Below are 57,241 nucleotides of genomic sequence, written 5' to 3' on the forward strand. Positions count from 1 at the left end.
GCGCATACCTCGTCGAACGCCTCGCGGTAGACGGGGAACGTGTCGTACAGTCCGCGTCCCATGCCGACTCGTTGGGAGCCCTGGCCGGTGAACAGCACAGCCAGCCGTCCACGCCGCACCGATCCGGAGTGCACGCCGACCGCCGTCTCGCCCCGCGCCACCGCGCTCAGGCCCGCCAGCGCCTCGTCCCGGTCACCGGCGACCACCACCGCCCGCTCCGGCAACCCGGCCCGGCTCGCGGCCAGCGCGCCGCCCACTGCGGTGAGGTCCAGTTCGGGTCGCTGGCCCAGGTGGGACAGCAGTCGCTGTGCCTGCGCGCGCAGGGCGTCCTTGCCCCGTGCGGAGAGGGGGAGGAGCGTCAGGCCGCCGTCCGGGCGTGCCGTCGTGACCGGCGCTTCACCGGCCTCCGCGGCCTGTTCCAGGATGAGGTGGGCGTTGGTGCCGCTGACGCCGAATGCGGAGACGCCGGCCCGGCGTGGACGGTCGGTGTGCGGCCATTCCCGTTCCTGCGTGAGCAGTTCCACTGCGCCGGTGGACCAGTCGACCTGCGGGGTGGGGGTGTCGACGTGCAGGGTGCGCGGCAGGATGCCGTGCTGGAGGGCCAGTACCGTTTTGATGACGCCCGCGACGCCCGCGGCGGCCTGGGCGTGTCCGATGTTGGACTTCAACGATCCGAGCAGCAGTGGGCGTTCGCGGTTCTGGCCGTAGGTGGCCAGTATCGCCTGGGCCTCGATGGGGTCGCCCAGTGCCGTGCCCGTGCCGTGTGCCTCCACCGCGTCCACCTCACCCGGCGTCAGCCCGGCCTCCGCCAGCGCCCGCCGGATCACCCGCTGCTGGGAAGGGCCGTTGGGGGCGGTGAGGCCGTTGGAGGCACCGTCCTGGTTGACCGCGCTGCCGCGCAGTACCGCCAGCACCCGGTGACCAAGGCGTTCGGCGTCCGACAGCCGCTCGACCAGGACTACGCCCGCACCCTCGGCCCATCCGGTGCCGTCCGCGGAGGCGGCGAAGGACTTGCAGCGGCCGTCCGCCGACAGGCCCCGCTGCCGGGAGAACTCCACGAACGCCTCGGGCCCGGCCATCACCGTCACGCCACCCGCGAGGGCCATCGTGCACTCGCCGGAGCGCAGCGCCTGGGCGGCCAGGTGCAGGGCCACCAGCGACGACGAGCACGCCGTGTCGATGGTCACCGCGGGTCCCTCGAAGCCCAGCGCGTACGACACCCGGCCCGACAGCACACTGCCCGCCCCGCCGGTCATGAGGTACCCCTCGGAACCCTCGGGGGCGGTGCGGAGGCGGCTGGTGTAGTCGTGGTTGACCATGCCGGCGAAGACACCGACTTCCTGGCCGCGCAGGGCGGTGGGATCGAGGCCGGCCCGCTCCAGCGCCTCCCAGGACGTTTCGAGGAGCAGCCGCTGCTGCGGGTCCATCGCCAGGGCCTCGCGCGGGGAGATGCCGAAGAACTCCGCGTCGAACTCGCCCGCGTCGTAGAGGAAACCGCCGCGCCGCGTGTAGCTGGTGCCGGCGTGGTCGGGGTCCGGGTCGAAGAGCGAGTCCAGGTCCCAGCCGCGGTTCGTCGGGAACTCGCCGATGCCCTCCTGACCGGCCCGCAGCAGCCGCCACAGGTCCTCCGGGTCGGCCACACCGCCCGGCAGCCGGCACGCCATGCCGACGATGGCGACCGGTTCGCCGGGATCGACCGCCCGCCGGGCCGGGCCGTCGTGTCCGGCGGTGTCGTCGCCGAGCAGCCGGGAGCGCAGGAACGACGCGAGCGCGGCCGGTGTCGGATGGTCGAAGGCGAGGGTGGTGGGCAGGTCGGCGCCGGTCAGGTCGTACAGGCGGTTGCGGAGCCGGACCGCGTTCAAGGAGTCGAAGCCGAGGTCCTGGAAGGGCCGTTCGGGGTCGATCGCCGAGGCGTCGTCGTGTCCGAGCACGGCGGCGGCGCTGGTCAGCACCAGATCCAGCGGTGTGTCGCCGACCGGTCCGGGCACCGGCCCCGGCTCGGACCCCGGTTCCGATGCGGATGAGGGTACGGGCGCCGGCTGGGACGCGGGTGCCGGGTGGGCCGTCGGGTGCGGGGCGTCCGGCCAGTACCGGCGGTGCTGGAAGGCGTAGGTGGGCAGGTCGTCGACCGTGCGGTGCGGGACCGCCGGGAGCAGGGCGGAGAAGTCGACGGGGACGCCGCGCACGTGCAGCCGGGCCAGCGCGGTGACAGCGCCGATCCGTTCGTCCTCGGCGTCACCGTGCAGCGTGGGCACGAACATCGCCGGCTCGGCGCCGGGGCCGGACGCCTCCTGGGCCATCGCGGTGAGGACGCCGCCGGGACCCAGTTCCAGGAAGGTGGTGACGTGTTGCGTGTGCAGCGCGCCGACGACGTCGTGGAAGCGGACGGTGCGGCGGACGTGCTCGACCCAGTAGTCCGGGGAGCACAGTTGCTCCGGGGTGGCCGGCTCGCCGGTGACGCCGGAGACGACGGGAATCGTCGGGAGCGAGTACGACAGCCCGGCGACCACCTCGCGGAACGCGTCGAGCATGCCGTCCATGTGCGCGGAGTGGAAGGCGTGGCTGACCCGGAGGTGCCTGGTGCGGTGGCCGCGGGCCGCGCACGCCTCGGCGACGGCCGTCACGGCGTCCCGGTCGCCGGAGACCACGACGGAGGCAGGCCCGTTGACCGCCGCGATGCCGACGGTGCCCGGCGCGTCGGCGAGCAGGGGCCGGACGACGGACTCGGGGGCGTTGAGCGCGGCCATCGCCCCGCCCGGCAGGGCCTGCATCAGCCGTCCGCGGGCCGCCAGCAGCGTCACGGCGTCCGGGAGGGACAGCACGCCCGCCACGTGCGCCGCCGTCACCTCGCCGACGGAGTGCCCGGCGAGTTGGTCGGGGCGGACGCCCCAGGACTCGTAGAGCCGGAACAGGGCGACTTCCACGGCGAACAGACCGGCCTGCGCGAACACCGTCCGCTCCAGCTCGGCCGGGTCGTCGCCGAACACCACGTCCCGGACGGACCGGGTGACGTGCCCGGCGTCCAGCAGGTGCCGGTCCAGTTCGGCACAGGCGGCGTCGAAGGCGGCGCGGAACACCGGGTAGTGCTCGTGCAGGTGGCGGCCCATGCCGGTGTACTGGCTGCCCTGGCCGGTGAAGAGCACCGCGAGCCTGCCGGGACGCGCCACCGCGCGGGCGTGCCGGGGGTGGGCGAAGGCGTCCAGACCGTCGAGCAGCGCGGTGCGTCCCGCGCCCACGACGACGGCACGGTGTTCGAACGCCGCCCGGCTGGAGAGCAGTGCGTGGGCGATGTCGGCGGGGTCGGCTTCCGGGTGCCGCCGGGCCCACTGCGCGAGCCGGTCCGCCTGCCCTGCCAGCGCCTCGGGGCTGCGGGCCGAGAGAACCCAGGGGACGACTGCGGACACGGCCGTGGGGGTGGGTGTGGCGTCTGTACTGGTGTCCGTGCTGGTGTCCGGGTCAGGTGCCTGCTCGACGATGACGTGGGCGTTGGTGCCGCTGACGCCGAACGCGGACACACCCGCCCGGCGCGGTCGCCCGGCCTCGGGCCAGGGCCGCTGCTCCGTCAGCAGTTCCACCGCGCCCGCCGACCAGTCGACCTGCGGGGTGGGTGCGTCGACGTGCAGGGTGCGCGGCAGGAGGCCGTGCCGGATGGCCATGACCGTCTTGATGACGCCGGCCACGCCCGCCGCGGCCTGCGCGTGCCCGATGTTGGACTTCACCGAGCCCAGCCACAGCGGGCGGTCCGCGGGCCGGTCCTGACCGTAGGTGGCGAGGACGGCCTGCGCCTCGATGGGGTCGCCCAACGCCGTGCCGGTGCCGTGCGCCTCGACCACGTCCACGTCGGCACCGGTCAGCCCGGCGCTGCTCAGCGCCTGCCGGATGACACGCTGCTGGGAGGGGCCGTTGGGAGCGGTGAGGCCGTTGGACGCGCCGTCCTGGTTCACCGCGCTGCCACTGACGAGGGCCAGCACCTGGTGACCGTCGCGCCGGGCGTCCGACAGCCGCTGCACGAGCAGCACGCCCACGCCCTCGGCCCACCCGGTGCCGTCCGCCGACGCGGCGAACGCCTTGCACCGGCCGTCGGACGACAGGCCCCGCTGCCTGGAGAAGTCGACGAAGGCGTCCGGCGCGGCCATCACCGTGACCCCGCCGGCCAGCGCCATCGAGCACTCGCCCGCCCGCAGCGCCTGCGCCGCCAGGTGCAGGGCCACCAGCGACGACGAGCACGCCGTGTCGATAGTCACCGCAGGCCCTTCGAGACCAAGGGTGTAGGCCACCCGGCCGGACAGCACGGCCGCGGAGATGCCGGTGATGCGGTGCCCCTCGACCTCCTCGGAGACCTCGCGCAGGCGCAGCGCGTAGTCCTGGGTGTTCATGCCGGTGAACACACCGATGTCGCGGCCCGCCAGGGTCGTCGGGTCGATGCCGGCCCGTTCGAACACCTCCCACGACGTCTCCAGGAGCAGCCGCTGCTGCGGGTCCATCGCCAGGGCCTCGCGCGGCGAGATGCCGAAGAAGCCCGCGTCGAACCCGGCGGCGTCCGTCAGGAACGCACCGTGCCGGGCGTACGACGTGCCGGGGTGGTCGGGGTCGCTGTCGTAGAGCGCGGACAGGTCCCAGCCGCGGTCGTCCGGGAAGTCGCCGACCGCGTCACCGCCCTCGCTGATCAGCCGCCAGAAGTCCTCCGGGCTCTCCACGCCACCGGGGAAGCGGCAGCTCATCGCGACAATGGCAATGGGGTCGTCGGACGTCCCGTGCGGGGTTGCGGACGGTGCCGCCCCGGCGTCGGCGTCAGCCTCCGCCAGGAGTTCCGTGAGCAGATGCCGGGTGAGGGCGGCCGGGCTCGGGTGGTCGTAGAGCAGGGTGGCGGGCAGCCGGAGTCCGGTGTCCGCGGCGAGCCGGTTGCGCAGTTCTACGGAGGTCAGCGAGTCGAAGCCCGCCGCACGGAACGCCCGGCCGGCGGCGACGGCGTCGGCGGACGGATGCCCGAGGACGTGCGCGGCCCGGTTCCTGACCAGCTCCAGCAGCGTCTCGTGCCGCTCGTCGGGCGTCAGCGGCGCCAGCCGTCGTGCGAGGTCCGTCCCGCCGGCCGCCGCCCGGCCCGCGGCCCGGCGCCGGACCGGCCGTACCAGCTCGCGCAGCAGGGGAGCGACCGGGCCGCCGTCCGGCTCGGCACGCAGCCGCCCGAGGTCGAGCCGGGCCGCCACCAGCGCCGGGACGCTGCTGCGCAGACCGGCGTCGAACAGCGCGAGGCCCGTCTCCTCGTCCAGCGCCGCCATCCCGAACCGCCGGGAGTGCTGCCGCAGGTCGGAGTCGGTGAGGTGGGCGGTCAGCTCGCTGGTGGCCGCCCAGTGGCCCCAGGCGAGCGAGGTGGCGGGCAGCCCCGCCGCCCTGCGCCGCGCGGCCAGCGCGTCCAGGAAGGCGTTGGCGGCGGCGTAGTTGGCCTGTCCGGGGTTGCCGAGGACGCCGGCGGCCGAGGAGTACAGCACGAACGCCGCGAGGCCGGTGTCCCGGGTCAGCTCGTCCAGCAGGAGCGCCGCGTCCGCCTTGGGCCGCAGGACCGCGTCCAGCCGCTCCGGGGTGAGGGCGGTGACCACGCCGTCGTCCAGTACACCGGCGGTGTGGACGACCGCGGTGAGCGGTGTCTCGCCGGGGACCGACGCCAGCAGGCCGGCCAGCGCGGCACGGTCGGTGACGTCGCAGGCGACGGTGCGCACGGTGGCGCCCAGCGCGCCGAGGTCGCGCTCCAGCTCGGGCACGCCGCCGGCACCACCACCGCGCCGGCTGACCAGCAGCAGGTGCCGTACACCGTGCTCGGCCACGAGATGCCGGGCGAGCAGGCGGCCCAGGGTGCCGGTGCCGCCGGTGATCAGAACGGTGCCGCCGGGGTTGAGCGGCTTTACGACGTTGACGGTGCTGTCGGGGTTGAGCGGCTTTGGGACGTCGACGGTGCTGTCGGGTTCGAGCGGCTGCACGGCATCGACGGTGCTGAGCGGCTTTACGGCATCGACGGTGCCGAGCGGCTGCACGGCGCCGGAGTCCGCCGCCCGCACCAGCCTCGGTACGGTGGCCCGGCCGGCGGTGAGGGCGAACTGCGGCTCCCCGGTGACGAGGGCGGCGGGCAGCAGCGCCTCGGAGGCGGCGTCCCCGTCCACGGCGGCCAGGACCAGTCGCTTCGGTGCCTCCGACTGCGCCGAGCGGACGAGCCCCCAGACCGCCGCGGTGACCGGGTCGCCGACGTTCCGCGTGACGACGACCAGCCGCGCATCCGTCACCGGCAGGGCAAGCCACGCCTGGACCCACGCCAACGCCCGCGAGGTCAGCGCTCGCAACCCCTGGGCGGTGTCCGTCAGATCCACGCGCACATCACTCCGAGCCGCCGACGCCGACAGTTCACCGGGGTCGGCGACGGCGACCAGTTGCCGCGTCGGGTCCGCCACGGCCTCGACGGCAAGAGGCACCCAGTCGACGCGGAACAACGCGTCCAGCGGGTCCACGCCGCCCTGAGCGGCCGCCGACACCAGCTCATCCGCGTCGACCTCACGCGAGACGACCGACCCGAGGCTGCCGACCGCCCGGCCGGCGGCGTCCGCGAGTTCCAGCGCCGTACCGCCACTGCCGTCCGGAGCGATACGCGCCCGCAGCGAGGTGGCCCCGGCCGCTGTCAGGGACACCGCACGGTAGGCGACGACGGACAGCGCGGAGGTGCCACCGCCGGCCCGGCCCACGGCTTCGAGCAGCGCGGGATGCAGCGCGAACCGCTCGGCCGCGTCCCGCTGCTCCTCGTCCACCTCGGCCTCGGCGAACACCTCCTCGCCCCGCCGCCACGCCGCACGCAGCCCCGGCACCGCCGCATCCACCTCGACGGGCACCGCCCCGGTCGGCGGCCACACCGACAGGTCGATGCCGGGGACGGCGTCCGGAGGGCCGGCGAGTGTGCCGGTGGCGTGCCGGGTCCAGTCGGGGGCACCCTGACGCCGAGAGCGGACGGTCAGCCGACGCCGCCCGGAGCCGTCCGCCGCGCCGACGGCCACCTGGAGCCGCACACCCGGGCCCTCCGCGAGCACGAGCGGCGTCTCGATCACCAACTCCTCGACGGCACCGCAGCCGACCTCGTCCCCGGCACGCACCGCCATCTCCAGGAACGCCGCCCCGGGCACCACCGCGACTCCGTGCACCGTGTGTTCGGCCAGCCAGGGGTGGCTGCTCGACGACAGCCGGGCGGTGAACAACACCCCGCCGTCGTCGGGTAGTTCGACCCAGGCGTCGAGCAGCGGGTGTCGGGCATCCATGAGCCCGGCGGCGGCCACGGCACCCGCCGAAGGAACGCTCCGGAGCCAGTAGTGCTGGTGTTGGAAGGGGTAGGTGGGGAGGTTCCAGGCGGGACTTTGGCCGAGGAGGGTGGTCCAGTTGATGGGGATGCCGCGGGTCCATGCGTGGCCGAAGGAGGTCAGCAGGCGCTGTGAGTTGCCTTCACCGCGGCGCAGGGTGCCGGTCACGAGGACAGGTCCCGATTCGGTCTGTTCGGTGGTGGCTTCGATGCTTGGGGTGAGGACGGGGTGGGGGCTGATTTCGATGAAGGTGGTGAAGCGTTGGGTGAGGAGGTGGTGGATGGCGGGGGTGAATTGGACGGTGTTGCGGAGGTTGCGGTACCAGTAGGTGGCGTTGAGGTGGGTGGTGTCGAGCCAGTCGGCTTCGACGGTGGAGAGGAAGGGGGTGTGTGAGGTGGTGGGGGTGATGTCTGCGAGGGTGTGGGTGAGGTGTTCTTGGATGGTTTCGACGTGGGTGGTGTGGGAGGCGTAGTCGACGTCGATGGTGCGGGTGCGGATGCCGTTCTGGTCGCAGGTGGTGGCGAGTTCGGTGAGGGCTTGTGGTTCGCCTGCGACGACGACGGATGCCGGTCCGTTGAGGGCGGCGGTCTGGATGCGGTGGTTCCAGGGGGCGGTGAGTTCTTTGGCCTGTGCTGGGGTGAGGGCGAGGGACATCATGGCGCCGTGGCCGGAGAGGTGGGTGGCGATGGCGTGGCTGCGCAGGACGACGATTTTGACGGCGTCTGCGAGGGAGAGTCCGCCGGCCACATGTGCTGCGGCGATCTCGCCCTGGGAGTGCCCGATCACCGCTGATGGCCGTACGCCTGCTGTTTCCCACATGCGGGCCAGGCTGACCATGACGGCGAAGGACACGGGCTGGATGACGTCGACTCGGTCCAGGGGGATGTGTCCGTGGATGGCGTCGAGGAGGGACCAGCCGGTCAGTTCGTCCATCACCGCCGCGCACTCGGCCAGTGCCTGGGCGAAGACGGGTGAGGTGTCGGCGAGTTCGGCGCCCATGCCTGCCCACTGTGTGCCCTGGCCGGGGAAGACGAACGCCACCCGTCCTTGCACGTCCGCCCGGCCGCCGCTGCCGGCACCTTCGGCGATGGCTTCCAGTCCGGCCAGCGCTTCGGCCCGGTCTTCGGCGATTACCACCGCACGGTCCGGCAACTCCGCCCGCCCGCTCACCAGTCCTGCGGCGATCGCGCCCAGATCCAGCTCAGGACGTGTCCGTACGAACTCGGCCAACTGCCGCGCCTGCGCCCGCAGCCCCGCTCCGCCGCGCCCCGACACCAGCAGCGGCACCACACCTTCCGGTCCGGGTACCGTGACCGGTTCCTCCGCCACTCCCTCCAGGATCACGTGGGCGTTCGTCCCACTCACACCGAAGCCCGACACCCCCACCCGCCTCGGGCGTCCCGTCTCCGGCCACTGCCGTTCCTCGGTCAGCAGTTCCACCGCACCCGCCGACCAGTCCACCTGAGGGCTGGGGGTGTCGACGTGCAAAGTGCGCGGCAGCACCCCGTGCCGCATCGCCATCACCATCTTGATGACGCCGGCCACCCCCGCAGCCGCCTGCGCATGCCCGATGTTCGACTTCAGCGAGCCCAGCCACAAGGGCTGTTCACGGTCCTGACCGTACGTCGCCAGTACCGCCTGCGCCTCAATCGGATCGCCCAGTGCCGTGCCCGTGCCGTGTGCCTCCACCGCGTCCACGTCGGCCGGGGTCAGGCCCGCGCCGGCCAGTGCCCGGCGGATGACGCGTTGCTGGGAGGGGCCGTTGGGGGCGGTGAGGCCGTTGGAGGCGCCGTCCTGGTTGACGGCGCTGGCGCGCACCACGGCCAGTACCCGGTGCCCCAGCCGTTCCGCGTCCGACAGCCGCTCCACCAGCAGCACGCCCACGCCCTCCGCCCAGCCCGTGCCGTCCGCCGCCGCGGCGAAGGACTTGCAGCGGCCGTCCGGAGCCAGGCCCCGCTGCCGGGAGAACGCCACGAACGACTCGGGTCCGGACATCACCGTCACGCCGCCGGCGAGCGCCATCGAGCACTCCCCGGCCCGCAGCGCCTGGGCGGCCAGATGCAGGGCGACCAGCGACGACGAGCACGCCGTGTCCACCGTCACCGCGGGGCCTTCGAAGCCGAGCACGTAGGACACGCGGCCCGACGCCACGCTGGCCGTCGTCCCGGTCAGGAGGTGGCCTTCGAGATCACCGGTGGCGCCGACACCGTAGTCCTGGTGCATCATTCCGGTGAAGACGCCGACGTCCTTGCCGCGCAGGGCGGTCGGGTCGATGCCGGCCCGTTCGAACGCCTCCCAGGACGTTTCCAGGAGCAGCCGCTGCTGCGGGTCCATGGCCAGGGCCTCGCGCGGGGAGATGCCGAAGAAACCCGCGTCGAAGTCGCCCGCGTCGCGCAGGAAACCGCCCTCGCGGACGTAACTGGTGCCGGGGTGGTCCGGGTCCGGGTCGAAGAGGTGGTCCAGGTCCCAGCCCCGGTCCGTCGGGAAGGGGCCGGTGCCCTCGCCGCCCGCCCGTACCAGCTCCCACAGGTCCTCCGGGGAGGCGACACCGCCCGGCAGGCGGCAGGCCATGCCCACGATGACGACGGGGTCGTCGGCCGTGCGCGGGAGCGGAGCGGGAGCGGTCGGGGCGGTGTCGCCGGACAGTTCACGGCGCAGCAGGCCGGCCAGGGCCTGCGGGGTGGGGTGGTCGAAGGCGGAGGTGGCGGGGAGCCGGAGCCCGGTGGCCTCGGTGAGGCGGTTGCGCAGTTCGACCACGGTGACCGAGGTCAGGCCCAGGTCGGTGAAGGGGCGTCCTGGCTGCACGGCCTGCCGGCCGGTCAGGCCGAGCAGGTCGGCGAGCTGGTCGCGGACCAGGTCGGTGAGGAGCCGGTCGCGGTCGGCGTCCGGAACGCCGGCGAGGCGCTCGCGCAGGGCGTTCGTGACGGCCTCGTCCGCGGTGGCGGTCCGGGCCGGCACGTCGATCAGGTCGTGCAGGAGCGGAGAGCCGGGAGCGGCGGACGGGTCGAGCTTCATCACGACGAGCTGGGCGTCGTCCACGGTGAGGGCGGTGTCCAGGGCGGCCATCGCCTGCTGCTCGGTGAGCGCACCACTCGCCGCACCACTCGCCGCACCACCCGCCGCACCACTCGCCGTGTCACCTTCGCCCTCCCAGGGGCCCCAGGCGAGGGACCGGGCCGGGACACCCTGGACGCGCAGGTTCTGGGCATAGGCGTCGAGGAAGGCGGCCGCAGCGGCCTCGGTGGTCTCGCCGGCCGCGCCCAGCAGACCCTTGGTCGAAGAGGACAGTACGAAGGCGGTGAGGGCGGCGTCGCGGGTGAGGTCGTGCAGGGTGCGGACCTCGGCGGCCACGCGGGTCTCGGACGGCTCGTCCACGGCGTCCCAGGCGTGGACGACCAGGGTCAGCGCAGAAGGCGCCTTGGCCAGCGCTCGCCTGAGTTTGGCGCGGTCGTCGAGGTCGGCCTCCGCGAGCCGGACCTCCGTGCCCTGCCGGGTGAGCCAGGCGCGCAGGCCGGCCGCTTCGGCGCCCTGCCCGGGCGGGGTGATCAGCAGCAGGCTGCGGACGCCGTGGGCGGTGGCGAGGTGGCGGGCGATCGCCGCGCCGCGCCGGGTGTCGGCTCCGGTGACGACGGCGGTGCCCGCGCGGTCGAGGACCTGATCGGGCTGCGCGACCGGGTCCGTCGCGGCGTCGAGGGTCACGCGTTCCAGCCGGGGCTGCAGGACGACACCGTCGCGGACGGCGCTCTGCGGTTCACCGGACGCCACCGCGGCGGCCAGGGCGGCCGTGACAGCGTTGTCGGTCGCGTCGGTCGCGTCGTCCGCGTCGACCGCGTCATCCAGGTCCACGACGGCGACGCGGCCGGGATGGGCGGCCTGGAGGGAGCGGACCAGGCCCCACAGCGCCGCCTGGCCGAGGTCCCGCACCGTCTCGCCCGGGTGGGTGGCCACGGCGCCGCGGGTGAGCACGACCAGCCGGGGGCCGGCCGGGTCGGCGGACCTGAGCCAGGGTTCGGCCGTACGCAGGAAGTCGTCGACGCTCGTGCCCGCGGCGGCCGGCAGCAGGGCCACGGAGGGCGTGTCGCCGGTCAGGTCGGGGCCGGCGGCCCGGAGCCGGTCGGCGAGGGCGGTGCCGGGGTCGCCGAGGAGCGTCCAGTGGCCGCCGGCCGGCGCGGGCGCGGACGGCTGGGGAACCCAGTGGACGCGGAAAAGGGTGTCGTGGTGGGCGTTGCCGACCGCGCGGAGCCGGGCGGGACCGTCCAGCAGCCGGTGCCGGGTGACCTTGCCGGTGGCCGTGCGCGGGATGCGCTCGATCTCGTACAGCTCCTCGGGAACCTTGAAGTACGAGAGCCGCTCGCGGCACAGGGCGAGCGCCTGCGCCGGATCGAAGCCGCCGGGGGCGGGGACGACGAAGGCGACCGGCACTTCGCCGAAGACGTCGTGCGGCTTGCCGGCCACGGCGGCGTCGGCGACGCCGGGGACCTGGCGCAGCACCTCCTCCACCTCACCGGGGTGGATGTTCTCCCCGGCGCGGATGATGAGTTCCTTGAGCCGTCCGGTGACGGTCAGATAGCCGGCCCGGTCGCGGACGGCGAGGTCACCGGTGTGGAACCAGCCGTCGCGCAGCGCCTCGGCGGTGGCGTCGGGCTGGTCGTGGTAGCCGGCCATGATGTTGGGGCCGCGCACCCAGACCTCGCCCTCGGTGCCGTCGGGCACGTCGAGGCCGGTGCGGTGGTCGACGACCCGCAGCGCGAGGCCCGGCACCGGCAGACCGCAGGAGCCTTCGACGCGGGCGCCGGTCGGCCAGTTGATGGCGATGGAACCGGAGGTCTCGGTGGAGCCGTAGGCGTCGATGAGGGGGGCTTCGAAGGTCTCCTCCACGGAGCGGCGCAGCGCGGCGGTGAAGACGGCGCCGCCGACCAGGCCGACCCGCAGTCGGGGCGCGGTGAAACCCGGGGCCCGCGCGGCGCGGACGAGATAGTGGTAGAGCGTGGGGACACCGGCGATGACCGTGGACCGGTCCTGTTCCCACAGGTCGAGTACGTCGTCGGCGGAGTGGCCGTCGGTGATCCGGGCGGTGGCTCCGACGGCCGTCACGGCCAGCACGCAGACGATGTGGGACAGACTGTGGAACAGCGGCAGCGGCCACAGCACCCGGTCCTCGGCGGTGAGGCCGAGCGCGGGGACGTAGGCGGCGGCGACCGACCACAGGCAGTTGCGCTGGGTGGCGAGGACGCCTTTGGGGCTGCTGGTGGTGCCGGAGGTGAAGAGCATCCAGGCGACGTCGTCGAGCCCCTGGTCGTCGCGGGCCCCGGTGGCGGGCTCGGTGGTGGCGAAGTGCTCGTAGCCGAGGCACCCGGCGGGCACGGGTCCGTCACCGTCCACCACGATCACGGTCAGCGGGCCGGTGCGGGGGGCCAGCCGGCGCACCGCGGGCACGTGGGCGGCGTCGGTGATGACGACGCGGCTGCCGCTGACGGTGAGCAGGTGCTCCAGTTCCGCGGCGGAGAGGTGCGGGTTGACCGGGACGCCGATGCCGCCGGCGCGGACGACCGCGAAGTAGCTCTCCACCGTCTCGACCCGGTTGCCGAGGAACATCGCCACCCGGTCACCGGGCAGCAGGCCCAGTCCGGCGAGGTGCCCGGCGAGGCGGCGGGTACGGGCTTCCAGACCGGCGTAGCTGACGGCGCGCCGGGCGTCGAGGTAGGCGGTCCGGTCGCCGAAGCGCCTGCTCTGTTCGGTGAGGAGTTCGTGCACCGGGCGGATCAACTCGGCACGCAGCATGCTGTGTCCACACTCCCGATTGCTGAGGTACGCGTGCCGCTGCGGCGGCTTCGGCCAGGTCCAGCTTCACCCGCGCCGGGCGTCGGGGATCCCCTGAATCACCCCCTCAACTCCCCTTACTTGTGACCCGCGGAGCTTCCCGCGCGGGGTGCGGCGGAACGCCGTTGGTAGGTTCGCCGCACTTCCGGAGGGAGGGGCCGATGCGCACGTCGCAGGCGGATGTCCTGATCGTCGGGTACGGGCCCGTGGGTCAGGTGTTGTCGGTACTGCTGGCCCAGCGGGGCCGGCGCGTGACGGTGGTCGAGCGCTGGGAAACCCCCTACACGCTGCCGCGGGCGACCAGTTTCGACGGCGAGACGGCGAGGACGCTGGCGGCACTGGGGGTGGGCGACGCGTTCGCGGAGATCGGACTGCCGGCCGACGCCTACGACTGGCGCAACGCCGACGGCGCGTCGCTGCTCCGCGTCGAGCTGGCGCGGCGCGGCGCGCACGGCTGGCCGGAGACGACGACCATGCACCAGCCCGCCCTGGAGGAGGCACTGGCCGCCCGCGCGCGGCGGCTGCCGGGGATCGAGGTGGTGCGCGGGCGCACGGTGACCGAACTGTCCGACGACGGCGACCGGGTGACGGTGACGGCGGCCGACGCGGCGGGGCGGGAGCGGCGGTGGACGGCGTCGTGGGTCGTCGGGTGCGACGGCGCGAACAGTTTCGTCCGGGAGCGGCTGGGGGTGCGGTGGAACGACCTGGGCTTCTCCTACGACTGGCTGCTGTGCGACGTGACACTGGACGTGCCGCGCGAGTTCTCGCCGCTCAACGTGCAGTTCTGCGATCCCGCGCGGCCGACCACGGCGGTGGGCAGCGGACCCGGCCGCAGGCGCTGGGAGTTCATGCGGCTGCCCGGGGAGAGCGTGGCCGAGCTGAACCGGGAGGAGACGGCGTGGCGGCTGCTGGCGCCGTTCGACGTGACCCCGGCCAACGCCACGCTGCGGCGGCACAGCGTCTACCGCTTCCAGGCGGCCTGGGCCGAACAGTGGCGGCGCGGCCGGGTGCTGCTCGCGGGGGACGCGGCCCACCTGATGCCGCCGTTCACCGGCCAGGGCATGTGCGCGGGCGTCCGGGACGTGCTGAACCTGGCGTGGAAACTGGACCTGGTGCTGAGCGGCGACGCCGGTGATGAACTGCTGGACACGTACGGCCCCGAGCGCGCCGGACATGTGCGGGAGGCGGTCGGCACGGCGGTGCGGCTGGGCAAGGTGCTCTGCGTGACCGACGCGGCCGCGGCGGCGGCCAGGGACGCCGCGCTGCTGGCGGGCGCGGACACCGGCCGGGGCGGCGGCGCCGGCGCGCCGCTGCGGACCGGGCTGCTGTACACCGGGGCCGGCGCGGAACCGGTGCCGCCGGCCGGGCAGGTGGTGCCGCAGGGCCGGGTGCGGCTGGGCGGTGTGACCGGGTACTTCGACGAGGTGGTCGGCGCCGGTCCGGTGCTGCTGGGGTCGGCCGCCCCGGCGGCGGCACTCGACGGACCGCGGCGCGCCTTCCTCACCGGGCTCGGCACCCGGATCGTGCACCTGGTGGCGGACGGGGCGCCGGACGCCGGAGCCGCGCCGGACGCCGCCGCGGACGTCGACGGCGTGTATCTGCCGCTGCTGCGGGCGGCCCGGGCGCGGTACCTGCTGGTGCGCCCGGACCACCACGTCTACGGTCCGGCCCGCACCGCGCGTGAACTGGCGGCGCTGGTCGACGCGTTCCGTTCGGGGCTGACCGGCCGGCCGGTCACAGCAGGTAGGGCAGGTCCTGGCGCCGTTTGACGTTGACCTTGCGGAAGACCCGGGTGAGGTGCTGCTCGACGGTACTGGCGGTGATGTACAGCTTGGCGGCGATCTCCCGGTTGGTGTACCCCTTGGAGGCCAGTGCCGCGATCTTGCGTTCCTGCCGGGTCAGCGCGGAGACGCCGTCGGGGCGTTCCTCGGCGTCGGCGTCGGCGGGCGCGGCCTCGGAGCCGGCCGGGTCGAGGGCGGCCTTGCGGCACAGGTGCTCGGTGCCGGTCTGCTTGGCGAGGTGCCAGGCGCGGTGGGCCACCCGGCGGGCGTTGCGCTGGTCGCCGGCGTCCCGGAAGGCGGCGCTGAGGTCGATGAGGGCGCGGGTGAGTTCGTAGTCGTCGCCGCTCTCCTTGAGCATGTCGACGGCCTCGGTGAGCAGTTGCGGGCGGCGGGTGACCCGGCTCACCGCGGCCAGGGTACGCAGGCTCATCCCCCGTTCCCGGGACGGGCCGGGGAGCAGCCGGGCGAGCTGTTCGCGCACCAGGCGTTTGGCCTGTTCCTGGTCGTTCTGCGCGAGCCAGGCCGCGGCCGCGCTGAGGCGCCAGGGAACCATGTCGGCACCGGGCCTGCCCCAGGTCTCGGCGAAGCGGCCGCAGGCGAGGAAGTCGGCGAGCGCGGCCTGCGGATGGTGGGTGGCGAGCCGGAAGTGGCCGCGGGCGTGCAGGTAGGCGGCGCCGTGGCGGCTGTGCAGGGCGTGTTCGGGCAGCGGCAGCGCCACGTACTTCTCGGCCGCCGCCAGCTCCCCGGAGCGGGTGGCGGCCAGGATGGCGCAGGCCAGCACGCCGGCGAGGCCGACCCCCCAGCCCTGCGGCGGGACCAGGGACAGGGCGTCGGCGGCCAGGTCCCGGGCGCGGGTGAGGTCGCCGCGCCGCAGGTGGGCCTCGACGCGCACGGCGAGGAACCGGGCCTGCGAGGCGACGGCGTGGTGGGCGGCGGTCTCGGCCTCCAGTTTCTCGCACCAGGCGACCACCTCGTCCAGCCGGCCCGCGTGGCAGAGGCCGCGCAGCGCGAGCACCCCGGACTCCACGTTCCACAGCGAGTCGTGGTCGAGGTGGTAGGTGCTCAGCAGGAGTTCGGCGCGTTGGACCAGCTGGTTGTCGCGCCCGTCGACGTAGTCGTCGGACAGGGCGACCGCGGAGGGCAGCCACGGGTCGTGGCAGGGGACGGCCGCGGGGGTGGCCGCGGCGACGGAGTGGGCGAGCCTGCGCAGGCCGGTGTGGAGGGGGTAGGCCATCGCCGCCCAGCTGGTCAGGGAGCGGATGTCCTCGGTGCCGGGGCCGGGCCCGGCGTCCTGCCGGTACCGGGTGCGCAGCACGTCGAGCAGGGCGGTCAGGTCGCCCAGGGCGCCGGTGTCGGCGAGCCCGAGGACGAGGTCGGAGACGCCCCGCCGGTCCAGGTGGCCGGCATGGAAGTCGTCGAGCTGGGGGCGGAGGTGGCGGACGGCCGCCTGCGGCTTCGACTGCCGTTCCAGGCGGCTGAGCCGGGTCCGGACGCGGGCGGCGGTGGTGCCGTCGGTCCGGGTGCGCCGGGCGAGGCCGAGACAGCTGAGGGCGGTGCCGACGTCACCGGCCGCCAGTGCCTCCTGGGCGGCGGTGAGCAGTACGTCGATGCCGTCGTCGATGCCCGCGTCCCCGGCGCTGGTGAGCTGCCGGGCGACCGTGAGCGCGGCGGCGCCGTTCTCCCGCAGCAGTTCCGCGGCGGCGTGGTGCAGCGCGGTCCGGTCGGCGGCGGGCAGGTTGTCCAGGACGGCGGCGGCACCGGCCGGATGCCGGAACGCGTACCGCTCGGCGCGCGCCGGTGCCGCGGCCCGGGCCGCCGGCCCCGGGAAACCGGTGCCGGGCAGTCCCGCGTGGGCGCTCGGCCCGTGCGCGTCGGCGCGCAGCAGGCCCGCGTCGGCCAGGGCCCGCAGGGCCCACCGGGTGGTCTTGATGTCCTGCCCGGCCAACGGGGCCAGGTCGGCCGGCTCCGGGGCGCCGCCGAGCACCGCGAGGGCGCGGACCACGGCCGGTATCGGCGGCCGGGCGTGCGCCACGAGGTCCAGGAGCGCCTGCCCGTACCCGTCCGGGTGACCGGTGCCGCCCGCCTGCTGATCGACGATCAGCGCACGTACGGCCAGCGGGTTGCCGCCGCTGACGGCGTACAGGTCGGCGGTGAGCCGGGGGGTGGCGGTGCGCGGTCCGAGCAGCCGGGTGGCGAGGCTGTGCACGGCGGTGCGGCTGAGCGGGGCCAGGGGGACGCGGTGGACGTGCGGGCTCGGTGCGAGCCCGCCGAGCAGCGGTGAGCGCGGCCGGCGCATGGTCGGGTCGTCGGTGACCAGCACCAGGATGCGGGTGGAGTGCAGCCAGGCCACGACGCCCGCGAGGAAGTGCAAGGAGGGGGCGTCCACGTAGTGCGCGTTGTCGACACAGATCACCAGGGGGGTGTTTTCGGCCAAGTGGGCCATTTCCACGGTGAGTTTCTGGAACGCGTCCGCGATCCGGGGGTCCGCGGCGTCCTGGGCGGCGGGGGCGGTGCCGCCGTGCAGGAGGGCGTGCTCGACCGCCGCGGCGAGCAGGGCACGGAACGCCTCCCGGCGGGCCGGCGGGATGGCCAGGCCGTGGGAGAGCTGGGTCAGCACGCCGAACGGCAGCGCCTCTTCGCGCAGCGACGCGGTGGCCCGCAGGACGCGCGCGGCGCCGGGGTCCAGGGCCTCGACGAACTCGTGGACCAGTCTGCTCTTGCCGCTGCCGAGCGGTCCCTCGACGACCACCAGCCGCCCTTTGCCGCCGACGGCGTCCGCCAACGACGCGCGCAGCGCGGTCAGTGCGGCGTCGCGCTCGACCAGATCACGTCGGCCGGTGACGGCGGCCGTGGAATCGCGGCATTCCAGAAAACTTAATGACATGCCAGCTCCCGACATTCCCTAGTGGTGTGCGGCCGGGCGAAGGGAACACCGCCGCTCGAACTGCTTGACGTACGGGCAGACGACAGCTGTGACGATTCACGTCACGGCGAGAATGATGGAGGAAAACACACCGGCTCTAAGAGTCAGGTAAAACCGGAGTCTTTTGCGGTGACGGTGTGTGGTCAAGGCACGGGCGGACGCCGCACCGAATGCGTGGGGGACACCGAGTGGGTGGGGGGACACCGAATGGGTGGGGGCAACTGTCGGAATCATGCATAAATCGCCGTGCACCGCAATGTCAAGCGATTGAGTCGTACGTCACGGACCGCTCCGGCTTCGCGCGCGGGCCGGGCGCGACGGGGGAACGGGGCACCCGCACCGAGTGCCCCGTTCCCCCGAAATGTCGGCATCGCGCCGAGCTGATCCGCTGTCAGACCAGTTGCACCGCTTGCTCGTAGGACAGCCGCGCCCCCCGCTCGCGGAACGCGCCCTCGGCCGGGTGGCCGATGTTCACCAGCAGGATCGACTTCCACCGGCCGTCGGGGAAGAACTCCTCGTCGACGGCGCCCGCGTTGAAGCCGCCCATGGGGCCCGCGGCCAGGCCCGCGGCCCGCACGGCCAGCACGAAGTAACCGGCCTGGAGCCTGGCGTTGAGATCCATCTGGCTCACCCGCAGGGCCTCGTTGGACTCCAGCATCGCCCGCAGCTGGGGGTTGGACGGCGCCAGGAAGGGGACATACTCCGGGAACTGGGTGTCCGCCGCCAGCACCGCGGTGACCGGGGCCGACGCGGTCTGCTCGCGGTTGGGCGGTGCCACGCCGTCCAGGAGCCGGCGCTTGCCGTCCTCGGTGCGGACGTAGAGGATGCGCAGCGGGTTGATATTCGCCGAGGTCGGCGCCCACTTGAAGAGTTCGTAGATGGCTTGCAGACGGTCGTCCCCGACCGGCTCGTCACGGAAGCCGTAGGCCGTCTTCGCCTCGGTGAACAGTAATGCCTGTCCCTCGGGGGAAAGCGCGTACAAGCTCTGGTCCACTTCGGAGACCAGGGTGCTGTCCGACATATCGAAATACTCCTTTTTCATGGTGCGCGCGGTGCCTGATTGCCTGGCACAGCGTACGCGTTCCACGAGCCCGTCCACAGGCCGAACCCGCTGTTGTTAAGGGGTATTTGTCCGCCGCCGGAAGAGAATGGCGCAAGGGCATCGGTGCGGTCTACCGCCAGGCTGATCACATGTGGCAGGCTTCGCGTATGCGCCCGCCGACGATCCGCCGCCGCGACGAGTGGACGGTCCTTTGAGGGCCGCCGTGCTGACGGAGCCCGGCGTGCTGTCCGTGACCTCCGTGCCGGACCCCGCGTGCGGTACCGGAGAGGTGCTGATCAGGATGCGCGGCACCGGCCTGTGCGGCTCCGACCTCGCGGTGTACGCGGGACGGCGGCCGCCGCCGCGCCGGCCGTGGATCCTGGGCCACGAGGGCGCCGGCCGGGTGGCCGCGATCGGTACCGGTGTCGAGGGCCTGACGGTCGGTCAGGACGTGGTCGTCGAGCCGGACTACTGCTGTCTGGCGTGCCCGCCGTGCCGGGCGGGCCGGACGTCGGCCTGTGCCGGCCGGGCCGCGGTCGGGCTGACCGTGCCGGGGCTGCTGAGCGAGTACGCGGTGGCGCCGGCGGAGTTCGTGTGGCCGGTCGCGCCGGACGTGCCGCTGGAGGACCTGGTCTGTGTGGAGCCGGCCACCGTGGCATGGGCGGCGCTGCGCCGCTCGGGCATCGCGCCCGGCCGCTCCTGCCTCGTGACCGGTGCCGGCTCGCAGGGCCTGCTGCTGTGCCGGGCACTGGTCGAGCACGGGGTGACGGTGCACGTCCAGGAGCCCAACGCGGCCCGCCTCGAACGGTCTTGCTCGCTGGGCGCGCGGCCGGCGCCGCCGGGCGGTGAGACGTTCCCGTACCTCTTCGAGACCTCCGGCGCCCCCGGCGCCGTCGAGCAGGGGTTGCGGCGCCTCGCCCCGCACGGCACCGCCGTACTGATCGGCCTCGGCACCGAGCCGCTCGAACTCTCTCCCCGTGACCTGGTGGCCGGGCAGGTCACCCTCATCGGCAGCATGGTCTACGACCACCCCGGGGACTTCGCCCGGACCGTCGGCGCGCTGCGCTCACCGTCGTCGTCCCCCCTGGGCGCGGTGGTCAGCGACGGCTACCCGCTGGACGACGTCGACCAGGCGTTCGCTGCGGCGGCCACCGCGTCCGGCAAGGTGTGGGTCGACCTCACGTAAGTGTTGTGCAAGTGTTCCCAGCGTGCTCCGTGGTTCTCCGTGGAAGGGACTTCTCAGCGACATGGCCGGACCGACCGGGCGGAACAGTGCGTGGATCCGCCGCTACCACCCCCGTCCCGACAGTGACGTCCGGCTGGTCTGCCTGCCCCACGCCGGCGGCTCCGCCTCCTTCTACCACCCGGTCTCGGCGGCGATGCCGCCCGCCGTCGACGTCCTGGCCGTGCAGTACCCGGGCCGGCAGGACCGGCGCGCCGAGCCCTGTGCGAGCAGCATCGCCGAGCTGGCCGACCAGGCGGTGGCGGAACTGCTGCCCTGGGCGGACCGGCCCCTGCTCCTCTTCGGGCACAGCCTCGGCGCGACCCTCGGCTTCGAGATCGCCCGCCGGCTGGAGAACGACCACGGCATCGTGCTGGCGGGCCTGTTCGTCTCCGCCCGGCGCGCACCGTCCCGCGTCCGGGTGGAGACCGTGCACCTGCGCGACGACCAGGGCGTCCTCGCGGAGATTCGCCGGCTGAACGGCACGGACGCCGGGCTCCTCACCGATCCGGAGGTGCAGCGGATGGTGCTGCCGGCGATCCGCGCCGACTACCGGGCCATCGAGACCTACCGGTACGAGCCGGGGCCGAAGCTGCGGTGCCCGGTGGTGTGCCTGATCGGTGACGACGATCCCAAGGTGACCCCGGACGAGGCGCGGGCCTGGGCCGAGCACACCGAAGGGCCGTTCACGCTCCGGGTCTTCGACGGCGGCCACTTCTACCTGGCGGCGCACCAGGCGCCGATCATCGCGCTGATCGCGGGGCACGCCGCGACGGCCGTACCGCCGGGCACCCCTCACCCCACGGCGCAGGGCCCGACGACGGTGTAAGGGGGGTACCCCCTGCATGGGCCCCGAGAATCTGGGGTTCCCGCGCTGACCTCGTCACTTTAGGGTGCGATACGTGGCAGACATGATCAGCGCGCTCCTCTCCGAGGACGTCACCCGGCAGGACTGGGCCGGTGTCCGGATTCCCGATTCCTTCCGCGGCATCGTCACCCGCAAGGACGAGACCGACCTCTTCGAGGGGGTGGCCTCGGTCGACAAGGACCCGCGGAAGTCGCTCCATCTGGCGGAGGTGCCGACCCCGTCGCCCGGCCCCGGTGAGGCGCTGGTGGCCGTGATGGCCTCCTCGGTCAACTACAACACCGTGTGGTCGGCCGTCTTCGAACCGCTGCCGACGTTCCGTTTCCTGGAGCGCTACGGCAGGCTCAGCGAGTCGGCCCGCCGGCACGACCTGCCCTACCACGTCCTGGGATCGGATCTGGCGGGCGTGGTGCTGCGCACCGGTCCGGGTGTCAACGCCTGGCAGCCCGGCGACGAGGTCGTCGCGCACTGCCTCAGCGTGGAACTGGAGTCCGCCGACGGCCACGGCGACACCATGCTCGACCCCGAGCAGCGGATCTGGGGCTTCGAGACCAACTTCGGCGGCCTGGCGGAGATCGCGCTGGTGAAGTCCAACCAGCTCATGCCCAAGCCCGCGCACCTGAGCTGGGAGGAGGCCGCCGCTCCCGGCCTGGTCAACTCCACCGCCTACCGCCAGCTGGTCTCCCGCAACGGCGCCCAGATGAAGCAGGGCGACAACGTCCTGGTCTGGGGGGCGAGCGGCGGCCTCGGCTCGTACGCCACGCAACTCGTCCTCGCCGGCGGCGGCACACCGGTCTGCGTGGTCTCCTCGCCGCAGAAGGCCGAGATATGCAGGAGGATGGGCGCCGAGGCCGTCATCGACCGCGACGCCGAGGACTACCGCTTCTGGCAGGACGCCCACACCCAGGACCCGAAGGAATGGAAACGGTTCGGCGGGCGCATCCGCGAGCTGACCGGCGGCGAGGACGTCGACATCGTCTTCGAGCACCCCGGCCGCGAGACCTTCGGCGCCAGCGTGTACGTCACGCGCAAAGGAGGCACCGTCGTCACCTGCGCGTCGACGTCCGGCTACGAGCACGTCTACGACAACCGGTACCTGTGGATGTCGCTGAAGCGCATCATCGGCTCGCACTTCGCCAACTACCGCGAGGCGTGGGAGGCCAACCGGCTGATCGCCAAGGGCAGGATCCACCCGACGCTCTCCAAGGTGTACTCCCTCGAAGACACCGGCCAGGCCGCCTACGACGTCCACCGCAACCTGCACCAGGGCAAGGTCGGCGTGCTGTGCCTGGCGCCCGAGGAAGGCATGGGCGTGCGCGACGAGGAGACGCGGGCCCGGCACATCGAGGCCATCAACCGCTTCCGGGCCCCGGAAGGCCCGCCGCCCGCCGGAGTGGGAGCCCAGGCAGGAAGCCGTCCCGTCTGACCGGAGCGACGTTCCTCACAACCACCGGACGAGGGTGTCGGTGTAAGGTCGAGGGCGCCCTTGACCTGCACAAAGCAGGCAGGGAGCCGTCTTCGAGGAGTCCAAAGTGCTGCGTACTCTGTTCAAGTCCAAGATCTAGCATTTGGGTGTTTTTGCAGGTCAGAGGCTTGATGGCCCCGCTGAGGTTCAGCAAACGGTCAGCATCGGGCGCGGGAGCGTCCCAGCTTGCTGACCAGGCGGCTGCCATGACGGGTGACCTCGACAGGTCCCTGGCGACCCTCCGCGTGACCTGCTGCGTCATGATCACCCGCCCCTGTGGGCGGGCTGCCCGGGTCTAGAGGGCAGCCGATTGCCGCGCCACCTGGGGGCCTGTGCTGGTAGGCGATGATGCGCTAAGCGCGCCCTGCTTGAGATGGCCGATGGAAGGGCGGGCGCCCGACCCTTACGTAGGACAGGCACCCCCGTATCCGCCATGCCGCCGCCTCTCAGCAGCGATACTGGATGCATGGACACGACGCTCACCGCCCCCCGTGCCGAGGCGCTGCGGGACCGCTACCGCAGCCGGCTTCCCGAGCGCTTGCAGGAACTGACCGGCCCCGTCGAGGGCGACGTGGATCTGCCGCTCCACATCGTCTGGTCCGGGCGGACGAGCTACAGCCTGGACCGTCCGAAGTCCCGCATGACTCTCTACCGGACCGTCCTCGCCGAAGGACTGCGCGAGGACCTGGTGACCCTCCTGCACCACCGGCTGCTCGCCGAGCAGTGGCCCGTGCTGCGGCGCTTGATCAGTCCCTACATCCGCGAGGTCTGGGAGGACGCCTTCCCCGAGCTGCTCCGCTGTGCTCCGGCCGACACGACCGCCGCGTGAAGCTCACTCCGCTCCACGAGCGTCTCCTCTCCGACATCCTCGACCTCGGCTCCCCCTACCCTCTGGTCCTCACCGGCGGATACGCCGTGCAGGCCCACGGCTTGGTCGAACGCTTCAGTCGTGACCTCGACGTTGCCACCGAGAACCCCGCTCCGATGCAGGAGATCGTTGCCTCCCTCACAGCCGGCCTCAGCGCGCGCGGATGGCGGACCACGCATGTCCAGACCGATCCGCTCAGCGGCCGGTTCCTCGTCACTGATCCGGACACCGCCGAGGAGTGCGAGGTCGATGTCCTCAAGGAGGCGTTCTGGGCTCCGCCTGCCCAGACCCCCTACGGCCCAGTTCTTTCCCTCGACGACGTGATCGGCACCAAGGTCCGTGCCCTCGCTGACCGGGGCACCGTCCGCGACCTCATCGATGTCCAGGCTGCCTCCCGCCACCGCTCCACCGCCGACCTCGAATCCCTGGGCCGCCGTCGCGCCCACGACGAGTTCAGCCTCGAAGAACTCCGGGACCGGCTCATCGGCGCGGACTGGTACGAGGACGAGGACTACACGGCCTACGGGCTCACCTCCCGGCAGATCGAGGAACTCAAGGCGTGGGCGCTGGAGTGGGCGGAGGACCTGGGTGCGCGGATCCATGACGAGAACGCCTGATAGGCGGTCATCGCGGCCATCCCTTCTACCACCGTTGCAACCAGAGGATGCGGTGTGGCCAGCAGGTTCCAACCCGGATTCGTCCACGGTGGGTGGCTGCCCCGCACGACGGATGTGCATGGCGGCCGCGCGATACCACTCCCAGGTCCAGTCCGGGATTCAACGGTGGAACGCGGTAACGGCCACCTTGCAGAATTGGTCGGAAGGCTTCCGGCTGGATCCGCTGCCGTCCTTCGGGGCGGGTGAGCAAGACCATGCTCCGCATCGCCCGCGCCTACACCGTCACCGCGAGTCGAGGCCCACGCTGCTGGCCGTCATGTGATTTCGTCGTCCGCCCAGAGGCCGTCTGGACGGAACTGTCGTCTCAGCGGTGCGTCAGCGAGACGAGCACGCGCAGGGTTCCTCGTTCTGCCCCGGCAACAGCCGCCGGGCGAAGACAGAGCCGTCGGCGTGGACGGAGACCGGACCGCCCCAGTCCTCGTCGATGGTGAGGCGGTGGCGGCGGTGGCGGCTCGCGTGGACGAGGGCGCGGTACTGCTCGATGTCGCTCCTGGCGGAGAGTCGGAAGACCCCCTCGTCCACACCGGAGAACGCCTCGACGCGGGGGCCGTTGAGGCGGAAGACGTGGTCGGTGCCGACGTACTCGTTGCCGAAGAGGGTGTGGGCGGCGTCCTGGACGCTCGTGCTGGCCGCGTGTTCGAGACCGGTGTAGCGTTTGCGGCCCTGCCGGTCGGTCAGGTGGCGGGCGGTGGCGTGGCCGGAGCCGGTGAGGGTCATGAGGCCCGCCGCGGTGGTGTGGGCCAGGGACTAAGAACTCCTAACGGAATGAGCGCCTGGCTAGTTTGATGGTGGCGGAAGGTGCGAGCCTGCAGGATGTGCCGTGTTGGCTGAAGGAGGGCGGGGGTAGCACCGTGGATCTGATCCACCTCTCGGATGGTGACAATCGCTTCCGAGTACGGGTGCTGGGCCGTCGCATGCCAGGGGTGCTGCCGCTCCACGATGTTCTTGATGCGGAGGTACTCATCGAGAGCGGTTTTGTGAGCGGTCGCCTGGCACTGTCGTTGTTCCCCAAGGATCTGGCCAGTTGGTCAGAGGCTCTGGATACGCTTGCCTTAGGCGGCGACGTCTGCTGGACAGACGACGACCGCAGCCCTGAGATCCAGTTTCAGGCGCTCAATGAAGAGCACGGTACGGCTGCGGTGCGCATCGAGGACGCGACCGGCTCTGGTGCGTCTGTGTTCCTGCCCCTGTGTCTCGAAGAGGGCTGGCCCAACGATCAACGGAGGCTGCTCGAGCAGGTGCGGGAGGAGTGGCCGAGCGAAGTTCTTCAGACTTCACCCGGTGCCTATGAGTGGCGGCGCTGAACTGCTGCCAGTCGGCGCCAGCAGATGAGCGCGCATCCGAGGGTGAGGAAGGCTTGGTGGATATCGTCGCGTATCTCCCAGCGGATCCGCAGGCGGCGGAACCAGTGAAGGTGGGCGAACGCGCGCTCCACGACCCAGCGTTGGGTGCCCAGGCCGGAGCCGTGCTCGATGCCGCGGCGTGCGATAAGCGGCTTCACACCAAGGTCCCAGACGAGGCGGCGGTACTTGTCGTGGTCGTAGCCACGGTCACCCAGCACCACCTTCGGGCGGCGCCGGGGCCGGCCGCGCTTGCCGCGCACGGGCGGCACAGCCTGGAGCAGCGGGATTAGCTGCGTGACGTCGTTGCGGTTTCCGCCGGTCAGGGTGGCGGCAAGGGGGATTCCGGTGGCATCGGTGATCAGGTGATGCTTGCTGCCCGTCCTGCCCCGGTCGACAGGGCTTCGTCCGGTCTTGGAGCCCCCTTTAACGCCCGGATGTGGGAGCCGTCGACGGCTGCCCGAGAGAAGTCCAGGGCGTTCGCGCTGCGGAGCTCGGCGAGGAGGACCTCGTGGAGCCGGGGCCACACCCCGGCCTCTGTCCATTCGGCCAGGCGGCGCCAGCAGGTCATACCCGAGCCGAAGCCGAGTTCCTGCGGCAGGTGTTCCCAGGAGATCCCGGTGTGCAGGACGAACAGGATGCCCGAAACACCAGCCGGTCCGGATGCCGCTTGCGACCTGGGTGCCGGGTCCGACGTTCGACCTTGGGCAGCAGCGGCTCGATCACCGCCCACAGCCCGTCGTCGACTTCCCATGGCTTCGGACGAGTCACCCCGCACCCCCAGATCATCGGCCTCGGAGTGATCCAACCACCTCGAAGATCATTTCGTTAGGAGTTCTAACAGCGCATCATCACCGCCGTGCGACAGGCCACCGGACCGATCATGGCCCGCGAGGTCGGCGAGGTAGTGGGGGTGCACATCAGCGTGAAGGCCAAGCTGGAACCGCTCCGCAGCAAGCTGGTCAGACTCGTCGACCGCGGCTGGCTGCGGAAACTACCCGACGGCCGGTTCACCACCCGCCTGTGACCGGGCGCACCGCGGCCGAGCGTCGACCGGCTGATGGCCGAAGGAGCCGTGTTCCGTGAACCGGAGCGATGCCGTGCTCGACAGGGCGGTGGTGTGCGTGCTTACGTCGTCCGTGTGTGCAGAGTGGTCTCCCGCTTACCTGAGAGATCATCAGGTAAGCCGGCATCCGGTCAGCATGAGTCCCCGCGCGTTCCGGGACGGTCGCCCCAACAGGCGCCGGTGCGAAGGAAAACCCCAGGCGGGAAGCCGTCCAGCCAGGCCGGAGCGATGTTCCTCACAAACATTGTTCGAGCGTGCCGGTGTACAGTCGAGACTGCCCTTGACCTGCACAAAGCAGGCAGGGAGCCGTCTTCGAGGAGTCCAAAGTGCTGCGTACTCTGTTCAAGTCCAAGATCCACCGAGCCACCGTCACCCAGGCCGACCTGCACTACGTCGGCTCCGTGACCATCGACGCCGAGCTGCTGGACGCCGCCGATCTGCTGCCCGGTGAGCTGGTGCACATCGTGGACATCACCAACGGGGCCCGGCTGGAGACCTACGTCATCGAGGGGGAGCGCGGGTCCGGTGTGATCGGGATCAACGGGGCCGCCGCTCACCTCGTCCACCCCGGCGATCTCGTGATCATCATCAGCTACGCTCAGGTCACCGACGCCGAGGCGCGGTCGCTGAAGCCGCGGGTCGTGCACGTGGACCGCGACAACCGCATCGTCGCCCTGGGCACGGACCCCGCCGAGCCGGTACCGGGCTCGGACCAGCAGCGCAGCCCGCAGGCGGTGTCCGCCTGACGCGGCGGGTGCGGCGCGGTACGGCAAGTACGAGACGAAGGCGGTGCGGCCGCCGGGAACAGGGAGCGTGCCCGTGAGCGACATCGAGATCCGTGACGACCGGGCGGCGGGCCGGCTGGAGGCGGTGGCCGGCGGCGAGGTCGTCGGCCGGATCGAGTACTTCGTGCTGGACGCCCCCGCCGGTGCCCTCGTGCCGGTGCACACCATCGTCGAGCCGGCCCACGAGGGCAAGGGCATCGCCGGGTCGCTCGCCCGTGAGCTGTACGTCCTCGCCGGACGCGAGGGCGTCACCGTCGCGCCGTTGTGCCCGTACGTCGTCAAGTGGGCCGAGCGGCACCCCGACGAGGCCCCGGCGGCCGACCCGGAGCTGCTGCGGGCGGCGAAGGACTGGCTGCGGGCGCACCCCGGGCGGTTCTGACGCGGGACCGACCCGTACGAAGTGTGAAGCGGGGGCCGGCTGGGTCCCCCGCTTCATACGGGGGAGTGAGTGGCGGAGCGGCGCTCGGGTAGGCGGGGCAGTACACCAGAGCCGACGCAGACCGCCACTGGCCGGAGGACAGAGCCATGACGAACCCGTATCCGGATCCCGTTCCGCCGGGACCGACGCCGGGCCCGGACCCCGAGCCGCCGCAGCCGTATCCCGACCCGGCCCCGCCGGCCCCACCGCCCGGCCCCGGCCCGGAGCCGACCCCGCAGCCGCCGGGGCCGGGTCCGCAGCCGACGCCGCAACCTCCAGGTCCGGGCCCGCAGCCGACGCCGCAGCCCCCGGGCCCGCCGGGGCCCGCGCCGTCGCCGATCCCGCCGGGCCCGGAGCCCGTGCCGAGCCCGGAGCCCGGACCGCCGTTGCGCTGACCTCGCGCGCCGGCCGCCCAGGGTCCGGGCACAAGGGGCCCTGGGCGGCCATCCATGACTGGGCCCCCGTGTGGACCGGCTGTCCTAGCCGGCCACCTCCGACCGGTCCCCGCCCCACAGCGTGTGGAACGAGCCGTCCCGGTCGGTGCGCCGGTAGGTGTGCGCGCCGAAGAAGTCCCGCTGGCCCTGGGTGAGGGCGGCGGGCAGCCGCTCGGCGCGCAGGGCGTCGTAGTAGGCGAGCGCGGCGGCGAAGCCGGGGGCCGGAACGCCCTGCCGGGTCGCGGCGACCAGCACCTCGCGCCAGTCGTCCTGCGCCTCGGCGATCTCCCGTGCGAACGTCTCGTCCGACAGCAGGCTCGGCAGGTCCGGCCGGGTGTCGTAGGCGGCGCGGATGCGGTCCAGGAAGGCCGCGCGGATGATGCAGCCGCCCCGCCAGATCGCCGAGACCGCGCCGAGATCGATGTCCCAGCCGTACTCCTCGCTGCCCGCCGCGATCTCGTGGAAGCCCTGCGTGTAGGAGACGATCTTCGAGGCGTACAGCGCCTGCTCCACCCGGTCGGCAAAGGCCGCCGCCTCCGACTCGGACAGCGGGGCCGGCTTCGGGCCCGCCAGCGAGCGGGACGCCTCGCGCAGCGCCGCGTGCCCGGACAGCGAGCGGGCGAAGACCGCCTCCGCGATGCCGGAGACCGGCACCCCGAGGTCGAGGGCGATCTGGACGGTCCAGCGGCCGGTGCCCTTCTGCTCCGCCTGGTCGACCACCACGTCCACGAACGGCTCACCCGTCGCCGCGTCCACGTGGGAGAGCACCTCGGCGGTGATCTCGATCAGGTAGGAGTCCAGCCGGCCGGTGTTCCAGGTGCGGAAGATGTCCGCGATCTGCGCGGGGGAGTAGCCCGCCACGTCCCGCAGCAGCTGGTACGCCTCGCCGATCAGCTGCATGTCGGCGTACTCGATGCCGTTGTGCACCATCTTCACGAAGTGCCCGGCGCCGTCCGGACCGACGTGGGTCACACAGGGCGCGCCGTCCGCCGCCTTCGCCGAGATCCTCTCCAGCATCGGGCTGAGCGAGTCGTAGGACTCGGCGGGGCCGCCGGGCATGATGCTCGGGCCGTTCAGGGCGCCCTCCTCGCCGCCGGAGACGCCCATGCCGACGAAGTGGATGCCCTGCTCGCGCAGCTCCCGCTCACGGCGCCGGGTGTCGGCGAAGTGCGCGTTGCCGCCGTCGATGATCATGTCGCCCGGCTCCAGCAGCGGGGCGAACTCCTGGATCACCGCGTCGGTCGGGTCACCGGCCTTCACCATGATCACCAGGCGCCGCGGGCGTTCCAGCGCCGCGACGAACTCCTTCGCCGTCTCCGTGGCGACGAAGTCGCCCTCGCCGCCGAACTCCTCCACCAGCGCGTGCGTCTTCGACGCCGTCCGGTTGTGCAGGGCGACGGTGTAACCGTTGCGCGCGAAGTTACGGGCGAGGTTGCGGCCCATGACCGCGAGACCCGTGACGCCGATCTGCGCTGTTGTGCTCATTACGTTGGCTCCTAGTGACCTCAGTGTCGGTGGTGCCGGTCGTGCCCGTCAGCCTACGGCGCCGCCCGACCATCCTGACGTGCCGGTTCGCCGGCCGCATGTGCACGGCCGACGCACCCACCGGTACGCACGGGAGGGGCCCGACGGCTCATCGGACACGTGCCTCATCCGGCCAACAACCGCCGGTTCCACGCCATTCCGCCACACCGGACGGCCGCGGCCCGTATCGTCATGGCCGGTTCCAGTGCTTGCCTCTGCCGCTCCTGACTCAGTGTCGAGGGGGATGTCCATGGCCGTACGTGGCCGGCACCGCCGGTATCAGCCGAACAGGATCAACCGCGCCTCACTGACCGTCACCGCCGGCGGGGCGGGCATGGCGCTGCCGCTCATCGGTACCGGCACCGTGCAGGCGGCCGATGTGGACACCTGGGAGAAGGTGGCCGCCTGCGAGTCCACCGGCAACTGGGACATCAACTCCGGCAACGGCTTCTACGGCGGGCTCCAGTTCACCCAGTCCACCTGGGAGGCGTTCGGCGGCACCCAGTACGCGCCGCGCGCGGATCTGGCCACCAAGGACCAGCAGATCGCCGTGGCGGAGAAGGTGCTGGACGGGCAGGGCCCCGGCGCCTGGCCGGTCTGCTCGGCGCGGGCCGGACTGACCCGGGGCGGCGACACCCCCGACATCCACCCGGCCGGCGGCGCCGACAAGAAGACCGGCAGCAAGACGGACAGCAAGACGGACAGCAAGACCGGCGACACGGCCGAGAAGAAACAGCAGCAGCGCAAGAGCAGCGGGAAGAGCGCCGCCGCGGACGTGCGGCCGCAGAGCACCCCGCAGTCCCGCGCCGGGCGGTCCCAGATGTACACCGTGATCTCCGGCGACACCCTCTCCGGCATCGCCGACACCGAGCGGGTGTCGGGCGGCTGGCAGCGGCTCTACGCCGCCAATCGCGACGAGGTCGGCGACGATCCCGACATGATCCTGCCGGGGCAGCGGCTGGCGCTGACCGGAAAGGCGACGGACAAGGACAAGCCGACCGGCAAGGCGTCCGGTACCAAGGCGTCCGAAACCAGGACCGAGCGGAAAGCCGCCGCCAAGAAACCGAAGTCCGAGAAGCCGAAGTCCGAGAAGAAGTCCTCCTCGGACAGCGGCAAGAGCGGGACGGCCACCGGTCACTCCCTGGTCGCCCCCGTCGACGCCGCCACCGGCACGCCCTACCACCAGACGGGTTCCTCCTGGTCGCAGGGTTACCACACCGGTGTCGACTTCCCCGTGCCGACCGGCACGCCGGTGAAGTCGGTCGGCGCGGGCCAGGTGGTCAGCGCCGGCTGGGAGGGCTCCTTCGGCTACCAGGTGGTGGTCCGGCATGCCGACGGCCGGTACAGCCAGTACGCGCACCTGTCCGCGATCTCGGTGAAGGACGGGCAGCGCGTGAGCACCGGCCAGCGTCTCGGCCGGTCCGGATCCACCGGCAACAGCACCGGCCCGCACCTCCACTTCGAGGTGCGGACGGGGCCCGGCTTCGGCACGGACGTCGACCCGGTGGCCTATCTGCGGGCCGGCGGGGTAAAAATCTGACCCGCAACCCGCGCCCGGCGCCGGTCCGGCCCGGCCGGCCGGGCGTAGGGCACGTACGAGACGCCGTCGAAGACGCAGGCCCCGCAGGAGGAGACCAGGGAGGGGACCAGCGCGGTGGCGGCGGGCGCGGTCGCGCCCGCCCCGCGTATCCCCTCGTCCGGGTACGCCTCGTCCGGGTACGCCTCCTGCGGGTAAGTCCCCTCCGGGTACGCCTCCTCCCGCGCCGCGGTCTCCGCGGCCGGGGACGGTGCCTGGGCGGGCAGCGCGACCTGCTCGGCATCCCGCGCCCGGCCCGCCGACGGTACTTTCCCGGACCCGCCGGGCGGAGTGGCTCCCGCCGCGCGCACCGCGTCCGCGTCGCCGGACCAGGACGGGCCGGCCGGTTCCGCACCGGCCGGCACCGCGCGGGCGGACGGCACCGCCGCGTCGCCGCCACCGTCTCCGGCTCCGTCGTCCGACGACGGAACCTGTCGTTCCGTCCGGGTGATCCGCTCGGTCGTCAGCAGGATCAGACCGCCCGCGGCGACCACCCCGCAGCCCAGGGCGAGCACGGTGCCGAGCATCCCGTAGCGGAAGGTCTCGCCGAACATCGTGATGCCGACCGCCGCGGCCACCACCGGGTTCACCACCGTCAGGGTGGCCAGCGGGGCGGCCAGGCCCGCGCCCCGGTAGGACGCCTGGGACAGCAGCATGCCCGCGGTGGCCAGTACCCCGATCACCGCCAGGGACGGCAGATCGCCCGCGGTCACGCCGCCGGACCAGTCCACCGCGACCGTCTTGGTGAACACCGACGACATGCCGAAGGCGACGCCGGACGCGGTCGCCAGCAGCATGCTGCGCACCGCCGGATGCCGGTGCGCGGCCCGGCCGGCGACCATCAGCGCCACGACCGCCCCGGCGGTCACCAGGGCCACCACCGTGCGCTGCGCGGTGTCCAGCGACCGGGAGTCCGACGAGCCGACCAGGGCCAGCAGGCCCGCGAGCCCCACCGTCGCCATGACCGCGCCCCGCCAGGCCGTCGTACCCGCCCGGCGCCCCACGAACAGCGCCGCCATCGGCAGCGCGAAGACAATGGTCAGCGCGCCCAGCGGCTGGACCAGGCTGAGCGGACCGTAGGCGAGGGCGACCACGTGCAGCAGCCCGCCGAGGCCGTTCAGCGCGACCGCCGCCCACCAGGTGAGCCGGCGCAGCGGCGCGTACGGCCGGTCGGGGGAGGACAGCGCGACCTGCTCCTGGACGATGGCCCCGCCCGCGTAGGCGACGGCGGACACCAGCGACAGCACCACGGACAACGCGAGGGCGCTCATCGGCTGCTCCTCTGCGTGAGGCGGCGGCCCGGCCCGGTCGGCCCGGCCCGGCGCGGCGAACGGTCGGCTTCCATGACCAACACCTTGCCGCGCCCGTTCCTTCCCGTCGTCAGCCCTGAGCACTCTTTGGGTCATACTGCCGATGGAGTACGACCGTCGCCCGGTCCTCCCCAGGGCCGACCCCGACCCCACTCCCCGTCTGTTCCCCACCCCGTTCCCCGCCTGTTTCCTCGCCCCCGTTCCCCGTCTGTTCCGCGCCGAACGCCCCGCGCTCTTCCCCCCGCGTCCCCGCTGGGTGACCATGTGGGGACCAGTCGCCGAGACGGGAGGTTCCGGGTGCGTGTGGGACTGCTGACCCGGGAGTACCCGCCGGACGTCTACGGCGGCGCGGGCGTCCACGTGGAGTTCCTCGCCCGGGAACTGTCCGCGCTGGTCGATCTGGACGTGCACTGCTGGGGCGAGGCGTCCGGCGCCGACGGCGCCGGGGTGCGGCGGCACCGCCCCTGGTCCGCCCTCGACGGCGCCAACGACGCGCTGCGCACCCTGTCGGTGGACCTGGCGATGACCGACGCCCTGGCCGGCCGCGAACTGGTGCACTCGCACACCTGGTACGCCAACCTCGGCGGTCACCTGGCCAAGCTGCTGCACGGCGTCCCGCACGTGGTGACCGCCCACTCGCTGGAGCCGCTGCGCCCCTGGAAGGCCGAGCAGCTCGGCGGCGGCTACGCGCTGTCGAGCTGGGCGGAACGCACCGCGATCGAGTCGGCCGACGCGGTGATCGCCGTCTCCGGGGCGATGCGCGAGGACATCCTCGGCTGCTACCCGGCGCTGTCCGCCGACCGGGTGCACGTCGTGCACAACGGCATCGACACCCGGCTGTACCGGCCGGACGCGGCCACCGACGTCCTGGACCGGATCGGCCTGGACCGCTCCCGCCCCTACGTGCTCTTCGTCGGCCGCATCACCCGCCAGAAGGGTGTACCCCATCTGCTGCGCGCGGTACGGGACATCGACCCCGCCGTGCAGGTGGTGCTGTGCGCGGGCGCCCCCGACACCCCCGAGATCGACCGGGAGTTCCGCGACCTGCACCGGGAGCTGAGCCGGGCCCGGGACGGCGTGCACTGGATCCAGCGGATGCTGCCCCGCCCCGAGGTGGTGCAACTGCTCACCCACGCGGCGGTGTTCGCCTGCCCCTCGGTGTACGAGCCGCTCGGCATCGTCAACCTGGAGGCGATGGCCTGCGGCACCCCCGTGGTGGCCTCCCGGACCGGCGGCATCCCCGAGGTCGTGGCGGACGGCGAAACGGGGGTACTCGTCGACGTGGACGACGACTTCGAGGCGGGGCTCGCCCGGGCCCTGGACTCCGTCATCGGCGATCCGGACCGGGCCCGGCGGATGGGCGCGGCCGGGCGCGAGCGGGCGGTGGCCGAGTTCGGCTGGGACACGGTGGCCCGCCGCACGGTCCGGCTCTACGAGGACGTGCTGAAACAGGCGTGACGGTGCGCGACTCGCGCAGAGGGTGGGAGGGGAGCGGCCATGCGTCGTGGAGGTCCTTCGGTGCTCGGTATCGTCCTGGCGGGCGGGGAGGGCAAGCGGCTGATGCCGCTGACCGCGGACCGGGCCAAACCCGCGGTCACCTTCGGCGGCACGTACCGGCTCGTCGACTTCGTGCTCTCCAACCTGGTCAACGGCGACATCCTGCGCATCTGCGTACTCACCCAGTACAAGTCGCACTCCCTGGACCGGCACGTCACCACCACCTGGCGGATGTCCAGCCTGCTCGGCAACTACGTCACCCCGGTCCCCGCGCAGCAGCGCCTGGGCCCGCGCTGGTTCCTGGGCAGTGCCGACGCCATCCTCCAGTCGCTCAACCTCGTGCACGACGAACAGCCCGAGTACGTCGCGGTGTTCGGCGCCGACCACGTCTACCGCATGGACCCGCGCCAGATGCTCGCCCAGCACATCGAGTCCGGCGCGGGCGTGACGGTGGCGGGCATCCGGGTGCCGCGCACCGAGTCGGCGTCCTTCGGCGTGATCACGCCGGGCTCCGACGGCCAGACGGTCCAGAGCTTCCTGGAGAAGCCCGCCGACCCGCCCGGCCTGGTCGACGACCCGGCCTGCGTCTTCGCCTCGATGGGCAACTACGTCTTCACCACCAAGGCGCTGATCGAGGCGCTGCACCGGGACGCCGAGGACGAGAACTCCGCGCATGACATGGGCGGTTCGATCCTGCCCCAGCTCACCGACCGGGGCGAGGCGGGGCTGTACGACTTCAGCGAGAACCACGTGCCCGGCGAGACCAGCCGGGACCAGGGCTACTGGCGGGACGTGGGCACCCTCGACGCCTACTACGACGCCCACATGGACCTGATCGCCGAGCGGCCGGCCTTCAACCTCTACAACCGCCAGTGGCCGATCTACACCTCCTCCGGGCAGCTCTCGCCGGCCCGGTTCAACGCCGGCGGGATCGCCAGCGAGTCGATCATCAGCGCCGGCTGCCTGATCCGGGGACAGGTCACCCGCTCCGTGCTGTCGCCGGGCGTCGTGGTCGACCCGGGCGCGGTGGTGCAGGGGTCGGTGCTGCACGACAACGTGCACGTGGGACGGGGCGCGGTGGTGCGCGGGGCGGTGCTGGACAAGAACGTCCAGGTGCCGCCGGGCGCCACGATCGGCGTCAACCCCGAGCGGGACGCGGAGCTGTACAGCGTCTCCAAGGGCGGGGTGATCGCCCTCGGCAAGGGCCAGCGGGTGCCCTGACGCGCCGGGTTCCGGACTCCGGCCGGGCGGTCCCGTGCACCGCCCGGCCGGGCCCGGCGCGGGTGCCCGCGGCCGCCCTTGTCATGTCCCTGGACGCCAACCGGAATCCGTGTTGTCATGCATCTGCCGTTACATCGATGTAATATCACGTCGGTGTGCGGGTCGCCCCCGTCCTCCTCGAAGGAGAGGATCCGTGCGCATCAGACGACTCAGAGACCGCCTGGCCCTGCTGCTGGCCGCGGCGCTCGGCATCGGCTCACTCGCCGCCGTGCCCGCCGCGAACGCGGCCGCCGACGACGCCGTGGACATCCACGGCCTGAAGGGCGAGTACTACACCCAGTCGGCCCCCGGCGCCTTCGACTTCAACGAGCTGAAGGCCACCGGCTTCGACCCGCAGGTCGACTTCGACAACCTGGAGTCGCGCCTGAAGTTCGCCACCGGACAGGCGGACGACGTCAACGTCCGCTGGACCGGCCGGCTGGTCCCCGAGGAGAGTGGCCCGCACACCTTCTCGGTCATCGGCGACAACGGGTTCCGCCTCTGGATCGGCGGACAGCTCGCCATCGACCACTGGGTCGACGACTGGGACCGCGAACAGACCGCCCAGCCGATCGACCTGACAGCCGGCCAGTCCTACGACATCAAGCTCGAGTACTTCGAGCACTACGGCGGCTCCAACCTGCACCTGCGCTGGACCGAGCCCGGCGGCGCCAAGGAAGCGGTCCCGCAGTCGGCGTTCCGGCTGCCCGAGGGCTACGACTACGACGGCGCCACCTCGGCCACCGTCCTGTCCACCGGCCGCACCCTCAAGCTCGGCTTCGCCCACCCCGTGGCCACGCCCCCGGCCGGTTTCACCGACCACCTCACGGCGGTCATCGGCGGCGCCACCTGGCCGCTGGGCGGGACGCAGGCCGACCCGGACGACCCGAACGCCCTCCTGGTCGCCCTCGACGAGCCCGTCGTCGGCAACAAGACCGGCACCGCGCCCGGCACCGCCGACATCCGCTACGACGGGCAGGGCGGCCTGACGACAGCCGACGGCAACGTTGTCAGCGCGTTCTGGACGAGCGGCGCCAACCGCTCCACCTACGAGCTGCGCACCGACTGGGCCGACGAGGTCGGGCCGGACAACGCGCTCCCCGAGTACCCGCGCCCGCAGCTGACCCGGGACGACTGGCAGAACCTGAACGGCAGCTGGCAGTTCGCCGCCGCCGAGGCCGGCGAGCAGCCGCCGGTCGGCAAGCAGCTCAAGGAGCGCGTCCTGGTCCCGTACCCGGTGGAGTCCCAGCTCTCCGGCATCGAGCGGCACGAGGACCGGATGTGGTACCGCCGCACCTTCACCGTCCCCAAGGACTGGAAGGTCGGCTCCCAGCAGCGCCTGAACCTCAACTTCGGCGCGGTGGACTGGCAGTCCGAGGTCTACGTCAACGGCGTCAAGGTCGCCGACCACAAGGGCGGCTACGACAAGTTCAGCGCCGACATCACCGACGCGCTCAAGCCCGGCCGCACCCAGGAGCTGATCGTCGGCGTCTACGACCCGACCGACGCCGCCGACGGCGAGAACCCGCCGCTGGGCAAGCAGCGCCTGGACCCGAGCGGCATCTGGTACACGCCGTCCTCCGGCATCTGGCAGACGGTGTGGATGGAGCCGGTCGCCGCCGACCACACGGACTCGCTGAAGCTCACCCCCGACGTGGACGCGTCCACGCTCACCGTCGAGCCGCAGGGCGTCCGCGCCGGCGTGAAGGTCACCGCCACCGCCTACCAGGGCAAGCGCAAGGTCGCCACGGCGACCGGCCGCACCGGGACACCGCTCACCCTCAAGATCAACAACCCGCGGCTGTGGTCGCCGGACGACCCGTTCCTCTACGACCTGAAGGTCACCGTCGGCAAGGACCGGGTCGGCAGCTACTTCGGTATGCGCTCGATCTCGGTGGAGAAGGTCGACGGCACCCCGCGCACTCTGCTGAACGGTGAGCCGATCTTCATGATGGCCACCCTCGACCAGGGTTTCTGGCCCGACGGCCTGCACACCGCGCCGACCGACGAGGCCCTCGCGTACGACCTGAAGGCGCACAAGGAGATGGGCTTCAACTCGGTCCGCAAGCACATCAAGGTGGAGCCGGACCGCTGGTTCTACTGGGCGGACAGGCTGGGCCTCATGGTCTGGCAGGACATGCCGGCCATGACGGCGGGCGTCAACCCGTCCACCGCGGCCCGCGCCGAGTACGAGCGCGAGATGAAGGAGATCATCGACGAGCACATCAGCAGCCCGTCGGTGATCATGTGGGTCACCTTCAACGAGGGCTGGGGCCAGTACGACGTCGGCCGGATCGCCGAGCAGGCCAAGTCCTGGGACCCGACCCGGCTGGTCAACAACCAGTCCGGGCTGAACCTCGGGGCCGACGGCGGCGCCGGCGACATCATGGACGAGCACGGCTATCCGTCCCCGGCCCTGCCACCGTCGCCGGACGGCGAACGGGCCCTGGTCAGCGGCGAGTACGGCGGTCTGGGGCTGGCGGTGCCGGGGCACGCCTGGTCGGTGCAGCAGTCGTACGTCGACGTGGACCCGGCGACGTACACCGACGACTACCTCACCAAGCTCGCCGAGGTGCACGCGCTGGCCTGCAAGGGCGGCAACGGCGCCGTCTACACGCAGATCACCGATGTCGAGGGCGAGCTGAACGGGCTGCTGACCTACGACCGCAAGGTCGTCAAGCCCGATGTGGCGCGGCTGAAGGCGGCGCACGAGCAACTGATCGCGGACATCTCGCGGGCGACCCCCGCGGGCTGTGTCTGACGGAACGACAGAACGCCGGGTGCGGTGATCCGCCTGTCCGGGGGCACGGGCCTCCATCGACATGCGGCTCCGCCGCGCGAGCGCGACCAGCCGCCACGGACCCGCACCCGGCAGCCACGCGAAGCCCCCCGCCTGGAGGCACCCCACATGAGATGGACCCACCGACTGCGCGGCGCGGCGCTCACCGCGGCCGCCACCCTGATGGGGGCCGCCCTCGCCGCCCCCGCCGCACAGGCGGCCACCGCCCCCGACGGCCCCCTGACCGGCCTGGTCAACCCCTTCATCGGCACCGAGAACGAGGGCAACACCTACCCGGGCGCCGCCGTGCCCTTCGGCATGGTGCAGTTCTCCCCGGACACCGGCCACAACGTCGGCTACGACTACTCCAACGATCACATCCGGGGCTTCTCCCTGGTCCACCTCTCCGGCGTCGGCTGCGGACTCGGCGGCGACCTGCCGGTGCTGCCGACCACCGGGGACGTCACCGAGACGGACTACACCAAGTACGCCGCCGGCTTCAGCCACGACGACGAGACGGCGAGCCCCGGCTACTACCGGGTCGGCCTGGACTCCGGCATCGAGGCCGAGCTGACCGCGACCGGGCGCACCGGTGTGCAGCGCTACACCTTCCCGGACACCGACAAGGCCAACGTGCTGCTCAACGCCGGCCAGTCGCTGCACCGGACGGTCTCCACCGCCGTGGAGATCCTGGACAGCCGGACCGTGCGCACCGCCATCACCGGCAGCGGCTTCTGCCAGGACACCGAGCCGTACACCGTCTACACGGTCACCCGGTTCGACCGGCCCTTCACCGCGTACGGCACCTGGCAGGGGTCCACCGTGACCCCCGGGGCGAAGACCGGCGCGGACGGCGCCTACCTGCGCTTCGACACGACCGAGGACCGGACCGTCGAGGCGACCACCGCGCTGTCCTACGTGGACGCGCACGGCGCCGCGCTCAACCTCCGGGCCGAGGGCGGCCGTTCCTTCGACGCCGTACGGAAGGCGGCCGACCGCACCTGGGAGGACCGCCTCGACGACGTCCGCGTCCAGGGCGGCGACGACACCCTGCGCCGTACCTTCTACTCGTCCCTGTACCGGTCCTTCCTCGCGCCCAACATCGGCAGCGACGTGGACGGCCGCTACACCGGCTGGGACCAGGAGAAACACCGGGCGAAGGGCTTCACGTACTACCAGAACTGGTCGCTGTGGGACACCTACCGCACCCAGTCCCAGCTGCTCTCCCTGCTCGCGCCGCGGCAGGCCCGGGACATGGCGGTCTCGGTCCTCAAGATCGACGAGCAGAGCGGCTGGCTGCCCAAGTGGGGCTACGGCACCGTCGAGACCAACATCATGACCGGCGACCCGGTCACCCCCTTCCTCACCAACGCCTACCAGCAGGGTCTGCTCAAGGGCTACGAGGAGCAGGCGTACCGGGCGCTGAAGAAGAACGCCGACGGGGTGCCGCCCGCCGGCTCCCCGGCGGTGGGCCGGGAGGCCAACCTGGAGTACCTCGCCGACGGCTACGCGCCCTACGTCAAGGGCCGCCCGCACGCCAAGCCCGGTGACTCCGACTACGACCACGGCGGCTCCGCGACCCTGGAGTACGCCCTGTCCGACGCGATGCTCGCGGAGATGGCCGGTGACCTCGGCCACGACGCGGACGCCGCCCGGTACGCCGAGCGGGCCCAGAACTACCGCACCGTCTTCGACGCCTCGACCGGCTTCTTCCGCGCCCGGGACGCCGCCGGCGCCTTCACCGGTCCGGCCGACCCGGCGCAGAGCGAGGGCTTCCACGAGGGCACCTCCTGGCAGTACCAGTGGCTCGTGCCGCAGGACCTGCCCGGCATGATCGACCTCATCGGCGGCACGGACGCGGCGAACGAGCGCCTCGACTCCTTCTTCGCCTACGACCAGCTGCTGGCCGACCCGGCGGGCACCGCCCGTGACGTGTGGGTCAACGGGCCGTACGAGTACTACAACGCCGACAAGTACAACCCGCAGAACGAGCCCGACCTGATCGCCCCGTACACCTATCTGTCCACCGGGCAGCCCTGGAAGACCACCGACGTGGTGCACGCCGCGCTGACCCTGTTCACCGACACCCCGACCGGCATGACCGGCAACGACGACCTGGGCACCATGTCCGCCTGGAACGTGCTGTCCTCGATCGGGATCTTCCCGATCCAGCCCGGTTACGACACCTGGGGGCTGTCCACGCCCGTCTTCGACCGGGTCGACCTGACCCTGGACCGCCGCTACTACCCGCGCGGCGCCCTGACCATCACCGCCCCCGGCACCTCGGACACCGACCGGTACGTCCAGACCGCCCGCACCGACGGCAAGGCGTACCAGCGGACCTATCTGACCACCGACGCGCTGCGCTCGGTGCGGTCGCTCGGGTTCACGGTCGGCCCGCAGCCGTCCGGGTGGGGAACGTCACCCCAGGCGGCGCCACCCGCGCTGAACTGACCGCAGACGCCCCATGAGTCCCGCCCCTCTCGGAGGGGCGGGACTTAATCCGTTGTTAACTGTGCGTAGCTTGATCGTACTTGACCGTAATCGTCGAGGAGCGATTGACTGCTTGTCTCCATCCGTCCGCGAAACATCCGTCCGCGATCCATCCGTCCGCGACATCGCGAGGCAAGCCCTTGACTTCCGACCTGCTCGCTCCCCTCGATCTGGCGTTCTGGAACATCGAGTCCGCCGAGCACCCCATGCACCTGGGGGCACTCGGCGTCTTCTCGGCCCACTCACCCACCGCGGGAGCGCACGCGGCGGACCTGCTGGCCGCGCGCGCGGCGGGCGTGCCCGGACTGCGGATGCGCATCCGGGACGTGTGGCAGCCACCGCTCGCCCTGCGGCAGCCGTTCTCGTTCGGCGGCGCCGCCCGGGAGCCGGCCCCGGACTTCGACCCGCTCGACCACGTCCGGCTGCACGCCCCGGCCGCCGACTTCCACGCGGTGGCGGGCCGCCTCATGCAGCGCCCCCTGGCGCGGGACCGGCCGCCGTGGGAGGCGCATGTGCTGCCGGGGGAGGACGGGGTCTCCTTCGCCGTGCTGTTCAAGTTCCACCACGCGCTGGCCGACGGGCTGCGGGCGCTCGGGCTGGCCGCCGCCGTCCTGGACCCGATGGACCTGCCCGCGCCGCGGCCCCGCCCCGCCCCGCCGAAACGCGGTCCGCTGCCGGACGTGCGCGCCCTGCCGTCGCTGCTGCGCGGCGCGCTCAGCGACGCCGGGCGGGCCCTGGACATCGGCGCCTCCGTCGCCCTGTCCACCCTCGACGTGCGCTCGTCCGCCGCGCTCACCGCCGAGTCCTCCGGCACCCGCCGCACCACCGGCGTCAGCCTGGACCTGGACGACGTGCACCGGGTCCGCAAGGCCGAGGGCGGCACCGTCAACGACGTGCTGATCGCGGTCGTCGCGGGGGCGCTGCGCCGCTGGCTGGACGAGCGCGGCGACGGCAGCGAGGGAGTGGCGCCGCGTGCGCTGATCCCGGTCTCCCAGCGCCGCCCGCGCACCGCCCACCCGCAGGGCAACCGGCTCTCCGGCTACCTGATACGGCTCCCGGTCGGCGACCCCGACCCGCTCTCCCGGCTGGGCACGGTCCGCGCCGCGATGGACCGCAACAAGGACGCCGGACCGGCCCGGGGCGCGGGCGCGGTGGCGCTGCTCGCCGACCACGTCCCGGCCCTCGGCCACCGGCTCGGCGGCCCACTGGTCGGCCAGGCGGCCCGGCTCTGGTTCGACATCCTGGTCACCAGCGTGCCGCTGCCCAGCCTGGGGCTGCGGCTCGGCGGCCACCCGCTCACCGAGATCTGCCCGTTCGCACCGCTGGCCCGGGGCCACTCGCTGGCCGTCGCGGTCTCGACGTACCGGGGACGGGTGCACTACGGCCTGATCGCGGACGCCGCGGCCGTCCCCGACCTCGACCGGCTCGCCCACGCGGTGACCGAGGAGCTGGCGGCCCTGCTGCGGGCCTGCGGACCCTGACCCGGGGTGGCGGCCCCTCGGACCACCCCCGCGCGAGACGTTTGGCGGCCGGGCCCCGCGCTCGCGTAAAATCCGGCGTTCGACAGCGGACGCACAACGGAGCGCCGCACGGGTGACCAGGGAACGGCAGCGGCGATGACGGTGACACAGGACGGTTCGACGGCCACGGACGAGGTGGACGCGTCCGGGTACGGCCCCGGCATCGACCCCGAGCGGCTCGCCGTCTGCCTCGACGTGCTGGCGGAACTCGACCGCATCGAGGTCGACCACCCCGACGCGATCGCGGTCCGCCGGGCCACCTCGCACATCTACCGCACGGTCAAGCAGCGCCGCCGCCAGGAGCGCCGGGCCGCCAAGACCGCCCACGACAAGGCGGTCACCGAGGCCACCGCCACCGGCTCGGCGGAGCGCATCGACGACGAGACCGAGGGCATCCTGCCCTCCTCCCGCACGGAGGAGGGCACCATCGCGGGGATACTCCAGCGGCCCCGCTCCTGCTACACCTGCAAGCAGCGGTACGTCGAGGTCGACTACTTCTACCACCAGCTCTGCCCGCCGTGCGCCGCCGAGAACCGGATGCGCCGCGACGCCCGCGCCGACCTCACCGGCAAGCGGGCCCTGCTCACCGGCGGCCGCGCCAAGATCGGCATGTACATCGCGCTCAGGCTGCTGCGCGACGGCGCGCACACCACCATCACCACCCGCTTTCCGGGGGACGCCGTGCGCCGCTTCAAGGCCATGGACGACTCCGGGGACTGGATCCACCGCCTGGAGGTCGTCGGCATCGACCTGCGCGACCCCGCCCAGGCCGTCGCGCTGGCCGACCGGGTGGCGGACCAGGGGCCGCTCGACATCCTGATCAACAACGCGACCCAGACCGTACGCCGGCTGCCCTCCGCGTACGCCGCCCTGGTCGAGGGCGAGAGCGCCCCGCCGCCCGCCGGTGAGCTGCCCGCCCGGCACGTCATCGGTGCCTTCGGCTCCGGCGCCGTCGACGGGCTGACCGCACTGCCCGCCGGGATCGGCGCACTGGCCCCGCAGCAGGTCGCCGACCTCGCCCTGGTCGCGGGCAACGCCAGCGTCGCCCGGCACCTCGACGGCACCGCCATCGACGCCGGCGGCCTGGTCCCCGACGTCGTCGACAGCAACACCTGGGTGCAGAGCATCGAGCAGATTTCCCCGGTGGAGCTGCTGGAGACCCAGCTGTGCAACTACACGGCGCCGTTCATCCTGATCAGCAAGTTGCGCCCGGCGATGGCCGACGCCGCCCGCAAAGCGCCCTCCAAGCGCGCCTACGTCGTCAACGTCTCGGCGATGGAAGGCGTGTTCGCCCGCGGCTACAAGGGCGCGGGCCACCCGAACACCAACGCCGCCAAGGCCGCGATGAACATGGTGACGCGGACCAGCGCGCAGGAGATGTTCGAGACCGACGGCATCCTGATGACCTCGGTCGACACCGGCTGGATCACCGACGAACGCCCCCACTACGACAAGCTGCGCCTCGCCGAGGAGGGCTTCCACGCCCCGCTCGACCTGGTCGACGGCGCGGCCCGGGTATACGACCCGGTGGTGCGCGGCGAGGCGGGCGAGGACCTGTACGGCGTCTTCCTGAAGGACTACGCGCCCGGCAAGTGGTGAGTGGTCAGCCGCCCGCGCCCAGCCGGGAGTTGCGGGCCGCCACCAGCTCCAGCACCGTGCGCCAGTCCTCCAGCACCCCGGCGTCGAAGACGGCGGTGCGGCCCTCCTCCTCCGCCTCGCGCAGCCTGCGCAGGTCGTCGTCGGCGGCGGCGTCCGGGTCCGCCCGGCGGGCGACGAGCCGGGCGACCCGCTCACCGAGCAGGGCGCGCACCGCGCCGGCGGTGCGCCCGGCGCGGCCGGCCGGGTCGCCGGGCCACAGCAGCCCGCCCACGGCCAGCACCAGACCGGCGACCTGCAACTCCTTGTCGGCGGGGCGGCCGCGGCGCAGCAGTGCGGCGGTCCGCAGGGCGTGGCCGTGCGCATCGGCCGGGCCGCCGCCGGGAACGGCGGCCTCCCGGCAGGCGTACAGCAGGTCCATCAGCTCCTCGACGCTGCGCAGCTCCACGCGTCAGTCCTCCGCGCTCTGTCGCGATCCGGCCCTTGCGCACCGCAGCACACCATGACGACCTTGCGGCGTGGCCAACGCCGGCTGAACTGCCCCGGCGCACTACGCCGAACGAGTGAGCCCCTTTTGTGAACGATATGTGACAAAAGGGAGTACTCCCGACTCAACTGTGCGCGGGGCGAAGCATGATGATTACCAGGAGTTTGCAGCGCCATAGAGCGGACCCCCGCTCATTTGGTTAGTCTGAAGCGGATGAACAGCAGCACGGGCCCTACCCACACCCATGGTCCGTCCCGACTGACCGGCGCCACCGCGTCCGAACTGCTCTTGACCGACACCCCAGCGGGCGTCAGGCGCCGGCGGCAGACTGACCGGCGAGGCCCGAGGGTGACCCGACACATAAGGAGTGCGCGGTGACACCGGAGAAGACGAAGACCGAGGAACGCCCGAAGGAACGCACCGGGCCGGCCGGCCGCCGGCCCGGCGAGCTCGGCAGCCTCGACGTGTGGGCCAGGTCCGCCCCGATCCGCCTGGCGGGCTACGAGGACGACCTCGCCGAGCCCCACATCCTGCCCAGCGTCGACTGAGCACCCCGGGCGAGTGCCTCCCGGCATGGGCGTGCCAGACTCGCGCCCATGCCGATCAGGGAAGCAACGGCCGGCGACTGGCCGCGCATCTGGCCGTTCTGGCACCGCGTCGTCGCCGCCGGCGAGACCTACGCCTGGGACCCGGAGACCGCCGAGGAGGACGCCCGGCGGCTGTGGATGAACCCCGCCAAGCGCGTCTACGTCGTCGAGGACGCATCCGGCGCGATCGTCGCCTCGGCCTACCTCACCCCCAACTACGGCGGGCCCGCCGCCCGCGTCGCCAACGCGGGCTTCATGGTGGACCCGGAGCACGCGGGCCGCGGGATCGGCCGCGCCCTCGCCGAGCACGTGCTGGCCGAGGCGAGGACGCGGGGCTACCGGGGCATGGTCTTCAACGCCGTCGTGGAGACCAACCCGGCGGTGAAGCTGTGGACTTCCCTCGGCTTCACCGTCCTCGGCACCGTGCCGGCGGCGTTCGAACACCCCCGGCACGGGCTGGTCGGCCTGCACATCATGTACCGCGCCCTCTAGACATATTGACCCGCAGCGTTGTTCCCGCGGCTGCTCGGCCGGCGGCCGCCGATGTCCTGCGCCCCGATCCAGACGCCTGATCCAGACGCCTGATCCAAACGCCTGATCCAAACGCCCGATCCAGACGACAGGCCCTAAGCGGGCGTCTTCTGCGCCGTGGCCGCCGCGGCCGCCGCCTGCCGGGCGGCCCGGGTGCGCGGCCCGAAGATCGCGAGGACGATCGCACCGACCAGCCAGGAACCGGCGATGAAGTAGAACACGCTCTGGTAGCCGTGACTGTTGTAGAGCGCCGCGACGACCAGCGGCCCGGCGGCGTTGGACAGCCGCCCCAGCCCGTAGGAGACGCCGGTGCCCAGCGAGCGGCTGCGGGTGTCGAACAGCTCGGGCGAGTAGGCGTAGCCGAGGGCGGTGTAGCCGCGCTCGAACAGGTTCACCAGGAAACCGAAGACGATGATGAGCGCCGGGTTGAAGGTGAGCCCGTAGAACAGGCCGCAGACCGCGATCACCGTGCCGAAGGCGACCAGGCACCACTTGCGCTCGAACCGGTCGGTGACCAGCGCGGCCAGGTAGGAGCCGAGCGGCGCGCCGACGGTGGTGAGGGCGACGTAGAAGACCGAGTCCTCGACGCTGAAGCCTTCCTTGGCCAGCAGGGTCGGGGCCCAGCTGGAGTAGCCGAAGAAGCCGATGGTCTGGGTGACCCAGACGACCGTGAGCAGCAGGGTGGGCAGCAGGTACTTCTTCTGGAGCAGCAGCTTGAGCGGCACCTTGGAGACCGGGGCCTCCTCGACCGGCGGGGCCGGCTCGGGCAGCGGGCCCTTCTCGGCGGTGATCAGCGCCTCGATCTCGCCCAGTACCCGCTCGGCCTCCTCGTGCTTGCCGCGGCTCTCCAGCCAGCGCGGCGACTCCTTGAGGTGGCGGGTGAAGAAGACCAGCAGGATGCCCAGCGAGCCCCACAGGAACACCAGGCGCCAGGACCAGTCGCTGAGCGGGACCACCTGGCTGGCGATCAGGCTGGTGACCGGGGTGCCGCAGATGCCGATGACGATGGCGTACGCCTGGTACCGGCCGCGGACGGCCGCCGGGTACATCTCGGCGACGTAGATGACCGCCACGACGGTCATCGCGGACAGGCCCGCCGAGGTCAGCACGCGGAAGACGCCGAGCGAGACCAGGTCCCAGGAGAAGACCGAGAGGAAGGAGAAGAAGCCGAAGAAGACCGTCGTCTGCATCAGGGCGCGTTTGCGGCCCCACCGGTCGGCGATGTTGGAGGCGACGATCGAGCCGATGAACATGCCGACGAACGACAGGGAGGTCACGTAGGCGACCTGGTCGACCGTGACGCCCCACAGCTTGATCAGCTTGGGTGCGGTGACGGAGAAGCTGTTGATGTCGGCGAACTCGAAGAAGTACGCGAACGACACCGCCAGCAGGGTCATCTTGTGGAACCGGGAGACCGGCAGCCTGTCCAGCCGGTTGAGAGCGTTGACGCGGTGCATGCGAGGTGCCCTTGCGGTATGGGGGACGGGGGTGGTCAGACGGCTTCTTCGGGCCAGTACAGGCGCATCGGGTTGGCGACCAGCAGCTTGTGCCGCAGCTCCGGGGTGGGAGCGATGTGCGGGATGTGGTCGACCAGCAGCCCGTCGTCGGGCATGTGGTCCTTGAGGTTGGGGTGCGGCCAGTCGGTGCCCCACAGCACCCGGTCCGGGAATTCCTCGACCGCGCGGCGGCCGAACGGCACGACGTCGGTGTACGCGTGCCGCTCGCCGTCCAGCGCGGCCGGGCCGGTCACGGTCAGCCGCTCCGGGCAGCTCACCTTGACCCAGACGTCGTTGCGGTCCACGAAGCGCAGGAAGCGGGAGAACTCGGGGCCGTCCACCGGCTTGGTCACGTCCGGGCGGCCCATGTGGTCGATGACCAGCGGGGCGGGCAGGGAGGCGAAGAAGTCCTCCAGGTCGGGCAGGTCGGCGGCCTCGAAGTAGAGCACGATGTGCCAGCCCAGCGGGGCGATCCGGGCCGCGATGGTCCGCAGGTCCTCCTCGGGCGAGGTGTCGACCAGGCGGCGCACGAAGTTGAAGCGGACGCCCCGTACCCCGGCCTCGTCCAGCGCGCGCAGTTCGGCGTCGGTGACGTCCGGGCGGACGGTGGCGACGCCCCGGGCCCGGCCGCCGGCCGCGCGGACCGCGTCCACCATCGCCGAGTTGTCCGCGCCGTGACAGGTGGCCTGCACGATGACGTTGCGGGAGACACCCAGGTGGTCACGGAGCGCGAACAGGTCCTTCTTGCCGCCGTCGCAGGGGGTGTACTTGCGCTCCGGCGCGAAGGGGAACTCTCCTTGCGGTCCGAAGACGTGGCAGTGCGCGTCGACGGCCCCGGCCGGGAGCTGGAACGCGGGCTTGGCGGGCCCGGCGTACCAGTCGAGCCAGCCGGGGGTCTTGGGGGCGAGGTCGGGCATTTCGGTCGTTCCTTTCACGAGCGGTCCCGGGGCCCGGCCGGTGCGGCCGTGCGGTCGGTGTGGCTGTCGTGCCTGGTGCCGGGTGCTCGGTGCGAAGCCGCCGGACCGGGGACGGGGGCCCGGGGAGCGTTCGGGTGGGGCGGGGCCGGCGAGCGGGGGGCGGGGAGCCGCGGGGTCGTCGGGCGGCCCTGTGCACCGGCCCCGGGCAACGACGGCCGGGGAGGCATTCGCGGACCGGCGCGCGGGGGAGGCGGCGGGCGGCGACGCGAAGGAAACGGAATGGCGAGCGAAGGGGAACGGAAGGGCGGGCGGGGTACGGGGTGGGGGGTGGCGGCGGGGGAACGGGGCCGTGCCCCCGCCGCCCGGGTGTCAGCGGCCCTGGCTCTTGAGCAGGGCGTCCAGTCGAGGGTAGACGGTGCGGGTGTTGTGCTCCTGGATCGCCGACTGGTGCTCGGCGGGCAGCTTGGCCGCCTCGACGTAGCGCCGGGTGTCGTCGAAGTGGAAGCCGGTGCACGGGTCGATGTCGCGGACCGCGCCGATCATCTCGGAGGCGAACAGGATGTTCTTCGGCGGTACGACCTCCAGGAGCAGGTCGATGCCCGGCTGGTGGTAGACGCAGGTGTCGAAGAAGACGTTGTTCAGCACGTGCTCCGTGAGCTCCGGCTTGCCCAGCGCCATGGCCAGGCCGCGGAACCGGCCCCAGTGGTAGGGGACCGCGCCGCCGCCGTGCGGGATGACCAGTTTCAGGGTGGGGAAGTCCTTGAACAGGTCGCCCTGGACCAGCTGCATGAACGCCGTGGTGTCGGCGTTGAGGTAGTGCGCGCCGGTGGTGTGGAACGCGGGGTTCACGCTGGTGCTGACGTGCACCATCGCGGGGATGTCGTACTCGGCCATCTTCTCGTAGACCGGGTACCACGAGCGGTCGGTGAGCGGGGGAGCCGTCCAGTGTCCGCCGGAGGGGTCCGGGTTCAGGTTGAGCGCGACGGCGCCGTACTCCTCGACGCAGCGGGTCAGCTCGGGGACGCAGCTGGCCGGGTCGACGCCCGGGGACTGCGGCAGCATGGCCGCCATGGCGAACCGCTCCGGGTAGAGGCGGCTGACCCGGAAGCACAGCTCGTTGCAGATCGACGCCCACTCGGCCGATGTCTTGAAGTCGCCCACGTGATGTGCCATGAAGGAGGCCCGCGGGGAGAAGACCGTCAGGTCGATGCCGCGCTCGTCCATGAGGCGGAGCTGGTTCGGCTCGATGCTCTCGCGCAGCTCGTCGTCGCTGATCGACAGGTCGGCGCGGACGGGCGCGGCCGCGGGGTCGTCGAGTCCGGCGATCTGCCGGTCGCGCCAGGCCGCCAGCGCCCCGGGAGCGGTGGTGTAGTGGCCGTGGCAATCGATGATCATGGCTGTTCCTGACTGCTGTGGGGAGTCGCCCGGAGTCGGTGACGATGACGAGGCGTGGACCAGGTTCAACGTAACGGCCAACGAAATTGTTGACAATATGTTCCGGCAAAGTTTCCGTTCGGGCGGAGCGATCCGGCGGTATGGGGGCCGGCGGCCGGACGGTCCGGTGCGACGGGCCGGTGATCCGGTGAATGGTCCGATGACTTTGTCGTCCGTTACGGGACCTAACCGGCATTTCTCCTGGTTGAGGGGTGCCGGACCCCCGGATAGGTCTGATAAATATGCGGGAACTGGTCACTCACCCCGAGGAGCCGCGTGCCCGCCACCGATGCTCGTATCGCCGCCGTCGACACCTATGACATCCGGTTCCCCACCTCCCGCGAACTCGACGGCTCCGACGCGATGAACCCGGACCCCGACTACTCGGCCGCCTACGTCGTGCTGCGCGCCGACGAGCCGGGTGAACCGGAGGGACACGGCTTCGCGTTCACCATCGGGCGGGGCAACGACGTGCAGGTCGCCGCGATCCACACGCTGCGCCACCACGTGCTCGGCCGGTCCGTCGCCGACCTGTGCGCCGACCCAGGCACGCTCTACCGGGACCTGACCTCGGACAGCCAACTGCGCTGGCTGGGACCGGAGAAGGGGGTGATGCACATGGCGATCGGCGCGGTCGTCAACGCGGTCTGGGACCTGGCCGCCAGACGCGCCGGCCGGCCGCTGTGGCGGCTGCTCGCCGACGCCGAACCCGAGTGGCTGACCGCCCAGATCGACTTCCGCTACCTCACCGACGCGCTCACCCCCGACGAGGCCCTGGACCTGCTGCGCCGCGGCCGCAAGGGCGCCGCCGAGCGCACCGAACACCTGCTGACCACCGGCTATCCCGCCTACACCACCTCCCCGGGCTGGCTCGGCTACGACGACGCCAAACTCGCCCGGCTCGCCGCCGGGGCGGTCGCCGACGGCTTCCGGCAGATCAAGCTCAAGGTCGGCGCCGACCTCGACGACGACGTCCGGCGCTGCCGGGTGGCGCGCGCCGCGGTCGGCCCCGACGTGCGCCTCGCCCTCGACGCCAACCAGCGCTGGGACGTCCCCGAGGCCATCCGCTGGACCAACGCGCTCGCCGGGTTCGACCCCTACTGGATCGAGGAACCCACCAGCCCCGACGACGTACTGGGGCACGCCGCGGTCCGCCGGGCGGTCGCCCCGGTGAAGGTGGCCACCGGCGAACACGCCCACAACCGGGTGGTGTTCAAACAGCTCCTGCAGGCCGGCGCGGTCGACATCGTGCAGCTCGACGCGGCCCGGGTCGGCGGCGTCAACGAGAACCTCGCGATCCTGTTGCTCGCCGCCAAGTACGGCGTCCCGGTCTGCCCGCACGCCGGCGGGGTGGGCCTGTGCGAACTCGTCCAGCACCTGGCGATGTTCGACTACGTGGCGCTGTCCGGCACCACCGAGGACCGGGTCGTCGAGTACGTCGACCATCTGCACGACCACTTCCTCGACCCGGTGGTGATCCGCGCGGGGCACTACGCGGCACCCACCGCGCCGGGCTTCTCGGCCGCCCTGCGGCCCGAGTCGATCGCCCGGTACACCTACCCCGGCGGCGCCTTCTGGGCCGCCGACGCCGAGCGGACCGAAGGGCGGACGGCATGAACGACTTCGACGGACTCAGGGCGCTGGTCACCGGCGGCGCCGCCGGCATCGGACGGGCCACCGCCGAACTGCTCACCGCGCGCGGCGCGGCCGTCGCCGTCCTGGACATCGACATATCGACGGTCGGTGAACCCCTCCTCGCGCACCGCGCCGACGTCACCGACGACGCCTCGGTGCGCGCCGCGGTCACCGCCGCCACCGCCGGACTCGGCGGACTCGACATCCTGGTCAACAACGCGGGCATCGGCGCTCAGGGCGGCGTCGAGGACAACGACGACGCCGAGTGGCACCGCGTGCTGGACGTCAACGTGATCGGCATGGTCCGGGTCGCCCGGGCCGCCCTGCCGCACCTGCGCCGGTCCGCGCACGCGGCGATCGTCAACACCTCGTCCATCGCCGCCACCGCCGGACTGCCGCAGCGGGTGCTGTACAGCGCCACCAAGGGCGCCGTCCAGTCCCTCACCCTCGCGATGGCCGCCGACCACGTGCGCGAGGGCATCCGCGTCAACTGCGTCAACCCCGGCACGGCCGACACCCCGTGGATCGGCCGGCTCCTCGGCCGGGCCGCCGACCCGGCCGCCGAACGGGCCGCGCTCGCCGCCCGCCAGCCCATCGGCCGCCTGGTCGGCGCCGAGGAGGTGGCCGGCGCCATCGCCTACCTGGCCAGTCCGCTGTCCGGCGCCACCACCGGCACCGCGCTGGCCGTGGACGGCGGCATGCAGGGCCTGCGGCTGCGCCCGGCGGGCGGGTGAACCCGCTCGGCGGGCTCGGCCTCGGCACCGCCGCCCTCGGCAACCTCTACACCGAGGTCACCGACGAGCAGGCGTACCAGACGGTGGACGCCGCCTGGGAGCGCGGCATCCGCTGCTTCGACACCGCCCCGCACTACGGCCTCGGCCTGTCCGAACGGCGCCTCGGCGCGGCCCTGCGGGGGCGGCCCCGCGACCAGTACACGGTCTCCACCAAGGTCGGCCGCAGGCTGGCGCCCTGCGACGCGGGCGGCGACGATCTGGCCCACGGCTTCGCGGTGCCCGCCACCCACCGCAGGGTGTGGGACTTCACCGCCGACGGCATCCGGCGCACCCTGGACGCCAGCCTGCGCCGGCTCGGCCTGGACCGCGTGGACCTCGTCCTCCTGCACGACCCCGACGACCACGCCGAAGCGGCGTTCCGCGAGGGCTACCCGGCGCTGGAGCAGCTCCGCCGCGAGGGTGTGGTCGGGGCGATCGGCGCCGGCATGAACCAGACCGCGATGCTCACCCGGTTCGTCCGCGACACCGACGTCGACGTGGTGCTGTGCGCCGGCCGCTACACCCTGCTGGACCACAGCGCGCTGGACGACCTGCTCCCGGCCGCCGCGGCCCGCGGCACCACCGTCGTCCTCGGCGGGATCTTCAACTCCGGTCTGCTGGCCGATCCCCGGCCCGCGGCGGCGTTCGACTACACCCGGGCACCGGCCGACGTGCTGGCGCGCGCCCTGCGCCTGAAGGCCCTGGCCGAACGGCACGGCACCTCGCTGCGGGCCGCCGCCCTCGCCTTCGGCGCCGCCCATCCGGCCGTCGGCCGCGTCCTGGCCGGCGCCCGCTCGGCCGCCGAGGTGCACGACTGCGCCGACCGGTTCACCGAGCCCGTCCCCGCCGCGTTCTGGCGGGAGCTGCGCCGGGACGGGCTGCTCCCGCAAACCGCGCCGGTGCCCTGCTAGCGGTGCGACGTCAGCCGGGTCGGCGGCAGGTACTCGCGCACATACGTCCGCTCCCAGCAGGCGCCCGTCTGCCGCAGTTCCCGCCAGGTCGTGTACCGGTAGCGGAACAGCCGGGCGCGGACGTGGCGCGGCGGCGCGTCGGGCGGGAACGGGGAGCGGCGCAGCAGCCGCAGCGTGTCCCGGTCGTTCTCCAGCAGCCGCTCCACCAGCGCCGAGAACCACGGCCCGGCATACGCGGGCGACAGCGCGGCGAACCACATCATCCAGTCGAGCCGCAGATGGTAGGGGGCGAACTGACGCGGCCGGCGCCGCACGTCACCGGGCTTGCCCTTGAACTCGTACTCCCGCCAGTCGCCGTCCGTGCGCGGCACCTCGTCGGCGGTGCCCTCGATCACCACCTCGTACCGCACCCGGCTGACGCTGCCGAACGCGCCGTAGGTGTTGACCAGGTGCAACGGGTCGAAGGAACGGTTCATCACCTGGCGCCGGGACAGCATGTTGGCGACCGGGCGACAGCTGAGCGCCAGCAGCAGCGCGGCCACCGCCAGGACCACGACCTCGTACCACAGCGGTGTCGCGGTCAGGGCCGGGGGGTCGGACGGGAAGCGGACGGCCGGCAGGGCCAGCACGATCGTCAGCCAGTTCAGCCAGGCGAAGTTCCCGGACAGCACCAGCCACAGCTGGGTGACGATCATCAGCGCGGCGGCGGCCGTGGCCACCGGCTGCGGGGTGAACAGCAGGAACGGCACGACGAGCTGGGTGACGTGGTTGGCGGCCACCTCGACGCGGTGCAGCGGGCGGGGCAGGTGGTGGAAGAACCAGCTCAGCGGGCCCGGCATCGGCTGGGTCTCGTGATGGTGGTCCAGACAGGTGAGCCTGCGCCAGCACTCGTCGCCGCGCAACTTGATCAGCCCGGCCCCGAACTCCACCCGGAACAGCAGCCAGCGCAGCAGGAAGAGGACCACCACCGGCGGCGCCACCTCGTCGTTGCCGAGGAACACGGCGACGAACCCGGTCTCAAGGAGCAGCGACTCCCAGCCGAAGCCGTACCAGGTCTGCCCCACGTTGACGATGGACAGGTACAGCGCCCAGGGCACCAGCCACAGCAGCATCGCCGCCCACAGCGGCAGCAGCGCGTCCGCCCCCGCCAGCAGCGCCACCGCCACCGCGCAGCCCGCCCAGGCGCAGCCGGCGAAGAGCCGGTCCGAGTAGCGCCACTGGAACAGGCTCGGCGCCCGCCGAAACGGCACCCGCGCCACGAACCGGGGCACCGGGAGCATGCCGCGCTCGCCGATCAGCGCCCGGAACTGGCGGGCGGCCGTCAGGAACGCGACCAGGTACACCCCGGCCAGCGCCTTCTGGAAGACCAGCCGGCCGGTCCAGTACTCGGGTGCGGTGAACCATTCCACGGCCGGGCACTCCTTCGTTGGCGGTGTGTCGGGTACGGGTTACCCGCCGTCCGGTCGGCCGAACGAGTCGAGGAATCGGACAAATGCTGGCAAGGTTGGCTCATGGCCGAACGGGGAGCGAGTGAGCTGTCCCTCCCGGACGACTGGCCCGCCCACCCGGCCCCGATCCTGGCGCTGAACCGCATGGGCAGCTTCGACTGGGACCTGGAGAGCGGCCTCTTCCACATGGACGCCCAGGCGTACCAGGTCTTCGACCTGTGCCCGCAGGAGTACGACGGGCGCCCGGAGTCGCTGTCCGTGCGCGTCCCCCGGACGGAGGGCATCCGGCTGGACGCGCTGGTCGCCCAGGCCATCAAGGACGGCAGCGAGAACTACGGCACCTACTTCCGGCTGCGCCGCCGCGACGGCCGGCTGCGCTGGACCCACACCCAGGGCTACATCCGGCGCGACGCCACCGGCCGCCCGCGCCGGATCTTCGGCATCGTGCGGGACGCCACCCAGGAACTGGGCGAGATCGAGTCGCACCGCGAACGCGCGGTCCGCGACGAGGCCCGCCGCCGGCTGACCGACGTGGTGGACGCCGCCACCGCCGCCCTCGCGCACGCCCGCACCGTGAACGACGTCATCGAGGTGCTGCGGGACACCAACGGACTCACCCGGCTGGGCGCCACCAGCCTGGTCATGGGCCTGGTGGAGGCGGGCCGCATCCGGCTGGTCGCCGACGGCCCCGAGAACAGCTTCGTGCCCGGCACCCGGGTCACCCGGATCGACGAGCCCTACCCGATGAGCGAGGTGGTGCGGACCCTGGGGCCCCGGTTCATCGAGTCGCCCGAGGAGTTCGCCGAGCGGTACCCGGTGCTGTGGCCGCACATCACCCACCTGGACATCACCTCGGCCGCCTACCTGCCGCTGATCGCGCAGGCCCGCCCGGTCGGCGCCATCGGCCTGCTCTACAGCGACCGCCACGGCTTCGCGCCGGAGGACCGCAACGTGCTCGTCGCGCTCGGCAGCAGCATCGCCCAGAGCCTGCAACGGGCCATGCTCTACGAGCAGGAGATGGACCTCGCGGCCGGCCTCCAGCAGGCCATGCTGCCGCGCACCATCCCCTCCGTCCCCGGCTGCGACATCGCCGTCCGCTACCGGGCCGCCACCATCGGCGGCATGCTCGGCCGGGACATCGGCGGCGACTGGTACGACCTGATCCCGCTGCCCGGGGGCCGGGTCGGCGCCGTGATCGGCGACGTCCAGGGCCACGACACGCACGCCGCCGCCGTCATGGGCCAGCTGCGCATCGTGCTGCGCGCCTACGCCGCCGAGGGACACACCCCCGCCACCGTGATGGCCCGGGCCTCCGTCTTCCTGCACGAACTGGACACCGACCGCTTCGCCACCTGCCTGTACGCCGAGGCCGACCTGGCCACCGGCGTGGTCCAGGTGGTGCGCGCGGGGCACATCGACCCGCTGGTCCGGGCGCCGGACGGCAGCTGCCGCCGGGTCCCGGTGGCGGGCGGGCTGCCGCTCGGACTGTCCGCCGAGTTCGGGCGGCTCGACTGTCCCGTCGCCACCCTCGAACTCGACCCCGGCGCCACCCTGGTGCTGTGCACCGACGGCCTGGTCGAACAGCCCGGCACCGACCTCGGCGACGGCATGCGGGCGCTGACGGCCGCGGTCGCCGCCGGGCCCGCGGACGTCCGCGACCTCGCCGACCTGCTCATCCGCGAGGCCGAGGAGCGCGGCGGCGAGGACGACGTGGCGCTGCTCCTGCTGCGCCGCCGCGGCCTGGAGGCCCCGCGCTCCCACGGCCGGTTCCAGCAGCACGTGGCCCCCGGCGACCCGGAGGCCCTGGCCGAGGCCCGCCATCTGATCCGGGCGGCGGTCCGGGCCTGGGGCGCGGGCGAGTACGGCGACGAGATCGAACTCGTCGCCGGCGAGCTGATCACCAACGCGCTGATGCACACCGAGGGCGCCGCCGTCGTCACCCTGCGGCTCCTCACCGGAGCCGACCGCCGGCTGCGGATCGAGGTCGAGGACTCCTCCAGCGCCCTGCCGCGCCGCCGCGAGCCGGACGAGTCCGGCGTCAGTGGCCGGGGCCTGCTGCTGGTGGAGACGCTGACGGACGGGTGGGGAGTGGAGGCGCGGGGCGGCGGCAAGTGCGTGTGGTCGGAGTTCCGGGTGCGGGAGCGGGAGACGCCGTGAGGCGCGGGGTGGCGCTGTCGGTCCCCGGTGGCACCCTGGACACATGCCCGAACTGCCCGAGGTCGAGGCGCTCAGGGAGTTCCTGACCGAGCACCTCACCGGCCACGAGATCGTCCGCACCCTGCCGGTGGCGATCAGCGTCCTGAAGACCTACGACCCGCCGCTCACCGCCCTGGAGGGCCGCACCGTCGCCGCCGTGCACCGGCACGGCAAGTTCCTCGACGTGGCGACCGACGGCGGCCCGCGTCTGGTGACCCACCTGGCCCGGGCCGGCTGGCTGCACTGGAAGGACCGCCTGCCCGACGGTCTGCCCCGCCCCGGCAAGGGACCCCTGGCGCTGCGCGTCGCCCTGGAGACCGGTGCCGGGTTCGACCTGACCGAGGCGGGCACGCAGAAGCGGCTCGCCGTCTATGTGGTGCGGGACCCGGCCGAGGTGCCCGGGGTGGCCCGGCTCGGCCCGGACCCGCTCGCCGACGACTTCGACGAGGCCCGCCTGGCCGCCCTCCTCGACGGCGAGCGACGGCAGCTCAAGGGCGCGCTGCGGGACCAGAGCCTGATCGCCGGGGTGGGCAACGCCTACAGCGACGAGATCCTGCACGCGGCGCGGATGTCCCCGTTCAAACTCGCCGCGTCGCTCACCCCGCAGGAGCTGAGCCGGCTCCACACGGCGCTGCGGGACACGCTCACCGAGGCGGTCGGGCGGTCCCGTGGGGTGGCGGCCGGCCGGCTGAAGGCCGAGAAGAAGAGCGGCCTGCGGGTGCACGGCCGGACCGGTGAACCCTGCCCGGTGTGCGGCGACACCATCCGCGAGGTCTCCTTCAGCGACTCCTCGCTCCAGTACTGCCCGACCTGCCAGACGGGCGGCAAGCCACTGGCGGACCGCCGGCTGTCCCGGCTGCTGAAGTGACCCGGCCGGCTATGACCCGCCGGGCAGGGAGACCAGCGGCCGGCCGTCGTCGGCCCGCACCTCGTAGCGGGCGATCTCCCCGGGATGCAGGGCGGCGCCGCCGCGCACGGTGGTGGGCCGGGCGTCGTGCCCGGACACGTGCCATCCGGCCACGGTCGCCTCGGAGCCGTCCCGGCCGACGGCGACGAGCCGGCAGGACCGGTGCCCCGCCCCGTCCCGGACCTCGATCTCGACGCCGCTGCCCCAGGGCCGGTTCTCGGCGGTCACCCGGGCCCATACGCCGGTCCGCGCGTCGGTGGCGGCGACCCGCACCGCCTGCTGGCCGGGCGCGGCGAGCAGCGCGACACCGGGCGCGGCCGCCACGCA

Annotated in this window: 35 protein-coding genes and 2 pseudogenes; 24 read left to right on the plus strand and 13 right to left on the minus strand. The window is 72.7% G+C overall.

Features of this window, described 5'->3' with window-relative positions; all coding sequences use genetic code 11:
• On the minus strand, positions 1 to 13,112 hold a 13,112-nt coding region (locus AB0G32_RS32035), incomplete at its 3' end, for an SDR family NAD(P)-dependent oxidoreductase (protein ID WP_361171311.1).
• A gap of 200 nt (positions 13,113 to 13,312) precedes the next feature.
• Between AB0G32_RS32035 and AB0G32_RS32040 the strand changes: the two genes are divergently transcribed.
• Positions 13,313 to 14,920 (plus strand): bifunctional 3-(3-hydroxy-phenyl)propionate/3-hydroxycinnamic acid hydroxylase, encoded by a 1,608-nt coding sequence (locus AB0G32_RS32040; protein WP_361171314.1) that lies wholly within the window; start codon positions 13,313 to 13,315, stop codon positions 14,918 to 14,920.
• On the opposite strand, the gene AB0G32_RS32045 is transcribed toward AB0G32_RS32040, so the two are convergent.
• Entirely contained in the window at positions 14,886 to 17,816 is a 2,931-nt protein-coding gene (locus AB0G32_RS32045; RefSeq protein ID WP_361171317.1) for an AAA family ATPase, read from the minus strand. The two genes, AB0G32_RS32040 and AB0G32_RS32045, sit on opposite strands and share 35 nt — an antisense overlap.
• Positions 17,817 to 18,246: 430 nt before the next feature.
• Complete coding sequence (locus tag AB0G32_RS32050) at positions 18,247 to 18,876, minus strand: malonic semialdehyde reductase (RefSeq protein ID WP_361171320.1); 630 nt, start codon at positions 18,874 to 18,876, stop codon at positions 18,247 to 18,249.
• A 262-nt stretch (positions 18,877 to 19,138) separates the two neighbouring features.
• Between AB0G32_RS32050 and AB0G32_RS32055 the strand changes: the two genes are divergently transcribed.
• From AB0G32_RS32055 to AB0G32_RS32075, 5 genes are all read left to right on the plus strand, one after another.
• On the plus strand, positions 19,139 to 20,083 hold the full coding sequence (locus AB0G32_RS32055) for an alcohol dehydrogenase catalytic domain-containing protein (RefSeq protein WP_361171323.1): 945 nt from the start codon (positions 19,139 to 19,141) through the stop codon (positions 20,081 to 20,083).
• A gap of 61 nt (positions 20,084 to 20,144) precedes the next feature.
• A complete protein-coding gene (locus tag AB0G32_RS32060; protein WP_361171326.1) occupies positions 20,145 to 20,948 on the plus strand; it encodes an alpha/beta fold hydrolase in 804 nt (267 codons plus the stop codon).
• A 73-nt stretch (positions 20,949 to 21,021) separates the two neighbouring features.
• Positions 21,022 to 22,410, plus strand: a complete 1,389-nt coding sequence (gene ccrA / locus AB0G32_RS32065) for a crotonyl-CoA carboxylase/reductase (protein ID WP_361171329.1) — start codon at positions 21,022 to 21,024, stop codon at positions 22,408 to 22,410.
• A gap of 505 nt (positions 22,411 to 22,915) precedes the next feature.
• Complete coding sequence (locus AB0G32_RS32070) at positions 22,916 to 23,278, plus strand: hypothetical protein (protein ID WP_361171332.1); 363 nt, start codon at positions 22,916 to 22,918, stop codon at positions 23,276 to 23,278.
• The gene (locus AB0G32_RS32075; protein WP_361171335.1) at positions 23,275 to 23,934 is read left to right on the plus strand and encodes a nucleotidyl transferase AbiEii/AbiGii toxin family protein; all 660 of its coding nucleotides are present in this window, start codon (positions 23,275 to 23,277) and stop codon (positions 23,932 to 23,934) included. The genes AB0G32_RS32070 and AB0G32_RS32075 overlap by 4 nt, the downstream gene beginning before the upstream one ends.
• Before the next feature lie 375 nt (positions 23,935 to 24,309).
• On the opposite strand, the gene AB0G32_RS32080 is transcribed toward AB0G32_RS32075, so the two are convergent.
• Positions 24,310 to 24,711, minus strand: a complete 402-nt coding sequence (locus tag AB0G32_RS32080) for a hypothetical protein (protein WP_361171338.1) — start codon at positions 24,709 to 24,711, stop codon at positions 24,310 to 24,312.
• 134 nt (positions 24,712 to 24,845) lie between these two features.
• On the opposite strand from AB0G32_RS32080, the gene AB0G32_RS32085 reads away from it, so the two are divergent.
• Positions 24,846 to 25,298, plus strand: coding sequence for a DUF5959 family protein (locus tag AB0G32_RS32085; protein ID WP_361171341.1), 453 nt, complete (start codon positions 24,846 to 24,848; stop codon positions 25,296 to 25,298).
• On the opposite strand, the pseudogene AB0G32_RS32090 reads toward AB0G32_RS32085, so the two are convergent.
• Positions 25,280 to 26,123 (minus strand): annotated as a pseudogene (locus AB0G32_RS32090) (IS5 family transposase). The gene AB0G32_RS32085 and the pseudogene AB0G32_RS32090 sit on opposite strands and share 19 nt — an antisense overlap.
• Before the next feature lie 70 nt (positions 26,124 to 26,193).
• Between AB0G32_RS32090 and AB0G32_RS32095 the strand changes: the two are divergent.
• The 3 genes from AB0G32_RS32095 (at position 26,194) to AB0G32_RS32105 (ending at position 27,564) form a co-directional block, all read left to right on the plus strand.
• Complete coding sequence (locus AB0G32_RS32095; RefSeq protein WP_361171344.1) at positions 26,194 to 26,361, plus strand: hypothetical protein; 168 nt, start codon at positions 26,194 to 26,196, stop codon at positions 26,359 to 26,361.
• A 365-nt stretch (positions 26,362 to 26,726) separates the two neighbouring features.
• Positions 26,727 to 27,146, plus strand: coding sequence for an aspartate 1-decarboxylase (panD, locus tag AB0G32_RS32100; RefSeq protein ID WP_361171347.1), 420 nt, complete (start codon positions 26,727 to 26,729; stop codon positions 27,144 to 27,146).
• A gap of 73 nt (positions 27,147 to 27,219) precedes the next feature.
• On the plus strand, positions 27,220 to 27,564 hold the full coding sequence (locus AB0G32_RS32105; RefSeq protein WP_361171350.1) for a GNAT family N-acetyltransferase: 345 nt from the start codon (positions 27,220 to 27,222) through the stop codon (positions 27,562 to 27,564).
• Positions 27,565 to 28,082: 518 nt separating this feature from the next.
• On the opposite strand, the gene gndA is transcribed toward AB0G32_RS32105, so the two are convergent.
• Positions 28,083 to 29,522: an NADP-dependent phosphogluconate dehydrogenase gene (gene gndA, locus AB0G32_RS32110; RefSeq protein ID WP_361171352.1), complete on the minus strand. Its 1,440-nt coding sequence runs from the start codon at positions 29,520 to 29,522 to the stop codon at positions 28,083 to 28,085.
• A 289-nt stretch (positions 29,523 to 29,811) separates the two neighbouring features.
• Here gndA and AB0G32_RS32115 point away from each other — a divergent pair, with 289 nt between their 5' ends.
• The gene (locus AB0G32_RS32115) at positions 29,812 to 31,101 is read left to right on the plus strand and encodes a transglycosylase family protein (protein WP_361171355.1); all 1,290 of its coding nucleotides are present in this window, start codon (positions 29,812 to 29,814) and stop codon (positions 31,099 to 31,101) included.
• Here AB0G32_RS32115 and AB0G32_RS32120 read toward each other — a convergent pair.
• Positions 31,071 to 32,408: a DMT family transporter gene (locus AB0G32_RS32120; RefSeq protein ID WP_361171358.1), complete on the minus strand. Its 1,338-nt coding sequence runs from the start codon at positions 32,406 to 32,408 to the stop codon at positions 31,071 to 31,073. The genes AB0G32_RS32115 and AB0G32_RS32120 overlap by 31 nt on opposite strands.
• 336 nt (positions 32,409 to 32,744) lie before the next feature.
• Here AB0G32_RS32120 and glgA point away from each other — a divergent pair, with 336 nt between their 5' ends.
• The 6 genes from glgA to AB0G32_RS32150 all read left to right on the plus strand — a co-directional run bounded on the left by glgA (position 32,745) and on the right by AB0G32_RS32150 (position 43,595).
• On the plus strand, positions 32,745 to 33,905 hold the full coding sequence (gene glgA, locus AB0G32_RS32125; protein WP_361171361.1) for a glycogen synthase: 1,161 nt from the start codon (positions 32,745 to 32,747) through the stop codon (positions 33,903 to 33,905).
• A gap of 39 nt (positions 33,906 to 33,944) precedes the next feature.
• The gene (glgC, locus tag AB0G32_RS32130; protein WP_361171364.1) at positions 33,945 to 35,165 is read left to right on the plus strand and encodes a glucose-1-phosphate adenylyltransferase; all 1,221 of its coding nucleotides are present in this window, start codon (positions 33,945 to 33,947) and stop codon (positions 35,163 to 35,165) included.
• 193 nt (positions 35,166 to 35,358) lie between these two features.
• Positions 35,359 to 37,965 carry a PA14 domain-containing protein gene (locus AB0G32_RS32135; RefSeq protein WP_361171367.1) on the plus strand — a complete coding sequence of 869 codons (2,607 nt, stop codon included), beginning with the start codon at positions 35,359 to 35,361 and terminating at the stop codon, positions 37,963 to 37,965.
• Positions 37,966 to 38,112: 147 nt separating this feature from the next.
• Positions 38,113 to 40,437, plus strand: a complete 2,325-nt coding sequence (locus AB0G32_RS32140) for a GH92 family glycosyl hydrolase (protein WP_361171370.1) — start codon at positions 38,113 to 38,115, stop codon at positions 40,435 to 40,437.
• A 179-nt stretch (positions 40,438 to 40,616) separates the two neighbouring features.
• On the plus strand, positions 40,617 to 41,957 hold the full coding sequence (locus AB0G32_RS32145) for a wax ester/triacylglycerol synthase family O-acyltransferase (protein WP_361171373.1): 1,341 nt from the start codon (positions 40,617 to 40,619) through the stop codon (positions 41,955 to 41,957).
• Positions 41,958 to 42,092: 135 nt separating this feature from the next.
• Positions 42,093 to 43,595, plus strand: coding sequence for an SDR family NAD(P)-dependent oxidoreductase (locus AB0G32_RS32150; RefSeq protein WP_361171376.1), 1,503 nt, complete (start codon positions 42,093 to 42,095; stop codon positions 43,593 to 43,595).
• Between the two features lie 4 nt (positions 43,596 to 43,599).
• Here AB0G32_RS32150 and AB0G32_RS32155 read toward each other — a convergent pair whose 3' ends face one another.
• Positions 43,600 to 44,040 (minus strand): hypothetical protein, encoded by a 441-nt coding sequence (locus AB0G32_RS32155; RefSeq protein ID WP_361171379.1) that lies wholly within the window; start codon positions 44,038 to 44,040, stop codon positions 43,600 to 43,602.
• Positions 44,041 to 44,453: 413 nt separating this feature from the next.
• On the opposite strand from AB0G32_RS32155, the gene AB0G32_RS32160 reads away from it, so the two are divergent.
• Positions 44,454 to 44,627 (plus strand): hypothetical protein, encoded by a 174-nt coding sequence (locus AB0G32_RS32160; protein WP_361171382.1) that lies wholly within the window; start codon positions 44,454 to 44,456, stop codon positions 44,625 to 44,627.
• A gap of 48 nt (positions 44,628 to 44,675) precedes the next feature.
• On the plus strand, positions 44,676 to 45,158 hold the full coding sequence (locus AB0G32_RS32165; protein WP_361171385.1) for a GNAT family N-acetyltransferase: 483 nt from the start codon (positions 44,676 to 44,678) through the stop codon (positions 45,156 to 45,158).
• Positions 45,159 to 45,292: 134 nt separating this feature from the next.
• Here AB0G32_RS32165 and AB0G32_RS32170 read toward each other — a convergent pair whose 3' ends face one another.
• The 3 genes from AB0G32_RS32170 to AB0G32_RS32180 form a co-directional block, all read right to left on the minus strand.
• Entirely contained in the window at positions 45,293 to 46,654 is a 1,362-nt protein-coding gene (locus AB0G32_RS32170; protein ID WP_361171388.1) for an MFS transporter, read from the minus strand.
• A 35-nt stretch (positions 46,655 to 46,689) separates the two neighbouring features.
• Positions 46,690 to 47,610 carry an amidohydrolase family protein gene (locus AB0G32_RS32175; protein WP_361171391.1) on the minus strand — a complete coding sequence of 307 codons (921 nt, stop codon included), beginning with the start codon at positions 47,608 to 47,610 and terminating at the stop codon, positions 46,690 to 46,692.
• Between the two features lie 369 nt (positions 47,611 to 47,979).
• On the minus strand, positions 47,980 to 49,005 hold the full coding sequence (locus AB0G32_RS32180; RefSeq protein ID WP_361171394.1) for an amidohydrolase family protein: 1,026 nt from the start codon (positions 49,003 to 49,005) through the stop codon (positions 47,980 to 47,982).
• 315 nt (positions 49,006 to 49,320) lie between these two features.
• Between AB0G32_RS32180 and AB0G32_RS32185 the strand changes: the two genes are divergently transcribed.
• The 3 genes from AB0G32_RS32185 to AB0G32_RS32195 are packed head-to-tail and all read left to right on the plus strand — an operon-like array spanning position 49,321 to position 52,363.
• Complete coding sequence (locus tag AB0G32_RS32185; protein WP_361171397.1) at positions 49,321 to 50,661, plus strand: L-fuconate dehydratase; 1,341 nt, start codon at positions 49,321 to 49,323, stop codon at positions 50,659 to 50,661.
• Positions 50,658 to 51,413, plus strand: coding sequence for an SDR family oxidoreductase (locus AB0G32_RS32190; protein WP_361171400.1), 756 nt, complete (start codon positions 50,658 to 50,660; stop codon positions 51,411 to 51,413). The genes AB0G32_RS32185 and AB0G32_RS32190 overlap by 4 nt, the downstream gene beginning before the upstream one ends.
• Entirely contained in the window at positions 51,410 to 52,363 is a 954-nt protein-coding gene (locus tag AB0G32_RS32195) for an aldo/keto reductase (RefSeq protein ID WP_361171403.1), read from the plus strand. The genes AB0G32_RS32190 and AB0G32_RS32195 overlap by 4 nt, the downstream gene beginning before the upstream one ends.
• On the opposite strand, the gene AB0G32_RS32200 is transcribed toward AB0G32_RS32195, so the two are convergent.
• Complete coding sequence (locus tag AB0G32_RS32200; protein WP_361171406.1) at positions 52,360 to 53,772, minus strand: lipase maturation factor family protein; 1,413 nt, start codon at positions 53,770 to 53,772, stop codon at positions 52,360 to 52,362. The two genes, AB0G32_RS32195 and AB0G32_RS32200, sit on opposite strands and share 4 nt — an antisense overlap.
• Positions 53,773 to 53,874: 102 nt before the next feature.
• On the opposite strand from AB0G32_RS32200, the gene AB0G32_RS32205 reads away from it, so the two are divergent.
• Positions 53,875 to 55,968, plus strand: coding sequence for a SpoIIE family protein phosphatase (locus AB0G32_RS32205; protein ID WP_361171409.1), 2,094 nt, complete (start codon positions 53,875 to 53,877; stop codon positions 55,966 to 55,968).
• Between the two features lie 43 nt (positions 55,969 to 56,011).
• Entirely contained in the window at positions 56,012 to 56,875 is an 864-nt protein-coding gene (locus AB0G32_RS32210) for a DNA-formamidopyrimidine glycosylase family protein (protein WP_361171412.1), read from the plus strand.
• A 9-nt stretch (positions 56,876 to 56,884) separates the two neighbouring features.
• Here AB0G32_RS32210 and AB0G32_RS32215 read toward each other — a convergent pair.
• Positions 56,885 to 57,241, minus strand: a pseudogene (locus tag AB0G32_RS32215) (hypothetical protein); the annotation flags it as partial.

Origin of the sequence: Streptomyces sp. NPDC023723 (genome assembly GCF_040639815.1) — a bacterium.
In the GTDB taxonomy this organism is placed as follows: domain Bacteria; phylum Actinomycetota; class Actinomycetes; order Streptomycetales; family Streptomycetaceae; genus Streptomyces.

Bases quoted from the DNA above. Each gene is read 5' to 3' on its own strand.
- AB0G32_RS32040 (WP_361171314.1), top strand. From the start codon at position 13,313: ATGCGCACGTCGCAGGCGGATGTCCTGATCGTCGGGTACGGGCCCGTG.
- AB0G32_RS32045 (WP_361171317.1), bottom strand. From the start codon at position 17,816: ATGTCATTAAGTTTTCTGGAATGCCGCGATTCCACGGCCGCCGTCACC.
- AB0G32_RS32050 (WP_361171320.1), bottom strand. From the start codon at position 18,876: ATGTCGGACAGCACCCTGGTCTCCGAAGTGGACCAGAGCTTGTACGCG.
- AB0G32_RS32060 (WP_361171326.1), top strand. From the start codon at position 20,145: ATGGCCGGACCGACCGGGCGGAACAGTGCGTGGATCCGCCGCTACCAC.
- AB0G32_RS32070 (WP_361171332.1), top strand. From the start codon at position 22,916: ATGGACACGACGCTCACCGCCCCCCGTGCCGAGGCGCTGCGGGACCGC.
- AB0G32_RS32080 (WP_361171338.1), bottom strand. From the start codon at position 24,711: ATGACCCTCACCGGCTCCGGCCACGCCACCGCCCGCCACCTGACCGAC.
- gndA (WP_361171352.1), bottom strand. From the start codon at position 29,522: ATGAGCACAACAGCGCAGATCGGCGTCACGGGTCTCGCGGTCATGGGC.
- AB0G32_RS32115 (WP_361171355.1), top strand. From the start codon at position 29,812: ATGGCCGTACGTGGCCGGCACCGCCGGTATCAGCCGAACAGGATCAAC.
- AB0G32_RS32120 (WP_361171358.1), bottom strand. From the start codon at position 32,408: ATGAGCGCCCTCGCGTTGTCCGTGGTGCTGTCGCTGGTGTCCGCCGTC.
- glgC (WP_361171364.1), top strand. From the start codon at position 33,945: ATGCGTCGTGGAGGTCCTTCGGTGCTCGGTATCGTCCTGGCGGGCGGG.
- AB0G32_RS32140 (WP_361171370.1), top strand. From the start codon at position 38,113: ATGAGATGGACCCACCGACTGCGCGGCGCGGCGCTCACCGCGGCCGCC.
- AB0G32_RS32150 (WP_361171376.1), top strand. From the start codon at position 42,093: ATGACGGTGACACAGGACGGTTCGACGGCCACGGACGAGGTGGACGCG.
- AB0G32_RS32165 (WP_361171385.1), top strand. From the start codon at position 44,676: ATGCCGATCAGGGAAGCAACGGCCGGCGACTGGCCGCGCATCTGGCCG.
- AB0G32_RS32170 (WP_361171388.1), bottom strand. From the start codon at position 46,654: ATGCACCGCGTCAACGCTCTCAACCGGCTGGACAGGCTGCCGGTCTCC.
- AB0G32_RS32175 (WP_361171391.1), bottom strand. From the start codon at position 47,610: ATGCCCGACCTCGCCCCCAAGACCCCCGGCTGGCTCGACTGGTACGCC.
- AB0G32_RS32180 (WP_361171394.1), bottom strand. From the start codon at position 49,005: ATGATCATCGATTGCCACGGCCACTACACCACCGCTCCCGGGGCGCTG.
- AB0G32_RS32190 (WP_361171400.1), top strand. From the start codon at position 50,658: ATGAACGACTTCGACGGACTCAGGGCGCTGGTCACCGGCGGCGCCGCC.
- AB0G32_RS32205 (WP_361171409.1), top strand. From the start codon at position 53,875: ATGGCCGAACGGGGAGCGAGTGAGCTGTCCCTCCCGGACGACTGGCCC.
- AB0G32_RS32210 (WP_361171412.1), top strand. From the start codon at position 56,012: ATGCCCGAACTGCCCGAGGTCGAGGCGCTCAGGGAGTTCCTGACCGAG.